This is a genomic window from Methylobacterium sp. CCH5-D2 (genome assembly GCF_001556475.1).
GTDB lineage: Bacteria > Pseudomonadota > Alphaproteobacteria > Rhizobiales > Beijerinckiaceae > Methylobacterium > Methylobacterium hispanicum.
Genome location: NZ_LSIX01000861.1, coordinates 1 through 55,965 on the forward strand (window position 1 = coordinate 1; position 55,965 = coordinate 55,965).

Below are 55,965 nucleotides of genomic sequence, written 5' to 3' on the forward strand. Positions count from 1 at the left end.
ATCCTGCTCCGATCATAGGCATTTCGGCCGCCGGGGCGAGGGCGACATCGGCCCGCGGGCCGCCGCCGATACGGCCAAGCTACGCCCGGCGCTCGCTTTTTTCAAAGCTTCATACTAAAGCACCTGACCCTTCCGCGCGAAGCGGGCCGGGGGGCTGCCGCTCCTCCCGACCGCTCTCGCGTCACCGCCTGCCCCGGACCGGGGTCGGGTTCGGGCCGCCGGCCCTGAGCCCCGCCGCCGCCGTTTCAGTCAGGGAACGCGCATGCCGACCATCGCCCTCGTCGACGACGACCGCAACATCCTCACATCCGTGTCGATCGCGCTGGAGACCGAAGGATACCGGATCCAGACCTACACGGACGGCGCCTCGGCGCTCGACGGGCTGCGGCACTCGCCGCCGGATCTCGCCATCTTCGACATCAAGATGCCCCGCATGGACGGGATGGAGCTTCTCAGGCGCCTGCGGCAGAAATCGGACCTTCCGGTGATCTTCCTAACCTCGAAGGACGAGGAGATCGACGAGCTGTTCGGCCTCAAGATGGGCGCCGACGACTTCATCCATAAGCCGTTCTCGCAGCGTCTCCTCGTCGAGCGGGTCAAGGCGGTGTTGCGCCGCTTCGCCCCGAAGGACGGCCCCGGCGCGCCGCCCCGCGAGGCGGATGCCGCCGCCCGTTCCCTGGAGCGCGGCGCCCTGATGATGGACCCGGAGCGCCACACCTGCACCTGGAAGGGCGAGCCGGTGACGCTAACCGTGACCGAGTTCCTGATCCTGCAGGCCCTGGCCCACCGCCCCGGCGTCGTGAAGAGCCGCAACGCCCTGATGGATGCGGCCTACGACGATCAGGTCTACGTGGACGACCGCACCATCGACAGCCACATCAAGCGGCTGCGCAAGAAGTTCAAGGTGACGGACACGAACTTCGACATGATCGAGACCCTGTACGGGGTCGGATACCGCTTCAAGGAAGGCTGAGAGGCGGGCTCCCGCGACGACCCATCCTCAGTCCAAGACCTTCCGAGCCGTGCCGCCCGTAACCTCAGACGATTCGCCCCCGCGCCGCACCCTGTTCGGCCGGCCGCTGCCCACGCCCTTCACCTGGCCGCGTTCCGTCTGGGACGGGGTCGGCCAGCGCGCCGCCTCCAGCCTGACGCGCCGCATCGTCGTGCTCAACCTCGTTGGGTTGATCGCGCTGCTGGTCGGATTCCTCTACCTGAACCAGTTCCGCCAGGGCCTGATCCAGGCCCGCGTCCAGAGCCTCGCGATCCAGGGCGAGATCATCGCGAGCGCCATCGCCTCCTCGGCCTCCGTCGATACGGACACGATCCGGGTCGATCCGGACAAGCTGCTGCAGGATCAGGCCGGCGAGAGCGCGGAGGAGGAATCCGCCCCGCTCGCCTTCTCGCTGAACCCCGAGCGGGTGGCGCCGCTGCTCTCGCGCCTCGTCACGCCCACCGGCAACCGGGCCCGGGTCTACGACCGCGAGGGCGGCCTGCTGTTCGATACCCGCTCGCTGTTCAACCGCGAGGGGCGGGGCGATCCGGCACCCCAGCACGCGCCGAACGCGCTGGAGCGGGCGGTGTCCTGGGTCCACGCCCACCTTGCCACCCTGTTCGGCGGGCGCTCGAAGGCCACCGAGGAGGTCGGCCCTGCCAACGGCCATTCGCTGCGCGAGGTCCAGACCGCCCTCTCCGGCGCCCGCGGCAGCCTGGTCCGCCGCAACACGGTCGGCGAGACCACGGTCTCGGTCGCGGTGCCGATCCACAAGGGGGGGCAGGTCCGCGGCGCCCTGCTGATCTCGACGCAAGGGGACGCAATCGACCGGGTCATCGCCTCCGAGCGCTTCGGCCTGTTCCAGGTCTTCATCGTCGCCGCGCTGGTGATGGTGGTGCTCTCGATCCTGCTCGCCGGGGCCATCGCCGGGCCGGTGCGGCGGCTGGCCGAGGCCGCCGAGAAGGTGCGGATGGGCATCAAGACCCGCGAGGAGATCCCCGACTTCACCGACCGCACCGACGAGATCGGCCACCTCTCGGGCGCGCTGCGCGACATGACCCAGGCGCTCTACCGGCGCATCGACGCCATCGAGAGCTTCGCGGCGGATGTCAGCCACGAGTTGAAGAACCCGCTGACTTCGCTGCGCAGCGCCGTCGAGACCCTGCCGCTCGCCAAGACCGACGATTCCCGCAGCCGCCTGATGGCGATCATCCAGCACGACGTGCGCCGCCTCGACCGGCTGATCAGCGACATCGCCGACGCCTCGCGCCTCGACGCGGAACTGGCGCGCGCCGAGGCGCGGCGCGTGGACATGCGCAAGCTCCTGACCACGGTGATCTCGGTCGCCAACGAGCGGCGGCGCCCGAAGGACTGCCTGATCCAGCTCGACATCGAGGCGCCGCCCGGCAGCGACGAGGCGCCCTTCGCCATCATCGGCCACGACAGCCGGCTGGGACAGGTGGTCAACAACCTGATCGACAACGCCCGCTCGTTCTCGCCCTCCGACGCGAAGGTGCGGGTGGCGCTCCGGCGCGTGCGCGGCGAGGTCGAGATGATCTGCGAGGACGAGGGGCCGGGCATTCCCGAGCACGCCCTGGAGCGGATCTTCGAGCGCTTCTACACCGACCGGCCGGAGCAGGGATTTGGCCAGAACTCGGGCCTCGGCCTCTCGATCTCGCGGCAGATCGTGCAGGCGCACCGAGGCTCGATCCGGGCCGAGAACAGGCCCGGCCCGGCCAACGAGGACGGCGAGCCGACGGTGCGCGGCGCTCGCTTCATCGTGCGCCTGCCGGCGGCCCCCCGCCAACTCGCCGCCTGAGCCGGTGACGCGCCTCACAGCGCACGCCACCTGCGTGGTGCTGGGGGAGGCGGGCGTGCTGATCCGGGGGGCGTCGGGCTCCGGCAAGTCGAGCCTCGCGCTGGCGCTGCTCGACCGGGCCCGGCTCGCCGGCGGCTTCGCGGCCCTCGTCGGCGACGACCGGGTGCGGCTGGCGCGGCATCACGACCGCCTCGTGGCCCGCCCGCACCCGCGTGTCGCCGGCCTGATCGAGGTGCGGGGCCTCGGCATCCGCGAAGCCGCCGGTCTCGGCCACGCCGCGTTGCCGGCCTGCGTTCTGCGCCTCGCCGTCGATCTCGTGGCCGCGGGTCCACGCCTGTCGGAGCCGGAGGCCGGCCGGACCCGGATCCTCGGCCTGGACCTGCCCTGCCTCGTCGCGGATCGGGCCCTGCGTGATTCGGGGCTCGTTCCCGGACTGGTCTCCGCGATGCTTTTCGCGTGCGCGAGGACGCCTACGGGCGTTGCTTCGCGGCCGCACAGCCCGGCTGAGAGTTCGGCCGTAGAGCAGGGGGCATAGCGCGCCCGTGACGGTCGTGGCATGATGATGACGCTGTTTTGAGCAAAACGTCGCGACTGCCTTGTGTCGGGGGTGTGCGATGCACAACATGGCGGCTCGGTTCACAGGACGTCGGAACGTGCGTCGATGATTGGCATGGTGCTCGTCACCCACGGTTTGCTCGCGACCGAGTTCAAGGCCGCGCTCGAGCACGTGGTCGGCCCGCAGGAGCAGATCGAGACCATCACGATCGGCCCGGACGACGACATGGAGATGCGCCGCCGGGACATCATGTCGGCGGTCGGGCGCGTGAACACGGGCACCGGCGTGGTGGTGCTCACCGACATGTTCGGCGGCACGCCCTCGAACCTCGCGCTCTCCTGCATGAACGGCGGTGCGGTCGAGGTGGTCGCCGGCATCAACCTGCCGATGCTCATCAAGCTTGCCAGCGTGCGCGAGGAGGAGTCCCTCGGCGACGCCGTGCTCCACGCCCAGGAGGCGGGCCGCAAGTACATCAACGTCGCCTCCCGGGTGCTCGCCGGCAAGTGACTCGGACAAGTGACCCGGACGTGACGTCCCCGTGATCCGGCGCGGCCGATCCGGACTTCCGTCCTCCCCCCGAACCAGCTAGGCACTGAGCACGACGGTCCCGAGCCGTCGCCCGCGCGGAATCGAGGGCGCACCGTGCCGATGGACGACCTCTACGAGACGGACGACGACCCGCCGGTGCCGGAGGGCGGGTTCCTGCGGACCCTGCCGATCATCAACCGGCGCGGCCTGCACGCCCGGGCCTCGGCCAAGTTCGTGCAGACGGTAGAGCGCTTCGACGCGGCCGTGACGGTGACCCGGGCCGGCGAGACGGTGGGCGGGCGCTCGATCATGGGCCTGCTGACGCTCGGCGCCGCACAGGGCACCTCGGTCGCCGTCACCGCCGTCGGCACCGATGCCCAGGCCTGCCTCGACGCGATCGAGGCGTTGCTCGCCAACCGCTTCGGCGAAGACGAGTAGGCGACCTTCGATCGTCCGGTTTCCGGACGCCGCAGCCGCGGGGTGAAGGGGATTCGCAACGGACGGTTAAGGTTACCGTCCTAGATATGCTCGCATTGTTCCGTATCCCGGCGGTTCGGCCGCCCTGAGGATCACTGCGATGCGTAACCGATCCCTGGCAATGCTGGCGCTTCTCGGCCTGACCGCCGCCGACGCACGGGCGGCTGACCTCGGATACGATTACCTGCGCGGTTCCGAATACGACGAGCCGGCCGTTGTGACGACCGCGCTGATCGATTGGAGCGGCGTCTATGCCGGCGGCCATGTCGGCTGGAGCACGACGAACTTCGGCTTCAAGAATGCTGGCCGTACGGAGATCGCCCACATTCTCCGGCAGACCCTGGTCGAGAAGGAGTTCGGGGTCTCCACTTGGAATCAGCTCACTGACAAGCGTCGCAGCGGGCTCTCCTACGGCGGGTTCGGCGGCTTCAACGTCCAGTACGGAGACGTCGTCTTCGGTGTAGAGGGCGACTATACGAGCCTCAACCAGAAGGCCTATGCCGCGGATTCGGTCTCACGCTACATGCAGGGCTCGACGGGGCTCTACTACTCGGTCACGGCAAACACCACATCGCGGGTCGCGCTGACCGATTACGGCACGCTTCGTGCCCGCATCGGGTACGCCTTCGGGCCCCTTCTGCCGTTCGTCACCGGCGGCCTGGCACTTGGTCGCGCCGTCGTCGGCAACGAGGTGAGCGTCTTCACCGGAGAGTACACCGATCTCGCCCGTCAGGCGCGGGTGGGGGGCAGCGGTTGGCAGACCACCGCCAATCACGGCGAGAAATATGCGGCCGGCGCCGCGCTGGGTGCCGGCATCGACTATGCCATCACCTCCAACGTCTTTCTGCGGGCCGAGTATCAGTACATTCTCTTCGGCAAGTTCGGCGATCACCTGATGAACGTGAACACCGTCCGCAGCGCCGTCGCGGTCAAGTTCTGAGCCCCGGACCGACGAGAAGCCTGAGCGAGCGGAGCGGTACGATGACAGGTCGATATCCAGCCTGCCTGTTGCTCGGCGCCTTCGCGGCCGCGCTGCTGGCTCCCGTCGCCCCGGCCATGGCACAGGGATATGGCCCCCCGCCGCGCCCTTGCGCGCCCGCGCCCTGCCGCCGGCCGCCACCGCCGCCCGGGTTCGGCTACGGCCCACCGGCCATCGTCAGCGGATACCTGCCGCGCAACAACAACCTGCCGATGTACAACGAGCCTCCGGCGCGCCGGCCTGCGTGGTGAGCGCGCGTCAGCTCTCCAGCTCGCTGTCCCAGTACAGGTAATCGAGCCAGGTGTGGTGGTACTGCCGGTGGTCGAACTCGGGCTGGCGGTGGTGCAGCTCGTAGCGGGTGGGGCGGCGCGGCTCGTTGAGGAGCGGCATCGCGGCCTCGTCCGGGGTGCGGTTGGCCTTGCGCAGGTTGCAGGGGCTGCAGGCCGCGACCACGTTCTCCCAGCTCGACAGGCCACCGCGGGAGCGGGGCACCACATGGTCGAAGGTCAGGCCCCCGGAGGGGAGGCGCAGGCCGCAATACTGGCAGCTGAAGCCGTCGCGCAGGTAGATGTTGTAGCGCGTGAAGGCCGGACTGCGCGCCAGCGTCACGTAGTTCTTGAGGGCGACGACGCTCGGCACCCGGAGCGAGCGGCTCGGCGAGCGCGCCTCGACGTCGTAGCTCGCCACCAGGGTCACCCGGTCGAGGAACAGGGCGGTGAAGGCGTCCTTCCAGGACCAGAGCGAGAGCGGATTGTAGGAGAGCGGCCGGTAATCCGCGTTCAGCACGAGGGTCTGCAGGTCCATCATCGGCACCACGCTTCGAACGGTGGCCCGGCGGCAGGTCGCGCAGGCCAGATGCGGCGCGCAGCCTCCGGGCGGGGAACGACGGGATCGACGGTGTCGCGGCGCTGTCTGACGGGCGCGTGACAGGCACAGGGCGCCGACGCGTGGGGCGGCCGCGGACGTTGGGGTATAGGACGGGCCGACGGGCGCCCGAGGGGACCCGAGGTGGCGGATACGACCGCCGCGTGGCGGGGCGCCGGCGGCTCGCCGCCCGGCCGCGCCCCTTCGCGTGGTAACGAAAAGGCCCTGTCCATCGGGGCTTAGTCTAATATCAGGGTGACAGCCTTGTGAAGCCGCGTTCGCATCACCCGGCGACGCACCCACAGGATGGCGCGATCACGGGCCGGGGCCGCCCCGATCGCGCTGCGCGAGGCGGCCCGCTCGTGGGCGGGCAGGATCCGCGCCGGCCCCGGGTCGCCAGCGGCGGCCTTTCGCACTATGACTGGCCCCGGCCCGCCCGCGTACCCGGCGGTCCCAAACCCTCCGGGCGCCCGCGTGCCCCGAGAGACGGCGCCGAGAGGGCGCCGCGACCCCGCATGCCACAGATCTGCGCCCGCCCGCCGCTCCCGCGCCGGCACGCGCCACAGAAGGATGCCGCAGAAGGATGCTGATGAGCCGACGTCCGAGCCGCCCAGCGAGCCGAGGCCTGCCCCCGCACGGCCTGTCCGAGACGCGCCGCGGACCGCGCCTGGCCCTTCTGGCGCTGCTGGCCGGCCTCGTCGCCGCGCCCGCGGCGCTCGCTCAGCAGCCCGCGGCCCAGCAATCTCCCGCGCTCCAGCAGGCGCCCGCGGCCCAGCAGGCGCCCGCGGCTCAGCAAGCGCCCGCGGCTCAACAAGCGCCGGCCCCGAAGCCCAAGCCGGCGCCCGAGCTGTCCGAGCAGGCCAAGCAGGTTCGGGCCAAGCTCGACGCGGCCAAGGAGGTGCTCGACCGGCAGGAGAAGGAGCTCGGCCAGACCCACGTCTCGATGGCGGACCTCGCGGCGATCCGCGACACCGTCGCACCGATCGTCGATGAGATGCGCACCCTCGTCGCCCAGATCGACGCGCCGCTCGCCTCCGCCCGGGAGCGGCTCAGCCAGCTCGGGCCCAAGCCCAAGGACGCGCCCGAGAGCGCGGACGTCGCCGAGGAGCGCGCCGAGCGCGAGGCGGCGGTGGTGCGCATCGACGATTTCCAGCGCCTCGCCCGCGCCACGCTGGTCCAGGGCGACCAGATCATCGACCGGGTCCAGAACAAGCGCCGCGCCTCCTTCACCAAAGGGCTGTTCGAGCGCTCCCTGTCCCTGGTGAGCCCGACCTTGTGGAGCCGGGTCGCGGCCGACATCCCGCGCGACACCCGCTCGCTGCAGAGCGCGCTCGCCGACATCGGCCTGCTGTTCACGCGCAACGGCACGGTCTGGAACCTGCTGCTGCTCGGGCTCGCCTTCGGCGTCTCGGCGGCGCTCTATCTCGGGCGGCGCAACATCGCGCCCAAGCTCGGGCGGCGCGATGCCGCTCGAACTGATCCGACCCGACGCGAGACCCTGCTCGGTGCCTGGCGGGTGATCCTTGTAGGCACCCTGCCGGCGGTCGCGGGCAGCTACGCGGTCTACTACGCTCTCGACGCCACCGACCTGCTGCCCTCGCGGCTCCTGCCCTTCGCGGGCGCCGTGCTCGGGGGGCTAGCCTTCATCGGCTTCGTCGAGGCGCTCTGCGACGGTCTGCTCTCGCCCGACAAGCCGGCCTGGCGGCCTGCCCCGGTGAGCGACGCCGCCGCCACACGGGTGAAGCGGCTGGCGGTCGGCATCGCCACCGTCATCACCGTGGTCAAGGCGATCGAGGCGCTCAACACCGGCATCTCGGCGGCGCTACCGATCTCGATCGCCACCCGCGGCGTCGGGGCACTCGCGATGGCCATGATGCTAGCGATCGGCCTGCACCGCTTCGCCGACCGGGAGGAGGAGGAGGAGGCCTGCTTCGGCCCCTACGTGCCGACCAAGACCACCACCGGCATCGGCGGTCCCGCGCGGCTGTTCGGCTGGGCGGCGGTGGTCGTGATCGTGGGCGCGGACCTCGGCGGCTACGTCGCCTTCGCGAGCTTCCTGATCGACCAGCTCGTCTGGACCGCGAGCCTCCTCGTCCTGCTCTACCTGCTGGCGCAGAGCGTGGATTCGTTCGTGGGCGGCACGCTCTGCGACGACACCCGCTTCGCGACCGCGCTCCAGGCCAATACGGGTCTGCGCAAGCGCTCGCTCAACCAGATCGCGGTGCTGACCACGGGCGCCTCGCGAGTGGTGCTCTACCTGCTCGTGGCGCTGCTCGCGCTCGCGCCCTGGGGGCTCGATTCCACCGACATCTTCTCCTCGGTGCGCTCGGCCTTCTTCGGCTTCAAGGTCGGCGACGTCACCATCTCGCTCTCCACTATCACCTTCGCCATCGCAATCATGGTGCTGGGTGTCGCGATCACGCGGGGCATCCAGCGCTGGCTGGAGAACACCTACCTGCCGGCGACCGATCTCGACGCGGGCCTGCGCAACTCGATCTCGACGGTCTCGGGCTATTGCGGCTTCCTGCTCGCGTTGGCCATCGCCTTCTCGTATCTGGGCCTGAGCCTCGAGAAGCTGACGATCGTGGCCGGCGCGCTCTCGGTCGGTATCGGTTTCGGCCTGCAATCGATCGTCAACAACTTCGTCTCCGGCCTGCTGCTGCTCTGGGAGCGCCCGATCCGCGTCGGCGACCAGGTGCTGATCGGCGACAGCGAGGGCATCGTGAAGCGCATCTCCGTGCGCTCCACCGAGATCCAGACCTTCGACCGCTCTGCCGTGATCGTGCCGAACTCGAACCTGATCTCCGGCATCGTGAAGAACCGGGTGCGCGGCGACCGGATCGGCCGCACCTCGATCACGGTGAGCATCCCGCGCGCCCTCGATCCGGTGCGGGCGGCCGAACTGATGATCGAGACCGCCTCCGGGCTGCCCGAGGTGCTGAAGGATCCCGCGCCCCGGGTGGTGTTCCGCAAGATCGGCGACGCCAACCTCGATTTCGAGCTGATCGTGATGATCGTCGACGTCTCGCTCTCCCTGAAGGTGACGAACGACTTGAACTTTGCGGTCTTCAGGGCCTTATCGGATGCTGGCTTCATCCCGATCGCGGGCCCGCCCTCGAGCTTCGTCACGGTGCAGGGCCTCGACGGGATGCAGACCGCGATGTCCGAGATCGCGACCCGGTTCGGGCAGGGCGGCCCGCGCCGGGACGGCACGGCCGACGCCGCCAAGCGCGAGGCGGCCGAGTAGGGGTTTGGGAGGCGGAAGGGTGCGGGGGATCGGTCTCATCGGCGGCATCTGCGCGGTGGCGCTTCTCGGCGGCTGCGCGGGCAATACCGGATCGCCCGTCGCCGCGGTCCCGACCCTCTACCTTCCGCTCGCCAGCTCCGCGGCCCAGCTCGATGCCGCGGCGGCGCGCGACATGATCTCCGCCTACCGGCGCAACCGGGGCGAGAAGCCGCTGGTGATCGACCCGGACCTGCAGCGCCTCGCCGAGGCCGAGGCCGCCGCGATGGCACTGGCCGACCGGCCGAGCAAGGCGCAGACGGTGAAGACCGCGGTCGCGCGCCTCGGCTACGACCAGGCCAACGCCAACCTCTCGGCGGGCTACCACACCTTGGCCGAGGCCTTCTCGGGCTGGCGCGACAGCCCGCCCCACAACGCCGTGATGCTCGATCCAGCCGCAACCCGCATGGGCATCGCCACGGCCTTCGCGCCGGGCTCGAAGTACAAGGTCTACTGGGCGCTGCTGACGGCCAAGTAGCCGGTGGACGCGCAAGGGGAGGGGCGGATGCGGCGCGCGGTCCGGGTTCTCGTGGCGCTGCTCGTGCTCACCGCCCCGGCGCTCGCCGAGGAGCTTCGCGTCAGCCTCGGCACCGCGACGCCCGGCGGCGGCTTCCCGGCTTACGCGGAGGCGCTGGTCGCGGCCCTGCGCGAGGCCGATCCCAGCCTCGTCGTCGAGACGCGCCCGACCGGCGGCTCGGTGGAGAATCTCGGCCTCCTGCGCCGTGGCGCCCTCGACCTCGCGCTGGTGCAGGGCGAGCACGCCTACCCGGCGCTGGCGGACGAGACCGCGCCGCGCCTCACCGTCGTCGCGCCGATCTACCCGACGCCCGGCCTCTTCGTGCTGCCGGCCGAGAGCCCCGTACGGCAGGTGGCGGATCTGCGTGGCCGCGCCGTCGCGCTGGGCACGCGGGATTCGGGGCTGACCGCGATGGGCCGGGCCGTGCTCGCCGCCTCCGGCCTCGATCCCGAGCGGGACGTCGTGCCAGTCGTCCTCGCGCGGGCGGGCGACGGGCCGGACCTCGTGCGCGCCGGCGCGGTCGCGGCCCTGTGGGGCGGGGGCCTGCGCTGGCCGGGCTTCACGGCCCTCGCGGCCGATCCAGGCGGCGCGCGCTTCCTGGCACCCGCGCCCGAGGCGGTCGCGCGCCTCCTGGCGGAGCGCCCCTCCCTGCGCCGGATGCGTGTGCCGGCCGGGACCTTCCCGGGGCAGGCGGAGCCGATCGACACGGTGGGATCGTGGAGCCTTATCCTCGCTCGACCGGATCTGCCGCCAGAGACTGCGGAGCGCCTCGTCCGGGCGATGGTGCGAGCGGGCGAGGCCCTCGGGCGCGCCACCGGCCAGGGCGGCGGCAGCGACCCGCGCAACCTCGCGGAGGCGGTGCCTCCGGCATGGCTCAATCCCGGGACAGCACGGGCACTCGCGGACCCCACGCGGGCGCCTTAGCGCGCTCTCCGGGACCCGCGTCCCTTAAGGCAGGCCCTTCGCCGGCACGGGCGGGGCCTCCTTCAGCAGCGTCACCGTCACCCGGCGGTTGGCGGCCAGATAGGGGTTGTCGGGAAACAACGGCTCGGTGTCGGCCTTGCCGGCGACCGAGGCGAAACGGTCGTCGGGCACGCCGGCGCCTGCCAGGATCTCGCGGGTGCTGATCGCGCGCGCGGCCGAGATCTCCCAGGGCGGCGCCAGCGGGCGCCGTCCCGGCCGGTCGGTCGCCGTGAAGCCCGTGACGGCGATGCGGTTGGGCATCTGCCTGAGCAGCGGCGCGAGCTTCTCCAAGAGGCGGCGTGTCTGGTCGGTCGGCCGGCTCGACCCGTCCGGGAACATCGAGCGCCCGTCCTGATCGACGATCGAGACATCGAGGCCCTGCTCGGTCCTGGCGACGACGACGTTCTTCGACACCTCGGCGATGTCGGGCAGATCCTGTAGCGCCTGCCGCAGCGATGCGGCGGCGAGGCCGAAGCTGTCAGGCTCGCTCGCGCTGTTCACGCCCAGGGCGGCGTCCGAGTCCGGCCTCGGCGGGGTGGTGCGGTCGGTCGCGCGGTCGGGCGGGATGTCGCGCAGGTAGCGGACGTGGTCGGCCGCGGGCAGGCCCTTGTGCTCGATGATGCCGGCAAAGCGCGATTCCTTGTTGATGCCGAAGGCGTCGCGCATCGAGCCCGCCACCGCCTGCATCTTCTTCTGGTCCTGCGTCGAGTACGCCGCGATCATCACGAAGAAGCTCATCAGCAGCGCCATCAGGTCGGCGAAGGTCACGAACCAGCCGTGGCCGCCATGCGCGCCGCCGCGCTTCTTCTTGGCCACCGTGCGGGCCCTCCGCTACCGATGCCCGGCCGCCGTCACGCCGCAGCCTCCTCGAGCGGCTCGCGGTGGGCGTGCGGCAGGTAGGCGACCAGCATCTCGCGCACCAGCGTCGGGCTCTTCTGGTCGCGGATCATCAGGATGCCGTCGATGATCAGCGAGCGGGAGACGTCCTCCTCCTCGACCTTCAGGTGCAGCTTGTCCGCGATCGGCAGCGCGACGAGGTTTGCGATCAGCGCCCCGTAGAGGGTGGCGAGCAGCGCAGTCGCCATCGCTGGGCCGAGCTTCGAGGGATCGGACATGTTGGCGAACATCGTCACCATGCCGAGGATCGTGCCGATCATGCCCCAGGCCGGCGCGCAGTCGCCGAAGGCGCGGTAGATCTTCGAGCCCTCCTCGAGGTGCATCAGGAAGTTGTCGCGGTCCCGCTCCATCGTGTCGCGGATGAACTCGCGCTCGTAGCCGTCGGCGACGTAGCGCGCGCCCTGGGCCAGGAAGGGATCGGAGATCTCCATGTTCTCCAGCGCCATCGGCCCGCTCTTGCGCACGGTCTCGGCGATCTTGGTGATCTCCTCGATCAGGTCGTGCGGCTTCACCGCCCGCATGGTGAAGGCGTAGCGCAGGCCCATCGGCAGGCCGTGTGCGATGGCCGAGAAGGGGAACCGGATGATCGTCGCCATCACGGAGCCGCCGAAGATGACGATGACCGCGTGCTTGTCGAAGTAGGCGGCGAAGTTGCCGCCGTCGATCATGATCAGCGTGAACACCACGCCGACGCCGCCGAGCAGCCCGATACCGGTTGCGAGATCCATGATGAGACGACCCGGCGCGGGATATCGGACAAGCGCGGCGCCGCGGCGCTTGCGGCCCGCGCCTCCCGATGGTTAGCAAATCATGCTGAACGAACCGTAAAGAGCCGGGCCCTGAACCCAGCCGTCATGCGCCGTTCAGCCGGGACGCCGCATAAGCCGTCCCGTCCCGAGGTGCCGGCCCGCCAGAGAGCGGTGCGGACCGAGGGGGCGGCGCCCCGCCCGGCGCCGTCGGGGGTAGCATCGGAGTTGGCATGTCGCTGGTTCGTCTCTACGCGCGGGTGCTGGGCCTCCTCGGCTCAGACCGCAGGCTGGCCTGGGCGCTCGCCGGCGCGAACGTGATGCTGGCGGTGGCGGCCTTCGCCGAGCCGCTGCTGATGGGCCGCATCATCGATCAGCTGACGCATCTCAAGCGCGGCGGCGACGCCATGGGCACGATGCTGCCGCTGATCCTGGCCTGGGTCGGCTTCGGCTTCTTCACCATCGCGGCGGGCGTCGCGATCGCGCTCCACGCCGACCGGCTCGCCCACCGCAACCGCCTCGGAACGATGGCGCGCTACTTCGAGCACGTGCTCGACCTGCCGCTCGCCTTCCACGCCTCGAACCATTCCGGCACCGTGCTCAAGGCCATGCTGGAGGGCACGAACGGCATGAACGGCTTCTGGCTCGGGTTCTTCCGCGACCACCTCGCGGCGCTGATCTCGCTCGGCGTGCTCCTGCCGATGACCCTCTTCGTGAACTGGAAGCTCGGCCTCATCCTCGTGGTGCTGGTGATGGTCTTCACCGCGCTCACCACCTTCGTGATGCGCCGCACCGAGACGCTGCAGGGCCGCGTCGAGGCCTATAACTCGGGCCTCGCCGCCCACGCCTCGGACGCGCTCGGCAACGTCGCGGTCATCCAGTCCTTCACCCGCGCCAAGGCGGAGAAGGATGCGATGCGCGACATCATCCAGAACCTGCTCGCCGCCCAGATCCCGGTCCTGTCCTGGTGGGCGCTGGCCAACGTCGCCACCCGCGCCTCGGCCACCATCACCATGACGGCGATCTTCGTGACCGGCATCTTCCTGTACCAGGCCGGCACCACCACGGTCGGCGAGGTCGTGGCCTTCATGGGCTTGGCGACCGCCCTCGTGGCCCGCCTCGACCACGTGGTCGGCTTCGTCAACGGCGTGTTCCAGCAGGCCCCGAAGATCGCCGAGTTCTTCGCGATCTTCGACACGGTCCCGGCCGTCCGCGACCGGCCGCACGCTCTGCAAATCGCCCGCTTCGAGGGCGACGTCAGCTTCGAGGGCGTGGAGTTCTCCTACGACGGCCGCCGCAAGGCGCTCGACGGGGTCTCGTTCGCGGCCCGGGCCGGCGAGACGGTGGCGCTTGTCGGCACCACGGGCTCGGGCAAGTCGACGACCCTCGGCCTGCTGCACCGCAGTTTCGATCCGGCCGCGGGCGCCATCCGGATCGACGGGATCGACATCCGCGACATCGGCCTCTCCAGCTTGCGCCACAACATCGGCGTGGTCTTCCAGGAGCCGATGCTGTTCGCCCGCTCGATCCGCGAGAACCTGCAGGTCGGCTGCCCCGAGGCCACCGACGCTGAGATGCTCGACGCCCTGGAGCGCGCCCAGGCCTCCGCCTTCATGGCACGCCAACCCGACGGGCTCGACACGATCATCGGCGAGCGCGGCCGCTCGCTCTCCGGCGGCGAGCGCCAGCGCCTCTCGATCGCCCGGGCTCTCCTGAAGAATCCGCCGATCCTGATCCTCGACGAGGCCACCTCGGCGCTCGACGCCGCCACCGAGCGCAAGCTCCAGGGCGCCTTGGAGACCGTGATGGAGGGCCGCACCACCTTCGTGATCGCCCACCGCCTCGCCACGATCCGCAACGCCGACCGCATCCTGGTCTTCCACGAGGGGAAGATCGTCGAGGCTGGCACCTTCGACGCGCTGGTGGCCGAGGGCGGCCGCTTCGCCGAGCTCGCCCGGGCTCAGTTCATGGCCGCCGAGGCGGCGGAGGACGGCGTCGAGATGGCGATGGCGGCGTGAGGGAGATGGGCCCGTCCCCTGGCGGGGAAGGGCTCTTGCTCACCGTTCGGCCCCCCTCTCCCCGCAAGCGGGGGAGGGGGGGCCACCCCAGCTTGACCATTGACAGCCGCGCCCCGCTCGCCCCAGGAAGCCCCATGGGACGACGCATGCAGCGGACAGGGGCATGGCGGGCCGCCATCGGCGTGCTCACTCTCTACGCGCTCGTGCTGCAGGGCCTGCTCGGCGGCGTCGCCGCCGCCCGGATGAGCTTGCAGGCCAGCGGGATCATCTGCTCAGATCACCGCGCGGACGCGGGCCAGGAGCGGGACGAACAGACCGGCCACCAATCCTGCTGCTCCACGGCCTGCCGGCTCGCCGCCTGCGCGCTGGCCGCTCCCGAGATCGAGGCGATACCCGCCGCCGTGCCGGCGCTCGCCCGCGAACGGCGCTGGCACGCCGTCCAAGCCCACGCGCCGCCCGCCCGGACCCACCGCTCAGCCGCACCCCGCGCACCGCCCGCCGCCACCTGACCCGTCGCCCGTAAGCGACCGGTCGGCCGGCGGCCGTCTTCACTCAGGACGATTCCGGCCCCTGCATCGAGCCCCGCGACGCGGCCGCGCGAGAAGCGCCCGCGCGCCTCCTCTCCTCGACAGGAGCCGCCCGCGCCGACGCCCAAGGACCGTCGCGCGACCCGGGCGCAGGAGCCGTCATGTCCCCTCGATCCATCGCCGCCTGCCTGGCGGTCGCGACCTGCCTTGCCCCGAACGCCGCCATGTCCGGCCCCGCGGCGCCCGACGCCGTCGAACTCGACATGCTGGAGGTGACCGCGACCGGTGCCCCCGCGCCCCGCGGCCTCATCCTCGCGACGCCCGCCCCCTCGGCGAGCCGGCTCGGCCTCACGCCCCTCCAGACGCCCGCCAGCGTCGACGTCATCCCGGGCGCGGTGGTGCGCGAGCGCGGGCAGATTACCGTGAATGAGGCGGTCACCCAGAACGGCGTCGGCATCGCCAGCACCGCCTCGCCGGGCACCGGCAACTCCGCCTTCTCGGCCCGCGGCTTCGTCGGCACCAACTCGGTGATGCGCCTCTACGACGGCGTGCGCCTCTACACGAGCACCCAGACCTTCCCGTTCGACACCTGGAACGTCGCGCGCATCGAGGTGCTGCGCGGCCCGGCCTCTGTGCTCTACGGCGAGGGCGCGGTCGGTGGCGTGATCGACGTCGTGCCGAAGCGCCCGACCTTCACGGACGTGAGCGAGGCCCGGGTCGGCTTCGGCTCGGACTACACCCGCCGCGTCGCGGCCGGCTCCGGCGGCCCGATCAGCGACGTGCTGGCCTACCGCCTCGACGTCAGCCGCAACGCGGGCGCGGGCTGGCTGCGCCCGAACGGCGACTTCGAGAACCTCGCGGTCTCGGGGAGCCTGCTCTACCGGCCGAGTGCCGACCTCGCGGTGACGCTCTCGAACGATTACGGGGACACCGCCCCGGAGCGCTACTGGGGCTCGCCCCTCGTCAACGGCCGCGTGCCCCGCATCCTGCGGGACACCAACTTCAACGTTGCCGACAGCGAGATCCGCTGGCGCGACAACTGGACTGTGCTCAAGGCCGAGTGGAGCCCGAGCGCCGACCTTTCCGTCCGCAACGTCGCCTATCGGATGACGAGCGACCGTTTCTACCGGAACGCCGAAGGCTCCGCCTTCCTACCGGCGACGGGGCTCGTCCAGCGCTCCCTCTTCGCCGAGATCCGCCACGATCAGGAGCAGATCGGCAACCGCCTCGACGCGACGCTGCGCGGCGACGTCTTCGGCCTACCCAGTCGGACGGTGCTGGGTGCCGAGGTCAATCGCATCCGCTACCGGCACATCAACAACCGGCCCTACGGCGGCACCGACCTCGTCGATCCCTTCGCCTTCGTGCCCGGCCGCTTCATCAACCTCGCGGGCACCGCGCCGGGCTACGAGAACGTGGTCGACCAGTACGCCCTCTTCGCCGAGAACCGCCTCGTGCTCACCAAGGAGCTCTCGCTGGTGACGGGCCTCCGCTACGACGCGCCCATCATCCGCGGGGCGGACCTGCGCGCCGGCACGCGCTTCCGCTCCGATTTCGAGGCGCTGAGCTGGCGCGCCGGCCTCGTCTACCAGCCGCGACCCGACGTCTCGCTCTACGCGCAAGTCGCCACTGCCGTGGACCCGGTCGGCAACTTCGTCTCGCTGCAGCCGGCCCAGAAGGACTTCCGCCTGTCCACCGGCCGGCAGGTCGAGATCGGGGCCAAGGGCCTGTTCTGGGCGGGCACGGCGGAATGGACGCTGGCCGGCTACCGCATCGTCAAGGACAACCTCGTCAGTGCCGTGCCGGGCCAGCCGGGCGTCGGCGTGCAGGTCGGCAGCCAATCCTCGCAAGGGTTCGAGGCGGCGCTCTCCCTCTCGCCGTGGGAGAACTGGCGCCTCGACGCCAACCTCGCGCTGCTCCACGCCCAGTACGACGATTTCAGCCAGACGGTCGCGGGCCGGGTGGTCTCCTACGCCGGCAACTTCCCGGTCGACGTGCCCGAGCGGGTCGCCAACCTCTGGCTCGCCTGGGCCTTCGCGCCGCGCTGGGAGGCGCGGCTCGGCGTGCAGCATGTCGGGCCGATGGCGAGCGACTTCGCCAACCTGCTGCTGCGGCCGGACTACACGCTCCTGAACACCGTGCTCGACTACCGTCCGGATCCCGGCTCGCGCCTGTCGCTGCGGGTCTACAACCTCACCGACGAAGTGTACGCCGCCGCCCGCGGGGGCAACGCGACCTCTCTCCTGCTCGGTCGGCCCCGCACGGTCGAGCTCATCTACGACGTGGTCTTCTGATGAGCGCCCTCGGAAAGCGCCTGCGGCGCTGGCTCTACCTCACGCACCGCTGGCTCGGCATCCTCACCGGCCTGCTCTTCGCCACGTGGTTCGTCTCCGGCGTGGTGATGATGTATGTGGGCTTCCCGCGCCTCACGGACGCCGAGCGTCGCGCCGCCCTGCCGCCGATCGCCTGGGACCGCGTGGCGGTCGAGCCGGAGGCGGCCCTGGCCCGGGCCGGCCTCCCGCGCGACGCGGTGCGCCGCCTCGACCTCGCGATGCTCGCCGACGAGCCGGTCTGGCGCCTCACGCCCTGGGACGGCCCACGCCGCACGCTCTCGGCTGTCGACGGGCGCCCGATCGACGGCATCCCGGCCGAGCGGGCGCTGGCCGTAGCGCGCCACCACCCGGCGGCCGGCGCGATCGCCGATCTCGGGCTCGTCGAGCGCGACCAGTGGAGCGTGCACCAGCGCTTCGATCCGCTGCGGCCCCTCCACCGCGTGGCGCTCGGCGACGCGGCCGGCACCCAGCTCTACGTCTCGGGCCTGACCGGCGAGATCGCGCTGGACACGACGCGTCACGAGCGCGTCTGGAACTGGTTCGGCGCGGTGCCGCACTGGATCTACTTCACGCCGCTGCGGGCGCAGCTCGATCTCTGGCGCGACACGGTGCTCTGGCTCTCCGGCATCGGGATCGTCGGGGCGGTCACCGGCCTCGTCGTCGGGGTGATGCGGGTGCGCCTGCGGCGGCGCTACGCGCGCGGCCAAATCACGCCCTACCAGGGCTGGATGGCGTGGCACCACCTCGGCGGCCTCGTCGCCGGCACGACGCTCGTCACCTTCGTCGTGAGCGGCTGGATCTCGATGAATCCCAACCGCTGGTTCTCGCCGCGAGAGCCGGACCGCGCTTCGCTCGCGCGCTACGCGGGACCGGCGGAGCCGTGGCCGGACCTCGACCGCGCCGCGCTCGCCGCCGCCTGTCCGGACGCGCGGGAGGCCCGGCTCTCGCGCCTCGACGGGCAGGCGCGGGTGATCCTCGCCTGCGCGGACGGGCGGACGCTCACCTGTTGCGGGGCAGCGCTCGACCCGGGCCGGCTCGCCGCCGCCGCCGCCCGCCTTCTGCCGGATGCGGCGCCTCCCACCATCGAGCACTTAGTGGCTGAGGATCTCTACTGGTACGGCCATCACCACGACCGTCTGCTGCCGGTGCTGCGCGTCCGCTTCGCCGACCCCTCCGCGACGTGGTTCCACATCGATCCGGCGACCGGCGAGATCCAGAATCGGACCGACCGCTCGAACCGGCTCTACCGTTGGCTGTTCAACGCGCCGCACAGCTTCGATTTCGGGCTCCTCCTCCGGCACAGGCCCGCCTGGGATCTGCTGCTGATCACCCTGTCGCTCGGTGGCCTTCTGATCTCGGCCTCCGGCGTGGTTATTGGCTGGCGCCGGCTCGGGTTGAGGATGCGCTAGGGGGGCGCTCGGAGGCCCGAAGGGACCCACCCATCCGGTGCGGCGCGTGATCAGGGTCTTCCCGAACCGTACGCCAGAGCCGACAGCGCGGCGACGAGCGGGGTCCAGAAGTGGATCAGGCCGACGCCGCTCCACACCGAGATCCCCTCCTTGCAGCCGGTCGTGTTCATCGCGCATCCCAGAGGCACGAGGTAGAAGAACCAGACGGCTGTTGCCAGGAGCAGGCCGATGCCGAAGAGCAGTGCCGCGAGCCGCATCGTCTGCCGATCCCCGCACGCACCCGCCGATCTGCACCGGTGATGCTTCGTGCGAGCGGTGTCGCGGGACGTCGATCCTGTCAATGCCGGCCGCCGACATCGTGGCGCGGGATGGGGGCGCCGTGCGACTCAGCGCGCGGTCGCGCGGATGTCGAAGGCGCCGCCGGTCTGTGCGGAGGCGCGCAGCGTCACCGGCGCCTTGCCGGCGATCAGTGGGAAGGCGAGTTCGGCGAAGCGGATCGCCTCCTCCAAGTGCGGGTAGCCGGAGAGCACGAAGGTATCGACGCCGAGCGCGGCGTAGTCCTCGAGCCGTTGCACGACCTGCTCGGGCGAGCCGACGAGCGCCGTGCCGGCGCCGCCCCGCACCAGGCCGACGCCGGCCCAGAGGTTCGGCGCCACCACGAGGCGGTCCCGGCGGCCCCCGTGGAGCGCGGCCATCCGAGCCTGCCCGACCGAGTCCATCCGGGCGTAGTTCGCCTGGGCGCGGGCGATGTCGTCGTCGGTGAGGCGGCTGATCAGGCGGTCGGCCGCCGCCCAGGCCTCGCCCTCCGTCTCGCGCACGATCACGTGGAGGCGCACGCCGAAGCGCACGCTGCGGCCCTGCCGGGCGGCGCGCGCGCGGACATCGGCGATCTTCTCCGCTACCGCCTCGGGTGGCTCCCCCCAGGTCAGGTAGGCGTCGACATGGCGGGCCGCGAGGTCGTGCGCGGCGGGCGAGGAGCCGCCGAAATAGAGCGGCGGCCAGGGCGTCTGCACTGCCGGGTGGAAGTTGCGCGCACCCGCGACGCGAACGTGGCGCCCCTCGAAATCGACCGTCTCGCCGGCCATCAGCCGCTTCCAGACGGTGAGGTACTCCTCGGCCGCGGCGTAGCGCTCGGCGTGGTCGTAGAAGGCGCCGTCGGCGGCGAGTTCGGTGGCGTCGCCACCCACCACCACGTTGAGGAGGAGCCGCCCGCCGAGCGCCTCGTCCAAAGCCGCGGCCTGCCGCGCACCGAGCGTGGGGCCGGTAATCGAGGTGCGCAGAGCCACCAGCAGCTTGATGCGCTGCGTCGCCGTGACGAGACTCGCGGCCGTGACCCAGGGGTCGGTGCAGGAGGCGCCGGTCGGGATCAGCAGGCCGTCGTAGCCGAGCCGGTCCGCCGTCTCGGCGACCTGCCGGATGTAGGCGTTCGTGGGCGCGCGGCCCGTGTCGGAGGTGCCGAGATAGCGCGTGTCGCCGGAGGTCGGCAGGAACCAGAAGACGTCGTAGGCCATGGGCTTATCCTCGCTCGGGCGCCGGAGGGCCGCGTCGGTGCCACGGCTTCCCCTCCGGAAAGTTGTGGGAGAGCGTGGTGAGCCTCCGCACGCGCCGTGTGCGATCGCCGGCCCGGCACGGGCAAAGGGTGAGCGTCAAGGGGGCGGGCGATCATCCGGATATGATGGTCGGGCGGCGGCGCCGGACTAGAAGGCCTTCGCCGCGTGGCGGGCGGTCTCCCACATCTGAGGCGGTCCGGCGCCGCGCGCGGACGCCTCCGTCGCCCGGTCCCGCCTCGAACCGATCCGCAGATCGATGGATCGACACGGGTCGTACGTTAGATCGAACGCACCCGACCCGACATTCCAAAGATCCGCACCGCGCAACGAGAACGACCTCTCGCGCGGCGCGGCGGAGGAAGGTTCCTTCCGTCCCTGGTGTGTCGCGGGCGACCGCGATCACGCTGCGTGCCGGCCGGACCGGTCGATGTGCACCCGTTCCGCATCGCGTGCCAAGCACTATGCGTGGCAGGCCACCGCGCCTATGGGGAAGCTCAGCTTGCTGCCGCGCTGAAGCAGACAGACCAGGACGTAAAACGCACGTTCCTATCGGCGTTCTGCCCAGCTCGCCGCGCGCCCGGTGAGCCATATGGGGCAGGAACGCTGCACCATGATCGTTGGCACCCGTTCCCAACCCACGATTGGGGGGCGAATGCCGGATCGGCGACTGCCGCTCACGAACTATGACGAAGTGAGGATTTTGGTGGGCGCACTAGGGTTCGAACCTAGGACCCGCTGATTAAGAGTCAGCTGCTCTACCAACTGAGCTATGCGCCCGATCGCTTTTCAGCGATGGCGAGGCGGCCACCAAGTCCGCCGTCGATGGAGGGCTGATACCAAGCGACCCGGGGGCTGTCCACCCCCGGGTCGCAGGATTTTTCGGGAAATTTGTGCGCCGCGATCGGATCGTGGCCGGGCGTCCTCAGATCGCCTGCGCGTGCAGGCGTCGGGCGGCGGCCGAGAGCTTGTTCAGCGCCGAGAGGTAGGCCTTGGCCGACGCGACCAGCGTATCCGGATCGGCGCCGCGCGCCGTCACGCTGCGCTCGCCGTCCTTGAGGCGCACCGAGACCTCGGCCTGCGCATCGGTCCCCTCGGTCACCGCGTGGACTTGGTAGAGTTCCAGGACCGCCTCGTGCGGTACAAGGGCGTGGATGGCGTTGAACACTGCGTCCACGGGCCCGTTTCCGTCGGCTTCCTCCGTCACCGTGCGTTCATCGACCATGATCTTCAGCGTCGCGCGCTGGGGCCCGTGCGTGCCCGCGATCACCGAGAGCGAGACGAGGCGGATGCGGTCGTGGGCGGTGGCGAGGTTCTCGTCCACCAGCGCCTCGATGTCCTCGTCGTAGACGTGCTTCTTGCGGTCGGCGAGCGCCTTGAAGCGCTCGAACACGTCCTGGAACTGGTTGTCGGTCAGGTGCAGGCCGAGTTCGCCGAGCTTCGAGCGGAAGGCGGCGCGGCCCGAATGCTTGCCCATCACCAGCGAGGTCTTGGCCAAGCCCACCGAGGCCGGGGTCATGATCTCGTAGGTCTCGGCGTTCTTGAGCATGCCGTCCTGGTGGATGCCGCTCTCGTGCGCGAAGGCGTTGCGGCCGACGATCGCCTTGTTGAACTGCACGGGGAAGTTGGTCGCGTGGCTCACGAGCTTCGAGGCGCGGGTGAGCAGCGTCGATTCGATGCCGGTCTCGAACGGCATCACGTCGCCACGGGTGCGGATCGCCATCACGACCTCCTCCAAAGCCGCGTTGCCGGCCCGCTCGCCGATGCCGTTGACCGTGCACTCGACCTGCCGCGCGCCGCCCTCCAGGCCCGCCAGCGTGTTGGCGACGGCGAGGCCGAGGTCGTTGTGGCAATGGACCGAGAACACCGCCTTGTCGGCGTTCGGCACGCGCTCGCGCACGGCCGCGAACATGGCGCGGTACTCGGACGGGGTGGCGTAGCCGACGGTGTCGGGCAGGTTGATGGTGGTGGCGCCGGCCCGGATCGCCGCCTCGACGCAGCGGCACAGGTAGTCGATCCCGGTGCGGGTCGCGTCCATGGCCGACCACTCGACGTCGTCCACGAGGTCGCGGGCCTGCGCCACCGTCTTCAGGATGATCTCGACGACCTCGTCCTCGCTCTTGCGCATCTGGTGGGCGAGGTGGATCGGCGAGGTCGAGACGAAGGTGTGGATGCGGCCCCTCTGGGCATGGCGCACGGCCTCGCCGGCCCGGGCGATGTCGGCGGGGATGGCGCGGGCGAGCCCCGCGATCACCGCGCGCTTGGAACGCCGGGCGATCTCGGCCACCGCCTCGAAATCGCCGTTCGAGGCGATCGGGAAGCCGGCCTCGATGATGTCCACGCCCATCGTGTCGAGGAGCTCGGCCACCGCCAGCTTCTCGTCGAGCGTCATGGTGGCGCCGGGGCACTGCTCGCCGTCGCGGAGCGTGGTGTCGAAGATGAGGACGCGGTCGCGGGCGCCTGAGGTGGTGGTCATCGAGAATCTACCCTGTCGCGGGCCGCCCGCCGCACATGCGGTCGAGAGCGGCCGAAGCCTGGAAGGAGGAGGCGTCGTGCGATCCCCTGAGAGCCCAGGCGCGCGCCCGGACGGCCCTCAGGGGCGGGTAAGGAGAAGGCTGGCGAGAAGCGCGCGCGAGCAGGCGGCCGCACCCGCGGCACGCTCGATCCCGTACGCTGCTGAGCCGGCTCCGGCCAAGGCTCGCCTCTCCACGCATCGCGGTCCGGCGGGACCGCCCACAATCAGCCGGTACAGGTATCCGCTGCGGCGCGCCAAGGCAAGGCCCGGACGAAGCCCAGGGGGCTCTCACCCGAGAGCGAGCCGAAGGCCCTCGGGCCTTCGGAACCCCGGCGGCATCAGTAGTGCGGCGGGGGCGGCTCGGGTCCGCGCGGCACGCGCTCGGCCACCGTCTCAACCTGCTCGTGCAGGGCCGCGACCTGCCGGGCGAGGCGGTCGATCAGCCGCCACTGCTCCGTCACGACGCGGTTCAGGTCCTCGATCGTGGCCTCGTGCTCGCTCAGGCGCATCTCCAGGCGGGTGAGGCGGGCCTCGTCGCTCATGTCGTCTCCGGGGTCAGAGCCCGGGATCTATCACGCCGCGCGGGGGAGGGGAGCGGCCGCCACCACCCGGTCGCGGCCCGAGCGCTTGGCGGCGTAGAGGGCTTGGTCGGCCCGGCGCATCAGCGCGTCGAAATCCCCGCCCGCCGCGCGCGCGACGCCGGCGCTGGCCGCCAGCCGCAGGCCGGGCAACTCGGGAAGCGCGAGCGTCGCGAAGGCGCGGCGCACCCGCTCGGCCCTGGCCAGCACCGCGGCGGGTCCGTCGTCCCCGATCAGGCAGGCGAACTCCTCGCCCCCGAGGCGCCCGATCGCGGCCTCGGGCAGGAGGGCGCGGGCGAGCGCGCAGAAGGCGACGAGCACCGCGTCCCCGACCGCGTGGCCGTGGGTGTCGTTGACGACCTTGAAGTGGTCGAGGTCGAACAGGAGCAGGGCCACCGGCTCGCCGCGGGCGAGCCGTTCCTCCGCCTCGGCCACGAAGGCGCGGCGGTTGGCGACCCCCGTGAGCGCGTCGGTCGAGGCGGCGATGCGCTGCCGGTGCTCGGCCCGCTCCTTCACCAGGGCGATGAAGCCGAAGGCGATCGCGAGCGTGAACAGCATCGCGGCGAAGCACAGGCCCGTGACCCATTCGGACTGGAGCGGGTTGCGCGTCTCGCGCAGGGGGACCAGCAGCGTCGCGGGGATGCGCGCCGCGTAGCAGGCCGCGTAGGCGGCGAGCACGACCGCGGTGGCCGTCCGGGACGGCAGGGGCTCCGCCCGCCCGGCCCGGATCGCGAGCGCGGCGGCGGTGCAGTAGGCGGTGGCGAGCGCGGAGGCGAAGATCACCCGCGCCTCGATCGTGGCGTAGAAGGTCGGCACGCAGCAGAGGACGAGCCAGGCGATCACGCCGCCGAAGGTGAGCAGCGGCCGGACGCGGCGGCCCTCGAAGGCCTCGACGCCGCTCCAGATCAGGCCGTAGGCGGAGAGCACCGCGGCATTGGAGACGACGATGGAGATCGCGTCCGGGATCAGGCCGCGCAGGGCGAGACCGGCCGAGCCGAGCGCGCCGAGGATGTGAGCGAGGCCCCAGATCAGCAGGGCCGGGGTCCCGCGCTGCTGGCGCCAGGCGAACAGGAACAGGCCGCCGACCATGAGCGTCAGCACGAAGGTCACGATCAGCAGGGTCGTGATGTCGAGCCGCATCGCTGTGGGTGCCTGCCCCCGGGGACCACGGACCGGAACCGGAGGATCCGGTGGGCCGGTCGAAACGCTTGACCGGGACCGGCACCACGGCGGGACCGCCGGAACCGATCCATCCCGCCGCGCGCCTTCTTCCCGCGCGATCCGGGAGCCGGGCGTGCGAACCCGCCGCACAGCGGATCCGCGTCGCGACGACGGCCGTGGCCGTCGCATCGGGACAAGACCCTGATGAGGCCGCTTATACAGCAAAGCTTAGCCGCGAGATAGGGCCGTCCCTGACTTGGCTTTGCGCGCGGGCGACCTGCTCTGACTTCGGCTCGAGGCGGCTATGCTACGGGAGCGTCACGGTCCTCGGTAGGTCGGACGATGCGACCCGCGCCCCTTCCGCCCGCTCACCGCGGACTGACCGGGCGCGCCGTCCAGGTGCCCCAGTAGACCGGGCGGCCGTAGAGGGTCGAGTCGGCGCTGCCGTCGCGGCGCGGGGCGAGCCGGTCCAGCCAGGTGAGGAAGCCGGACTTGGCCGACAGGGCGTCCGGCACGTCGAGGTTCCCGTAGCGGTCGGTCATCCAGTAATGCGCCACCCGGCTGAAGCGCCCGCTGCCGTCGCCTCCCGAGCGCAGGCCCAGATAGGCCGGCGAGCGCTGGGCCGAGACCGGCTCCGAGAACAGCTTCAGGGCGGCGAGCGCGTCGAGCGTGAGGTCGGCGCTGTACTGCACGCAGATGTCCGGCACCGGGCCGCCGGGCGCGTTGGCCGGGCGACGGCAGGAATAGGAGATCACCCAACGGTCCATGCCCCGGGCCTTGGCGGCGCGCACCATCGTGCCGGGCGGCAGCGCCGCCATCAGGGTGCGGGGCGCCGACCAGACGCGCGCGGCGCCGAGGTCGCGGCTGGTGCGCAGATAGAGGGCCGTGCGCCGCCGCGGCGCGGGCTCGCCGCAATCCTCCGGCATCACGTCGGTGTAGACGTAGTGGTAGGTCTGATCGATCACGCTGATCGAGCCGCTGAGCCCCTGCGCGTCGAGGCGCTGGGCAGCGCAGTTGCCGACGACCGGCCGGCCGCCCTCGTCGAGCACGGCGGCCGGGGGCGCGCCGGCCTCGCGACGCCGGTCCGCGCCCTTGCCGGTCCCCTTGCCGGCGCCCTCGCCGAACGGCACCCAGGCGACGCCGCCGTCCGGGCCGCGGCTGCGGATCTCGAAGCTCTCGAAGTCGTAGGTGCGGGCCTGCACCTGGACCCGACGCGCCGCGTCCCCGCCGCCCACCGTCGAGATCAGGAAGACGTGATAGTAGGCCTCGCCCGCCCAGTCGCGGCCGGCGACGACGATCGGGTTGCGGGCGGCGACGCCGTGCTCGGTCTCGGGCCCCGGTTCGGCCGGCGCGTCCCGCCCGCGCCGGGCGCGGCGGGACTGGGGCTTCTCCGGCTCGGCCTGCCGCTCCCAGAGGCGGGGCACGGCCGGCGGCATCGTGGTGGCGAGCTGCTCGAGGCCCCGGCCGGACTGCACCGCGCCGGAATCCATCGGGTCGGTGGCGCGCCGCGCCTCGCAGGCCTCCCCTCCGCGGCGCTCCTCGGCCGGCGTCTCCCCGTGGTAGATCACCTGGAGCGGACCGGCCGTGCTGCCGCTGCCGAGCCGCAGGATCTGGACGCCGCGCGCGAAGGCGCAGGGCGGCGGCGCCCAGTAGACGCCCTCCGCCTCGGATCCGTCTCGGCAGATCTCCAGCGCCCCGCCGGCCGTGCGGAAGCAGGCCGGCACCGAGCCCTCGGCCGCCTGTGCGGAGGCGGGCACCGCGCCCGCCGGGATGAGGGCGCCCGCCAGGAGCCACGTCCGGATCCGCTGGGACCCGCGTCGGCGGCCCCTCGGCGCGCCGGCTTCGGGGGGCGGGGTTCCGGTTCTCTCTGCGCTCATCCTGCTGCCGTCGTTCCGCCCCGTCGGCGACGGGCGCGGCCCTGTAACGGCCCGCGATCCCATCCCGATCCGCCCCGCTTGTGGACGGTGCGGACGGCGCCCGAAAGATCGGCAGATCACGCAGGGAGCGGGCCGGTCACGCGGGCGGCGGGCGAGAGGCCCGGGACGGGGGCGGCGAACCGGGCGGCCCCTCGCAAGTTGTCGCTGGTCAGTGGGGCCGCGCGAGCCCCCGGATCGGAGTGCTCAATGGATATCGCCGTCGACAAGGTCAGCGAGATGATCGTTCGGCTCAGGGCCGTCGAGGTGAAGGAGGGGCCGACCGACCCGGATTCGGGCTCGAACCCGATCGACGACGGCGCGACGGACGTGCTCGTCGGCGGCACCGACGACCAGACGGAGCGCGAGATCCGCGACGTGATCGCCAGCCTCAACGACGACGAGCGGGCCGACCTCCTGGCGCTGCTCTACGTCGGCCGCGGGGACATGGAGCCCGAGGAGTGGGCCGACGCGGTGCGCTTCGCCCGCGAGCGGGAGGCCGCGGGAGAGGGCGCCGCGCGCGAGCTGCTCGGCGTGCCCAACGCCAGCGACCTGCTGTCCGAGGGCCTCGACCGGCTCGGCATCACGCCGGACCTGCCGCAGGATTGAGGCCCGCATCCGGGATGGATGAACCCGGAACCGCTCCCGCTCAGCCCTCTCGCAGGAAGGCGATCAGCGCCGCGTTCACCGCCTCCGGCTCCTCGTGCTGGAGCCAGTGGGTCGCCTCCGGGAACCAGCGGATGCGGCCCTGCTCGCAAAGCGCGAGGCTCGCCTCGGCAAGGCCCGCCTGCAGGGCGTGGTCGCGCCGGCCCCACAGGATCAGGGTCGGGGCGCGCACCCGCGGGGCGGGGCGCCGGGGCAGGCGGAGCGCCCTGTACCAGTCGAGCATCGCCGTCATGGCGCCGGGCCGGGCCCAGGCCTCGGCGTAGCGGTCGAGGTCTGCCGGCGTGAAGGCGCCCGGCCGGGCGGTGTCGGCCAGCGCTCGCCGCAGCACCGCGCCGCGGTCGGCGAGGAGCCGCCGCTCGGGCAGGCGCGGGATCTGGAACAGGGCGACGTAGAGGCTGCGCAGCCACTGCCCGGGATGGCGCCGGGCATAGGACGCGACGATGCCCGGATGGGGCGCGTTGAGGATCGCCAGCCGCTCGACCCGGTCGGGATGGAGGCTCGCCACCCACCACGCGACGAGGCCGCCCCAATCGTGCCCGACGAGGCGGAAGCGGGCATGGCCCAGCGCCTGGCCGAGCGCCACGACGTCGCCGGCGAGCCGGTCGAGATGGTAGGCCGCGATGCCCCCGGGCCGGGAACTCAGGTTGTAGCCGCGCTGGTCCGGCACCGCGAGGCGGAAGCCGGCCTCCGACAGCGGTCCGATCTGGTGGCGCCAGCCGTACCAGAACTCCGGAAAGCCGTGCAGCAGGATCACCGGCGGCCCGTCCGGGGGGCCGGCCTCGGCGAGGTGGAGGCGCGCGCCGGCCACATCGACTGTCCGGAAACCGGGCTCCACCATCGCGGCCTCCTCAGCCCGGCATCGGAAGCGGCGCGATGCGGGGCGGCGTGGTCGCGCCGGCCTTGCGCTCCAGCAGGCTCGGCGGCGGCACCGGCGCCGCGATCGTGCAGACGACGCCCCCCGGCTCGTAGGCGAGCTGGACCTCGCCGGCGAGTTCGCGCGCGAGGCCCCGCTCGATCAGGCGCGAGCCGAACCCGGTGCGGGTCGGCTTGGCGACGGGCGGGCCGCCGCTCTCCGACCAGCGCAGCGTCAGGCGGGTCTCGGGCCCGCGCGCGACCGACCACGCGATGGCGACGCGGCCGCTCTCGTTCGAGAGCGCGCCGTACTTCACCGCGTTGGTGCCGAGTTCGTGCAACGCCATAGCGATCGAGAGCGCGACCCGCGGCGGCAGGCGCAAGGGGGGGCCTTCCACGTCGAAGCGCGAGCGGCCGGGCTCGCTCGCGTCGAGCGGGCGGATCGCGTCGGCCACCACGGTGCCGAGTTCCGCACCCTCCCAGCTCTCGCGGGTGAGCACGTCGTGGACGCGGGCGAGCGCCAGCAGGCGCGCCTCGAAGGCCGCGCGCGCCGCGTCCGCCGCCGGGCCGTCGAGGCCGCGCAGCGACTGGCTGGCGATCGACTGCACCGTGGCGAGCGTGTTCTTCACCCGGTGGTTCAGCTCGTGGATCAGGAGCAGCAGGTGCTCCTCGGCGAGCTTGGCGTCGGTGATGTCCACGTTGCAGCCGGTATAGCCGAGGAAGCGGCCGGCATCGTCGAGGCGCGGCACGCCCTCGCAGCGCAGCCAGCGCGTCGCCCCGTGCCGGTCGATCACCCGCATCTCGGTCCGGAAGGTCTGGCGCGCCGCGAAGGCGTCCGAGAAGGCGCCCGAGAAGGCCTCGAGGTCGTCCGGGTGGACGATGCGGTGCCAGCCCGAATTCGCGAGGTCCGCCGCCGGGATGCCGAAGAGGTGGTCGAAATGCATGTTGACGAAGCTGACCTCGGCGGTCTCGTCCGTCATCCAGATCAGGGCCGGGGCGGAATCGGCCATGTGGCGGAAGCGCGCCTCGCTCTCGCGCAGGGCCGAGAGGCCGCGCCGGGTCTCGTCGAGGGCGCGGTCGCGCTCCGCCTCGCGGGTGCGCAGGCGGAGAGAGGCGTCCGACAGCACATCGCCGAGCCGCCGGATCTCGTGCACCGGCGAGGCGATGCGGGGGATGGCCTGTCCCCGCGACAGGGCCGGGCCGGAGGCCGCGAGCTGGCGCAGCGGCCGCGAGACCCGCGACCACAGGTTCACCGCGAGCAGCGAGGAGGTGGCGAGCACGAGGAGCCCGAAGCCGCCGAAGGCCCAGGTCCAGCGGCGGGTGCGCGCATCCACCAGGGTCTTGGGGATGCTGGCCCCGACGGTCCAGCCGGTGAGCCGCGAGCGCGCCTCCACCACCATGACCGGCCGGTGCTGGCGGTCCTTGCCCTCCCAGACGCCGGGTGTCTCGCTCTGGACCTGGCGGAGCGTGGCGAGGCGCTGGCGCCCCACCACGGCGGCCGGATCGGGCAGGCGGGCGAGCACGCGCTGGTCGCGGTCGGAGATGCCGGTGGTCCAGCCCTCGACCACCTCGCGGGCGAGGATCCCCTGGAGGCGGGCGAGCGGCGCCCGGAAGCCGAGGATGTAGGCGACCTCGCCCTCGACCTGCACCGGCACCGCCACGGCGTAGCCCGCCTGGTCGGGGCTTGGCCCGGCGAGATAGCCCGAGACCATCGCGCGCTGGCTGCCGCTGGCGACCTCGGCGTCGAAGGGCATCGGGGTCACCGGCAGCGGCGCGCCGCGCTTGACCCCCGTGTTGACGAGCTGCTGCCCGTCCGGCCGGCGCAGGACGATGTCGAGCTCGATCGCGTCGCGCACGAGGCGCGCCTGCGCGTCGAAGGCCTCGAAGTCGCCGGCCTTGAGCCGCGGGGAGGTGGCGAGCGTCTGCAGAACGGAGACCAGCCCGGCGGTGTCGCGATCGACCGAGAGGGCGATGCCGCGCACGTTCTCGCGGGCGTCCTGCTCGAAGCGGGCGCGCTCGGCGGCGGCGTAGCGCATCAGCAGGATCGCGGTGAACAGGAGGCCGGGACCGATCAGCGCCACCACCAGCGCCACCAGGTAGAACTGGGTCGAGAAGCCGTTGCGGCCGAGCCGCCCGAGCCAGGCCCTGCGCGCCGGAATCGTCTGCGCGGACGGGTCCGCGGGCGTCTGCGGGTGCGGGTCGGTCTCCGGGCTCACGCACGCCCCCGCGGGTCACGCCCGCTCTCCGGCGCCGGCATCGATCGGGTTCCGCCCTTGAATCTCATTGCCGGCCCGCCGGTTGGTCAGCGGTCGATATGACCGAGATCGCGGCCCGGGTCGAGGCGGTCGCGCACGCGCTGCTTCAGCGCCTTGACGTCCGGGAAGCCCCCGTCGCGCACGCGCTCCCACACGATCTCCCCGCCGACCGCGATGCTGAAGGCGCCTCCGGTCGCCGGGACCAGCGCCACCTCGCCGAGGTCGTCCCGGAAGGTCGAGAGCAGCTCCTGCGCCATCCAGGCCGCCCGCAGCAGCCAGTTGCAGCGGGTGCAGTAGGTGATGGCGACGCGCGGTCCCGGCGGTCGGGGCTCGGGCGGGGCCGTCGTCGGATCCTGAGGCTCCATCCAGGGACTGCGCCTCGCGACGGACGGATTGTCAACCGTTCGGACATTTCGCCCGCCGCCGTCGCGCGCCCGGGAAACGCGCGGGACGCGTCCGGGAAGCGTCCGGGAAGCGCACGAGACGCCTTGACGGCACCGCCCGCCGCGCCCTAGAAGGCCGCCATCCGGGCCGCACGGCGGCCCCGGCAGGCCCCGGGCACACGCCCCGGGCCCGGTACGGACGGTTAGCACAGCGGTAGTGCGTTCCCTTCACACGGGAAAGGTCGCAGGTTCGATCCCTGCACCGTCCACCATATCCTCCCCCGACCCGATCGACACAAAGCGGAAACCGCCGTCCGCTAGAGGCCGCGCCATGAACGCGCCTCACCCCGTCGGACCCGTCCTCCCGCAGGCCTGCGGCCGCGCGGCACGCTGTTCGGCTCGGCCGTCCCGGTATACCGTGCACCCGATCGGCCGCTGAGAGCCCGAGGATCATGAAGGCTCACGGCGACGCGCGCGATATCCCACGTCCGCCCCGCAAGGGCCCGTTCCTGCTGGCGGCCGCGCTCGTCCTCGGGCTCGTCGGCTGGGGCGGCTACGGGCACTGGCGCCAGGCCGAGGCCGCGGCCGAGACCCAGCGCAAGGCGAAGAGCTTCGTGCCGCGCCTGCGCACCGCCGGCGCGCAGCGCACCGAGAAGCCGATGGACCTGACCCTGCCGGGCGAGACCCAGGCCTATGCCCGCGCGGCGATCGCGGCGCGCGCCACCGGCTACGTCGCCGAGCGGCGGGTCGATCTGGGCTCCCGGGTCAAGGCGGGCGACGTGCTCCTGCGCATCGCCGCGCCCGACCTCGACCAGCAGCTCGCGCAGGCCGAGGCGCAGGTCGGGCAGATGCGGGCGCAACTCCTCCAGGCCCGCGCGCAGGTCGATCAGGCCCGCGCCAACGTGAACCTCGCCAACGCCACCAACAGCCGCACCTCGACGCTGGCCACGCAGGGCTGGGCCTCGCGCCAGACGGCGGACAACACCCAGGCGAGCGTGCTGAGCCAGACCGCCACCCTCGCCGCCGCCGAGGCGGGCGTGAAGGTCGCGGAGGCGAACCTCAAGGCCCAGGAGGCGACCGTCGACCGCCTCAAGGCGCTCACCGGCTTCAAGGACGTGGTCGCACCCTTCGACGGGGTGGTGACCACGCGCAGCGTCGAGGTCGGCGACCTCGTGCGCGCGGACGGGGGCGGCACGCCGCTCCTCAGCATGGACCGGGACGACGTGCTGCGCATCAGCGTGAACGTGCCCCAGAACGCGGCGGTCGGGGTCAGGCCCGGCGTCGAGGCCGCGATCCGGGTGCCCCAGATCCCGGACCGCACCTTCCGGGGAGTGGTCGAGCGCTCCTCGGTGGCGCTGCTGACCGCCTCCCGGACGCTGACCACGCAGGTCGACGTACCGAACCCGGACGGGGCGCTCAGGGCCGGCCTCTACGTCTACGTCACCCTGCAGATCCCGCGGACCGAGCCCGGCGTGACGATCCCGGCCGAGGCGCTGGTGTTCAACCAGCGCGGCACGCAGGTGGCGCTCGCCGGAGAGGACGGACGGGTCGCGTGGCGCAGCGTCCGGGTCAAGCGCGATTTCGGCCAGACCATCGAGGTCGATCAGGGGCTCGAGGGCCGCGAGCGCGTGGTCCTGAGCCCGCCGGCCGACCTGCGGGACGGCCAGGCCTACGAGCGCGGCGACGAGCCGGAGCGCGACCGGCCGATGCAGGCGGCGAACGGGTAGGGGACCGGGATCCGGGGCGGGGCGCCCCCGCTGCGGTGATGCGGCGGGTCAGGCGCCGGACGACCCGGTCATCGCGCCCGCGTTCATCAGGCCCTGCGGATCGACGGCCCGCTTCACCGCCTCGATCAGGGCGAGGCGGGCCGGGTCGCCGTAGCGCGCGAGCAGGCCGCGCTTGAAGCGGCCGATGCCGTACTCCGCGCTGAAACTGCCGCCGAGGTCGATCGCCACCGCGTAGACCGCGTGGGCGATCCCCGCATCGACCGCCGCGGTGTAGGCGAGCCGGTCGCTTCCCGCCGGCACCATGAGATTGAAGTGGATGTTGCCGTCGCCGACATGGCCGTAGAACGACAGGCGCGTCCCCGGCGCCTCGGCCTCCACGAGCGCCCGTGCCCGGTCCAGGAAGCGGGATACGGCGGAGGTCGGGACCGCGATGTCGAGCTTCACCGACCCGCCCGCGTGCTTCTCCGCCTCGGGGATCGTCTCGCGGATCGTCCACATCTCGCGCCGCTGCCGCTCCGACTGGGCGAGCACCGCGTCCTCGACATGGCCGGCCTCCATCAGCGCCTCCAGGGTCCCCAGGAGGATGTCGTCGAGGGGGATGCGTTCCGAGGAGGCCGAGAGTTCGAGCAGCACCGCGCCGCCGGGACCGGCCGCGAGCCCGAGTTCGGCGCCGCGCATCTCGGCGACGAGCGCCAGCGACGAGGCTGAGATGAGCTCGAAGGTCGAGGCGAGGTCCGCGGTCTCCCGGCGCACCAGGGCCGCGATCTCGGGAATGGGCGCGTCGGCCGCGAGCTGCATCCAGGCCGTGGCGCGCCGGGTCTGGGCGGGCCAGAGCTTGAGCACCACGCCGGTGACGATGCCGAGCGTGCCCTCGGCCCCGATGAAGAGCTGCTTCAGGTCGTAGCCGATGTTGTTCTTGCGCAAGGTCCGCATGTCGGAGAGGAGCGACCCGTCCGGCAGCACGACCTCCAGGCCCAGCACGAGGTCGCGCGTCATGCCGTAGCGCAGCACCTGCAAGCCCCCGGCATTGGTGCCGACATTGCCGCCGAGGCGGCAGCTGCCCTCGGCGCCCAGGCTCAGCGGCAGCAGGCAGCCCCGGGCCTCGGCGGCGGCCTGCGCGTCGGCCAGAATGGTGCCGGCATCGCAGGCGAGGGTGAAGCCGGTGGCATCGACGTCGCGGACCCGGTTCATCCGCTCCAGGCTCACGACAAGCTGCCCGCGGCCGGGCTCCGGCGTGGCGCCGCCGACATAGCCGGTGTTGCCGCCCTGGGGCACGAGGCCGAAGCCGAGGCGGCCGGCGAGGCGGACGATCTCCTGGACCTCCCCGGTCGAGCGCGGGCGCAGGACGCCCGGGGTCTGCCCCCGCATCAGGGCGCGCTGGTCATGGGTGTAGCGGGTCAGGCTGTCGGCATCGGTGACGAGGCCGCCCTCGCCGAGCAGCGCGCGGAAGGGTTCGAGGCCGGCGGAGGACAGGTCTGGCATCCGGATGGGGTGGCTCGCGGCAGGTCACGGGCAGGGCCCGCGGGCAGGGCCGGAGGCGGACGCCCCCGCGCCGACGCCCGGCGGGCACGGCGCGTCACTGTATCGGGTCGGATCCGGGCCGCAACGGCTTCGGCGCGCTCCCGCGCGACGCCGCGCTCACGGGTGCGGCGTCGGCCCGGCGGGCTCCTCGAGCAGGAGCATCAGGGTCAGCTCCGCGGTGAGCGCGCGCGCGCCGCCCTCGGCCTCCACCGTCGCGCCGAGGCGCAGCGCCGCCTTGCCGCCCGGCAGCGCGCCGACCCCGTTGAGCGTGAAGACCGCGCGCACGCGCGTGCCCGCCCGGACGGGGCTCAGGAAGCGAACCTTGTCGGCGGCCATGTTGAGCACCGCCCGCACGCACGGGTGGGCCGGCAGGGCCTCGCCCACCGCCCCGCCGAGCATCGACAGGGTGAGGTAGCCGTGCGCCACCGTCCCGCCGAAGGGCGTCTCGGCCGCGGCCCGCGCCGGATCGACGTGCACGAACTGCCGGTCCCCCGTGGCCTCGGCGAACCGGTCGATCCGGGCCTGATCGACCAGGGTCCAGGCCGAGGCGCCGACCTCGGTGCCGACCCGGCCGCGGAGGTCGGCGAGGAAGGCCTCGGTGCCGGTCGGCGGGGCCTGCCCGGCGCTGTCCGGCTCGGGCCGGGGGAGGGTTTGCGCGCGCGTCATTCCGGATGTCCTTTGGCCGCTATGGCGACCGCCAGCGCCCCGGCAGGCCACCGTTCCGTCCGGCAGGTGCCCCATCAGATCTGACGCAGCACGAGGCTCGCGTTGAGGCCGCCGAACGCGAACGAGTTCGAGATCGCCGCCGGGATCGGCATGGGGCGCGCCTCCACCGGGATCGCGTCGATGTCGAGGTCGGGATCGGGATCGGTCAGGCCGGCGGTCGGCGGCGCCAGGGCGTGCGTCATCGCCAGCACGGTCGCGACGGCCTCCAGCCCGCCGGCCCCGCCCAGCGCGTGGCCCGTCACCGCCTTCGTCGAGGAGACCGGGGGCGGGGCGCTGCCGAAGACCGAGCGCAGGGCCTGGACCTCCGTCAGGTCGTTCGCCCGCGTCCCCGTCCCGTGCGCGTTGACGTAGGCGATGTCGGCCGGTGCGAGGTCGGCCTCGGCCAGGGCCGCGCGCATCGCGCGGGCCATGCCGTCCGCCGAGGGGGCGACGATGTCGCCCGCATCCGCGCCCGCGCCGAGGCTCGCCACCGCGACCTGCGGCCTGCACCCGCGCGCGCGGGCATGCGCCTCGCGCTCCAGGATCACGATGCCGGCGCCCTCCGCGACGACCAGTCCGTCGCGGTCGCGCGAGAACGGGCGGCAGCCCGTGCGGCTCATGATCTTCATGGCGTTCCAGGCCATCAGCGTGCCGCGGGAGAGCGGCGCCTCGGTGCCGCCCGTGATCGCCACATCGACGATTCCGGCGCGCACGAGCTGGGCCGCCACGCCGATCGCCTGCGTGCCCGAGGCGCAGGCGCTCGCCACCACGAAGCACGGCCCCTGCGCCCCGAACGCGATCGAGACCCAGCTCGCCGCGGAGCTGCCCATCGCCCGCACCACCGAGAACGGGTGCGGCCGCTTGTTCTCCACGAACAGGCGCTCGTACTGGGTGTCGAGGCTGGTGAGGCCGCCGCCGCCGTTGCCGATCACCACCGCGACGCGCTCGGGGGCCACGGAGCCCGGCGCCAGGCCGGCATCCGCCATGGCCGCGCGCGCGGCCGCGACCGCCAGGAGGGCGTTGCGGTCGCAGGCGCCGGGCATCGGGATCGGCAGGTCGGAGAAATCCGCGGCGACCGGGATCTCGGCGGCGATGACGCCCGACTCCGGCAGCGCGCGCGCCGGGGTGAAGACCGGGCGGCCCGCGACGAGGCTCGACCAGAAATCCGCGACGGTGAGACCGCAGGGGGCCGCGACGCCCAGGCCGGAGACGACGACGGCACTCACGCGGTGCGGGCCTTGCGCGCGAGGGCGCTCCGGATCAGCGCGACGACGTTGCCGAACGTCATCTCGCCGACGGGCTGCTCGTTCGCGTTGAAGTTCAGCTCGATGCCGAACTTGTCCTCGATCTCGAAGACCAGCTCGACGAAGTCGAGGGAGTCGATCTGCGCCTCCTCCAGCCGGGTCTCGGTGTTCCAGTCGGCGTCGGCCGTCTTCAGATACTTCTTGGCGATCTCGAAGACGCTGGTGACCACCTCGTCGCCGGCATCGGATCCGATCTGGGCGGCGGGTAGGATCGCGGCGGTAGCGGCCATGTGAGAACTCCTCTCGCAAGAACGAGATCAGTTTCAATATTCGGTCGTCATTCCGCAAGTCGTTTATTGGATGTCGAATGTTGAATGGTGTTCATAGTAAATCTCAATGCTCAACTAGCGGTTGTTTCGATTCGCGCTTCTCCCGCGGCGCCGGGTGGCGGCGATCCCTGCCGGGACGAATCGTGTGGGGCCAGGGCGCAGGACGGGCGGCGCTGCGGTCGCTGCGGTCGCGGATCGATCCCGCAGGCGCGGGACCGCGCGCGCCGCGCGAGCGGACGGCGCCCCGGCCCGAGGCAGCGCCGAGCCGGCCCCGGGCTACATCGCAGGGACGGGGTCGCGGAGGCGAGGTGTCGTCAGTTCACCCGGACCAGGAGCTTCATCTTCGGGTGGATGCCGCACAGCACCAGGAAGGTCCCGGATTTCCGGAACACGATCGGCGTGCGGCTGCCCGGTGCCTGATCACCGGAGTCGAAGGTGAAGGCCTCCGACTCGATGTAGACGTGGTGCAGCAGGTCGCTGTCGTCGTTGACGATGGTGACCGTGTCGCCGCGCCCGACCACGAGGCTGCCGGGCTGGAAGGCGCGCCCCTTCTGGGACACGACGTAACCCTCCGGCCCCGCGAGCGCGAGCGCGGCCGTCACCAGGGCGCCGGTCGTCATGCCCGCGGCGAGCGCCAGGGCGGGGAGGGCGAGGCGTCGCGGGAGCGGGCGCATGGGGGCGTCTGGCAAAACCTGTCGGGAGTGTCAGCATAGCGGAGGTGCGATTGATGAAATGTTGTCGTGCTGCGACGCCGTGCGGGATGAACGAGATGCCGTGCGCCTGCTCGGTTCGGCCGAGGCTAATCGCCTCTTAAGATCTTGCACGCATCCTGCGAGAACCTGCTCGGCGAGCGGGCCACAACTTGGCAGGGTTGCCTTGGAACGGAACACGGAACGGCAGGGATTGCCGCCGCATCCGCCATCCGGCGGGCGGGCATGGCGGCGGATCGGGAACGCGGCGGCGACGATCCGCGGCCGGATCCTGTTCGCGTTCCTGACCATGAGCCTCCTGACCGGAGCGCTCGGCCTCTACGCCATCGGCGGCATTCAGCGCGTCGGCGATCTCGTCTACCGGACCTACGACGAGTCGCTGATGTCCATCAACTACGCGCGGGCCACCGCGGCGGACTTCGCCAAGATGCGCGCCGCCTTCGCCCGGCGCAGCGTGGCCGCGGAGCCCGCCGTCGTCGCGAGCCTCGACGGCGAGATCACGGACCTGGCCACGGCGCTGGCGGAGGATCTCGCCATCGCGGTCGAGCGCGCGCAGTCGGAGCGGGCGGTGCGGGCCGGCGAGGGGGTGCAGACGGCGGTAGCGACCTGGGACGAGATGCGCCGCGCCGTCGCGCCCGGGCCCCGCGCGGGCCGCAGCGAGGCCTGGGCCGCCCTCGACCGGCAGGCGGCCGCCGTCGACGCGCAGATCGACCTCTTGGTGAACTACACGGCCGGCGACGGCTTCACGTTCCGGCAGGCCGCCCGGACCCTCGTCGACGAGCAGATCCGCTTCAACGCCGCCGCCACCGGCGCCGCGCTGTTGCTCGCGGGCTTCGTCGCGTGGCTGCTGCACCGGCGCATCGTCGGGCCGCTCGGCGCGGCCTCCGCCGTGGCGCAGCGCATCGCGGCGGGCCGGCTCGACGTCGCGGTTCCGGCCGGCGGCCGGGGCGAGCTCGGCCGCCTGCTCACCGCCATGGCGCAGATGCGCGACAACATCCAGGCGATGATGGAGCGCGAGGTCAGCCAGCGCCGCTCGGCCGAGACGCTGCTCGCCGACGCGCTCCAGAGCTCGCGCGAGGGCATCGTCGTCGTGGACGGGCAGGGGCGCATCGTGCTCGCCAACGCCCGGGCGCTGGAGTTCTTCGAGGGCCTCGGCGGCGCCGTGCAGGCCGGCACCGCGGCGATGCCGGGGACAGGCGCCGCCCCGACGACCGACTACGCCCGGGCGCTCGCCCGGGACGGGGAGACGCGCCTGCCCGACGGGCGCCGCCTGCGGGTCAGCCGCAGCGCCGTGCAGAACGGCGGCTTCGTGGCGGTCTGCACCGACGTGAGCCTCGTCCGCGAGCAGGAGGACCGCCTCACCGAGACCAACAACCGCCTCGATGCGGCGCTCGACAACATGTCCCAGGGCCTGTGCCTCTACGATGCCGGCCGCCGCCTGATGGTGGTGAACCGGCGCTACTGCGAGATCTACGGCCTGCCCGCCGAGGCGGTGGTCCCCGGCATGAGCGCCGAAGAGGTCGTGACCCGCAGCATCGAGGCCGGCAATCATCCGGGCCGCGGCGTCGCCGAGCTGATGCGCCAGGGCCGCAAGGCCTTCGCCAGCACCCTGTTCCAGGAACTCGGCAACGGCCGCGTCGTCGCCATCGCGGCGCGCGAGACGCGAGAGGGCGGGTTCGTCGCCACCTACGAGGACGTCACCGAGCAGCGCCGCGCCGAGGCGCGCATCGCCTTCCTCGCCCACCACGACGCGCTGACCGGCCTGCCCAACCGGGTGAAGTTCGGCGAGCAGGTCGATGCCGCGATGGCGCAGGCCGGCCGCGACGGCGGCGGCTTCGCGGTGTTCTCCCTCGACATCGACGGCTTCCGCCCGATCAACGACACGCTCGGCCGCGCGGTCGGCGACGAGGTGCTGCAGGCCGTGGCCAACCGCCTCTCGGCCTGCGTGCGCGAGATCGACGGCGTCGCCCGCGTCGGCGCCGACGAGTTCGCCATCCTGCAGCGCGGGGTCGAGGGTCCGGAGGAGGCCGCCATCCTCGCCCGCCGCATCCTCGACGTGGTGAGCGCCCCCTACCGCCTCACGAGCCACGGCGTCACGCTCGGGCTCACGCTCGGCATCGCGCTGGCGCCCGGCGACGGCTCGAGCTGCGACCGGCTCCTCAAGAGCGCCGACATGGCCCTCGACCGGGCTAAGCTCGAGGCGCGGGGCGCCTTCCGGTTCTTCGAGCCGGAGATGGACGCGCGCATCCAGGCGCGCCGCCTCGTCGAGCAGGATTTGCGCGCGGCGCTGGCCGCCGAGGCCTTCGAGCTGCACTACCAGCCGATCTACGACCTCGCCTCCGACCGGATCTGCGGCTTCGAGGCGCTCCTGCGCTGGAACCACCCGACCCGCGGCCGGGTGTCGCCGGCCGAGTTCATCCCGGTGGCGGAGGAGATCGGCCTGATCGTGCCGCTCGGCGAGTGGGTGCTGCGCCGGGCCTGCGACGAGGCGAGCCGCTGGCCGGACGGGATCAAGGTCGCGGTCAACGTCTCGGCGGTGCAGTTCACCTCGGCGAGCCTCGTGACGGCGGTCCGCGACGCGCTGCGCAATTCCGGCCTGCCGGGCCGCCGCCTGGAGCTGGAGATCACCGAATCCGTGCTGGTGGCCAATCCCGGCGCGACGACCGCGATCCTGCACAGCCTGAAGGGCTTAGGGGTACGGGTCTCGATGGACGATTTCGGCACCGGGTACTCGTCGCTGAGCTACCTGCGCTCCTTCCCCTTCGACAAGATCAAGATCGACCAGTCCTTCGTGCGCGACCTCGGCGGCCCGAACGGGACCGACTTCATCGTGCGCGCGGTGATCGGGCTCGGCGACAGCCTTGGCATGACGACCACCGCCGAGGGCGTCGAGACGGAGGCGCAGCTCGCTACGCTGCGCGCCGAGGGCTGCGACGAGGTCCAGGGCTACCTGTTCAGCCGCCCGGTGCCGGTCGAGGACGTGCCGGCCGTCATCCGGCGCTGGAACGGCGCCATCCAGCGCGCCATAGCCTGAGACTGGGAACCCTCCGCTGAGCCGCCCCGTTGAATGCAGCTTGCAGTTGTAGGAGTTCCGCGATGCTCAAAGGTGGCCTGCTCTGGCTGATCGGCATACCGCTGCCGATCATCCTCCTGATCTACTTCTTCACCGGCTGGCTGCGCTGAGCCGGGCCGGCGGCGGGCGGGACCCGCCGCCGGCCGGTCGCATCACTCGGCCGCGTCGAGGCGGGGGCGCTCGATCTCGGCGCGCTCCCGCTTGATCAGCTCGGCCGTCAGGAAGGCCACCTCCAGCGCCTGCTCCGCGTTGAGGCGCGGGTCGCAGTAGGTGTGGTAGCGGTCCTGCAGGTCGTCGGCGGTGAGCGCGCGGGCGCCGCCCGTGCACTCGGTGACGTCCTTGCCGGTCATCTCCAGGTGGATGCCGCCCGCGACCGTGCCTTCCGCGCGGTGCACGCCGAAGAAGCCCTCGATCTCCTGCATCACCCGCTCGAACGGCCGCGTCTTGTAGCGGCCGGCCGCGACCGTGTTGCCGTGCATCGGGTCGCAGACCCAGGTCACCGTGCGGCCCTCGCGCTCCACCGCCCGGACGAGCCTCGGCAGGTGCTCGCCCACCTTGTCCGCGCCGAAGCGGCAGATCAGCGAGAGGCGCCCCGCCTCGTTCTCCGGGTTAAGCTGGTCGATCAGGCCGATCAGCCCCTCGGCGGTCATGGACGGGCCGCACTTCAGGCCGATCGGGTTCCGGATGCCGCGGGCGTATTCCACGTGCGCGTGGTCGGGCTGGCGCGTGCGGTCGCCGATCCACAGCATGTGGCCCGAGGTGGCGTACCAATCGCCGGAGGTCGAATCGACGCGGGTCAGCGCCTCCTCGTAGCCGAGCAGCAGCGCCTCGTGGCTGGTGTAGAAATCGGTCGTGCGCACCTCCTGGTGGGTCTCGGGGTTGATCCCGATCGCCTGCATGAAGTGCAGCGCGTCCGACATCCGGCCGGCCACGTCCTGGTAGCGCGAGGACTGGGGCGAGTCCTTCACGAAGCCCAGCATCCAGCGGTGCGCGTTGTCGAGGTTGGCGTAGCCGCCCGTCGCGAAGGCGCGCAGCAGGTTCAGGGTCGCGGCCGACTGCCGGTAGGCCTCGATCTGGCGGCGGGGATCCGGCACGCGGGCCTCGTCCGTGAAGCCGATGCCGTTGACGATGTCGCCGCGGTAGCTCGGCAGCGAGACGCCGTCGAGCGTCTCGGTCGGCGAGGAGCGCGGCTTGGCGAACTGGCCCGCGATGCGCCCGACCTTCACCACGGGCGAGCCGCCCGCGAAGGTCAGCACCAGCGCCATCTGCAGGAAGACGCGGAAGAAGTCGCGGATGTTGTCGGCGGAGTGCTCGTCGAAGCTCTCGGCGCAGTCGCCGCCCTGGAGCAGGAAGGCCTCGCCCGCGGCGACGCGCGCGAGCGACGCCTTCAGCTTGCGGGCCTCACCGGCGAAGACCAGGGGCGGAAAGCTCGCGATCTGGTCCTCGACCGCCTTCAGCACGGCGGCATCCGGATAAGCCGGGACCTGCTGGATCGGCAGACCGCGCCAGCTCTTCGGAGACCAAGTCTTTGACGTCGAACGCTCGCCCATGATCGTAACTCCCGCCACCTCGCGGCGTCGTTTGGCGCGAATCCTCGCGCGAAGCGGCGCTTATAGGGAGGTTCCGAGGGCTTTGCGAGTGTTCGATGCGCGCCTCCGCCCGGCGTCGCGCGCGGGCGACACCGGTCGGAAGCCGCCGCTTGGATCGGCCGCCGCGATCAACCGCCGCGATCAACCGCCTCTTCGCATCGAGCCCGGCAGGTGGTCCTTCGGGTTGACGCGCCCGCCGCCCTCGTCCGGGGTCACGGCGGTCGAGGGCTTGAGGGCCCGCGGGGCCGACACGCCGTCGTTCGGCTTGTGGGGCGCCTCCGGATGCGCCTCCTTCACGGTCGTGGTGCCCGGCGGCAGGGTGCCGGCGGTGGGCTGATCGATCCGGCTCGCGGCCGACTGGGCCGAGGCCGGCGCGACGAAGCGGGCGCCCAACGGCGCGGCCGCGCAGACGCCCAGGATGGCGACGAACAGGGCGGTCGCGGGCCCGCCGGCACGTGGACGCAGCCCGCGGTGGGGTCGGTTGTCAGGATGGGGCATCGGGTTGCACCCTGTCGGTGTTCGGTGGGGGGAGCCTGAAGGCTCCTGCTCGAGGATCAGAACGCGGCGTGCGCGCGGTCCGGTTCCCGCGGTGGCCGCGTCGGCGGTCCCGCAGGCGCCGGATGGCTCTCCCGGCGTGTCCGGCGACACGTCCCGCGCGAGCAGGGCGCCCGGGGGCGGGATGAATTCAGGGATGGGATCATGTCGACGCACATCGCCGAGATCGCCTGGGCCCTTCGGCCCGGTGAGGATTTCCCGAACGGACGCTACAGCCGCGGACACAGCCTGAGCTTCGACGGCGGCGCGACGCTCGCCGGTTCCGCCTCGCCCCACGTCGTCGGCAGATGGGCCGTGCCCGCGGCGGTCGACCCGGAGGAGATGCTGGTGGCGGCCCTGTCGAGCTGCCACATGCTGACTTTCCTGCACCGCGCCCGGCTGGCGGGCTTCGTCGTCGGCGCCTACCGCGACCGCGCCGAGGGCGTGTTGGCGGAGATCGCCCCGGGCCGCCGGGCGGTGACGCGGGTGACGCTGCGCCCGGAGATCGCTTGGGCGGGCGGCGAGCCCGATGCGGAGGCGCTGGCCCGCCTCCACCACGAGGCGCACGCGGAGTGCTTCATCGCGAACTCGGTCACGACCGAGGTGGTGGTGGCCTGAGGTCGGAGCCGGTCGATCGCGTCCGCCGTCCTGGATCCTCTCTCGGATCCCCTCTCCCCGCGCGGCGAGAGGGGGCCCCGCTCAATGTGCGGGCTGGGACGGCACGCCCTCCTTGTCGTGCGTGCCGAAGCGCTCCACCAGCGTGGCGCTGGCCGCGTTCAGGCCGATCACCGTGACCTGCCGGCCCTGGCGGCGCGCCTTCGTCACCACGCGGTCGAGGGCGCCGACGGCGGAGATGTCCCAGAAATGGGCCGCGTGCACGTCGATGACGATGCCCTCGAGCGGCTCCAGCACGTCGATGGCATCGCCGAAGCCGCCGGCCGAGGCGAAGAAGATCTGGCCCGTGACGCGGTAGGTCCGCACCCGGCCGTCCGCCGACAGATCGGACGTGACGCGGCTGAGCCGCGAGACCTTGCCGGCGAAGAACACGCCCGAGAGCAGCACGCCCACGAGGACGCCGATGGCGAGGTCCTTCGTGGCGACGACGACCGCCACGGTCGCCAGCATCACGGCCGAGGAGGGCAGGGGGTTGGTGCGCAACGACAGGAGCGAGCGCCACTGGAAGGTGTTCAGCGAGACCATGATCATCACGGCGGTCAGCGCCGCCACGGGCACGATCGCCAGCAGGTCCTGCAGCGCGACCAGGAGGACGAGCAGGGCGCTGCCCGCCACGAAGGTCGAGAGCCGGCCGCGCGCCCCCGACGAGACGTTGATCACCGACTGGCCGATCATCGCGCAGCCGCCCATGCCGCCGAAGAGCGCCGAGGCCATGTTGGCCACGCCCTGGCCGGCGCATTCGCGGTTCTTGTCGCTCGGCGTGTCGGTCATGTCGTCCACGATCTGGGCCGTCAGCAGGCTCTCCAGCAGGCCGACCGCGGCCAGCGTCGCCGCGTAGGGCAGGATGATGCGCAGGGTCTCGAAGGTGAGGGGGACGTCCGGCAGCGCGAAGCTCGGCAGCGCCGAGGGCAGCGCGCCGAGATGCGCGACCGTGCGCACGTCGAGGTGGAACAGAGCGGTGATCGCGGTGAGCGCCGCGATCGCGATCAGCGGAGACGGCACCGCCCGGGTGATGCGCGGGACGCCGTAGATGATGGCGAGCCCCAGCGCGATCAGCCCGTAGGTCGCCGGGGTGACGCCGGTGAGTTCCGGCAGCTGCGCCAGGAAGATCAGGATCGCGAGCGCGTTGACGAAGCCCGTCATCACGGATTGCGAGACGAAGCGCATCAGCCGCCCGAGCCTGAGCAGGCCGGCGAGGATCTGCAGCAGACCCATCAGGATGGTGGCGGCGAACAGGTACTGCACGCCGTGGTCGCGCACGAGATCGACCATCACGACCGCCGTCGCGGCGGTCGCCGCCGAGATCATGGCGGGCCGCCCGCCCGCGACCGCGATCACGCAGGCGATGACGACGGAGGCGTAGAGGCCGACCTTCGGATCGACCCCGGCGATGACGGAGAAGCCGATCGCCTCGGGGATCAGGGCGAGGGCCACGACGATGCCGGAGAGGATGTCGGCGCGCAGGCGCGTGAGGCCGGCGCGCGGTTGGGCTGGGGAACGGGTCATGGAATGTCCGCAGGAGACGTCGGCCCGCACGCGGCGCGTGGGGGTACGGACGGTCTCGATTGCGTGGTCCGGCGGATCGGCGGCCGGAAGAGCCACCCGGGCTTTCACCGGGTCCAGGCGGATGAGGGCGGTCTAGCAGACTTGCGGTGCATCGCAACATGTTGCGGGCGCGCCGCGTCCGCTGTCGCGTCCCCCACCGCGTCCCTGCTTCGCCTCAGGCGCCGTCCGGGCCGGTGCGGTCGGGGCGCACCAGGCTGCCGAGCGCGCAGCCCGCCGCGTAGGCCGCGAGCATCAGCGCGCCGCCGTCCAGCCAGAGGCCGGCCACCCCCGTGACGAGCCCCGCGGCGGCGACGCCCCCGAGGCCGAGCACGGCGGCGGCGAGGCCGAGCGGGACCGCGCGGTCCCGCGGCCAGCCCGAGAGGGCGCCGATGCCGAGCCCGAGGAGGAGGGCCACGGCTAGTCCCGGCCAGAGGCCGGCCAACAGAACGATCACGCGGCGTCACCTCCCAGCGGCCCGCGGCTGGCATGCGGGCGCGTCCGGCGCAAGGATGGGTCAGGGGCTCGGCGCCAGGGCCACGCTGCGGCGCTCGCCCGCCGGCCCGTCGCCGAGCGCCACCTGATCGGCGCCCGCGCCCGCCTGGAGGAGATAGTCCAGAACCGCCTGGGCGCGCAGCCGGGCGAGATCCTCGCCGGAGGGCTCCGGTGCCGGCTCCGGCTTCGCGGCGGACTTCGCCGCCGGCTTGCCCTTGGCCGCCTTTCCCTTCGTGCCTTTCTCCGGAGCCTCGGCCGGCTTGGGCTCCGGTGCGGGCTCCGGCGGCTTCACGTCCTGCGGCCGCTTGGTGCCCGGCGGGTCGGCGTGGCCGGTCACTGCGAGCCGCAGGGTTGGGCAGGCCTTCGCGAGGGCGGCGGCGGCGTCGAGGATCGGGTACATCGCCGCCGTCAGGGCGGTGCTGCCGGGCTCGAAGCGGAGGCGCTCGTTCCAGGCGGCGTCGAAGCCCGCGCGGCAGGACTCGGCGTCGCGCCGCGGCGCGGCCCCGCGCGGCAGCACCGCGACCCGGCTGGTCCAGCCCGCGGGGAGCGCCCGGGGCAGACTCTCGGCCACGCGCGCGGCGCTCTCGCGATAGAGGCTCTCGCCGGTGAGCGCGAGCTGGGCGTCCGCCACCGCGATCTCGCCCTCGGCGAGGTTCGCCAGCGCCGGCACGGCCGCCTCCAGGGCGGCGGCGAGGTTCGGCGGCGCGCCGTCCGCCAAGCGGGTTCGGTCGAGGACGCGCTCGCGGAAGAAGCGCGCGCGCAGGGCCGCCAACAGCCGCTCGCGCGCCTCCGGGCTCGGCAGGTGGCCCGCGACCACGACGCTGTCGGCCTCGCGGCGCAGGCTCACCCGGTAGGGCGAGAGCGGCCGCACCGCGAGCGTCATCGTGCCGGCCGCGACTCCCTTGGGCAGGCGCGCGCGCATCAGCGCCTCGGCCTCGCCCACCGCCTGCGCGTCGAGGGCGTCGCCCGTGACGGTGACCCGGCCGTTCTCGAAGGCGACGCGCCCGCTCTGCAGGAGGTCGGCGAGCGCCAGCATCGCCCCGGCCAGCGCGCGCGGCTCGATCCCGGGGGCCAGGCCGCGCGCGGTCCGGGTGCGGTCGTCCACGAAGGCGCCGCCCGCGGCCTCGGCGGCCGCCCGCCGGATCTCGGCCCGCGCGCTCTCCGAGACCGTGTTGCCCGTGAGCACGAGACCGCCGCCGGACACGCGCTCCACCCCGAAGCGAAAATCGGCCACGCTCGGCGGCAAGATGTCGATGCGCCCGATGCTGTAGCCGCGCGGCGGCTCGCCGAGGCCGGCGCGCAGCGCGTCGTAGGCCTCCACGTCCACCGCCTCGCCGGAGGCCGAGATCACGGTGTCGGTGAGGCTGACCCGGGCGCCGGGGGCGAGGCGCGACAGTTTCGCGGCGGCGTAGGCGGCGGCCGCGGGGAAGTCCGGCGGGGCGCCGCGGGCGGCGCGGGCCTCGTCGTCGAGGGCCGCGCCGGCCGGCAGGGCGGCGACCAGCACCGCCTCGAAGGCGCGGCGGCCGATCTCGGCCGGGCGGCTTCCGGTGAGTGCGACGCCCGTCCCGGTGCGCTCCGCCGACCAGACGAAGGGCGCGGCCGTCTCGACGAGGCCGATGTCGGAGACGATCCGGCGCGGGCTCGGCAGGGCGGCGAGCCGCGTCAGGGCGGCGGCGCGCTCGGCCTCGCCCGGCGCCTCGCCCCGGGCCGCGAGATCGCGGCCCCGCGCGGCGACCCGCAACCAGGGTTCGCCCTCGCGATCCTCCGTGAGGCGCACCACCATGGGGTGACGCTCACCCCGAGAGTTCCGGGCCGCCCAGCGGCCCCGCGACGCTTCCGTCCGGTGGATCCGGGGAAGGCCCGCCGGGATCGCCTCGGGTTCCGGCGGGGTCCGCTGCCCTCGAATGGGGCGGCCAACAACGGAGGTTCGACCGATGGCAAGCGGAATGCAGTCCGCAACGCAGAGCGGAACACATCTGGAAAGACCGAGCAGCCTGTCCGGGCTGACGGAAGCGGAGGCCAAGGAGTTCCACGCGATCTTCCTGACGAGCTTCATCGTCTTCACGGCGATCGCCGTGGTGGCCCACATCCTGGTCTGGCTGTGGCGGCCCTGGCTGCCCGGCCCGCAGGGCTACGCGTCCCTTGAGGGGGCGGGCGAGACCGTCCGCGCCCTCACCACGCTCATCGGCTGAGGGAGGATCCCGTGCACAAGGTCTGGCTCCTGTTCGACCCGCGCCGCACCCTGGTGGCCCTGTTCACCTTCCTGTTCGTGCTGGCGCTGCTGATCCACTTCATCCTGCTCTCGACGGACCGGTTCAACTGGCTGGAGGGGCCCAAGCGCGCCGCCCAGGCGCAGAGCCTCGTCCTGCCGCAGATGCCGGCCTGACCGACCGGCCGCGGCGCCCCGGCGCCGCGGCCCACACGACCAACCCACGCGCACGGTCTGAAAAGCCCGTCCCGGGAGGAGACGCGCCATGGCGATGCTGAGCTTCGAGCGCAAATACAGGGTCCGGGGCGGCACGCTCCTCGGCGGCGACCTGTTCGACTTCTGGGTCGGGCCCTTCTACGTCGGCTTCTTCGGGGTCACGACGCTGTTCTTCTCGGTGCTCGGCACCGCGCTGATCCTCTACGGAGCGGCGATCGGGCCGACCTGGAACATCTGGCAGATCAACATCGCGCCGCCCGACCTCAAGTACGGGCTGGCGCTGGCGCCGCTCAAGGAGGGCGGCCTCTGGCAGATCATCACGATCTGCGCGATCGGGGCCTTCGCGTCCTGGGCCCTGCGCGAGGTCGAGATCTGCCGCAAGCTCGGCATCGGCTACCACGTGCCCTTCGCCTTCTCGGTGGCGATCTTCGCCTACGTGGTCTTGGTGGTGGTGCGCCCGCTTCTCATGGGTGCCTGGGGCTACGGCTTCCCGTACGGGATCCTGAGCCACTTGGACTGGGTCTCCAACACCGGCTACCAGTATCTCCACTTCCACTACAATCCCGCGCACATGCTCGCGGTGACGTTCTTCTTCACCACGACCTTCGCGCTGGCGCTGCACGGCTCGCTGATCCTGTCGTCCACCAATCCGCCGAAGGACGACAACGTCGTCAAGACGCCCGAGCACGAGGACACCTTCTTCCGCGACACGATCGGCTACTCGATCGGCACGCTCGGCATCCACCGGCTCGGCCTGTTCCTGGCGCTCTCGGCCGGGTTCTGGAGCGCGGTCTGCATCGTGATCAGCGGGCCGTTCTGGACCCGCGGCTGGCCCGAATGGTGGGGCTGGTGGCTGAACCTGCCGGTCTGGCGCTGAAGGGGAGGGGGCCGTGGCCTACTACCAGAACATCTTCACCCAGGTTCAGGTGCGCCCGCGCGTGCCGGAGCACGGCATCCCGGTCGCGGTCGACGCCCGCGTGGGCCGCCCCTTCAACAGCTACCTGTTCGGGCTGATCGGCAACGGCCAGGTCGGGCCGATCTACGGCGGCTATCTGGGCGCACTCTCGCTCGCCTGCGGGCTGATCGCCTTCGAGATCATCGGGCTCAACATGTGGGCGTCCGTGAACTGGGACCCGGTCCAGTTCGTGCGCCAGCTCCCCTGGCTGGCGCTGGAGCCGCCGCTCCCGAAGTACGGGCTCAAGGTGCTGCCGCCCTTGAACGAGGGCGGCTGGTGGCTGATCGCCGGCTTCTTCCTCACCGCCTCGATCCTGCTCTGGTGGCTCCGTCTCTACCGGCGGGCCCGCGCCTTGGGCCTCGGCACCCACGTACCCTGGGCCTTCGCCTCGGCGATCTGGCTCTACCTCGTGCTGGGCTTCATCCGGCCGCTGATGATGGGCTCGTGGAGCGAGGCGGTGCCCTTCGGCATCCTGCCCCACCTCGACTGGACCGCGGCCTTCTCGCTGCGTTACGGCAACCTCTTCTACAACCCCTTCCACATGCTCTCGATCGTCTTCCTGTACGGATCAACGCTGCTCTTCGCGATGCACGGGGGCACCATCCTGGCCTGCTCGCGCTACGGGGCCGAGCGCGAGATCGACCAGATCGTCGATCGCGGCACCGCCACCGAGCGCGCCGCCCTGTTCTGGCGCTGGACCATGGGCTTCAACGCCACGATGGAATCCGTCCACCGCTGGGCCTGGTGGTTCGCGGTGCTCACCACGCTCACCGGCGGCATCGGCATCCTGCTCACCGGGACCGTGGTCGACAACTGGTACCTCTGGGCGGTCAAGCACGGCGTCGCGCCGGCCTACCCGGAGGTGTTCGGGCCGATCCACGATCCTCTCAAAGCCACGGGAGCCACGCCATGAAGACGGTCGGCGCCATCGTCGCGGGCGTGGTGGCCCTGTTCCTCACGATCGCGCAGTTCGGCACGGCGGGCTGGACCAGGCCCCCGATGCTCAACCAGCAGCACGGCTTCCGCGGCACCGGCATGGACGTGATCCAGACGAAGGCCGGCGCCGCGGAGATCAAGGCCGCGAACGTCGCACCCGTGCCGGCCGACCCGGTCGAGGCCGGCACCGACAAGGCCGGCGCGGTCTACGAGAACGTGAAGGTGCTCCAGGACCTCCCGGTCGAGGAATTCAACCGCCTGATGGTCTCGATGACCGAGTGGGTCTCGCCGCAACAGGGCTGCACCTACTGCCACAACACCGAGAACATGGCGGACGACAGCCTCTACCAGAAGCGGGTCGCCCGGCGGATGCTGCAGATGACCCAGCACATCAACACGGACTGGAAGGAGAAGCACGTCGGGGAGGCCGGCGTGACCTGCTACACCTGCCACCGCGGCAACCCGGTGCCGGCCCAGATCTGGTTCGACGCGCCGAGCCCGACGCGGGGCTTCATCGCCCGCAACAACGGCCAGAACCTCGCCACGCCCTCCACGGGACTGGCCTCGCTGCCCTACACCTACCTGCAGGACTACCTCGCAAGGCCCGATCCCGACCAGGGCGCGATCCGGGTGAACGCCACGACGGCCCTGCCCGAGAGCCCCGGCAAGCCGATCCAGGCGGCCGAGCGCACCTTCGCGCTGATGATCCACATGTCGGAATCGCTCGGGGTGAACTGCACCTACTGCCACAACACCCGCGCGGTGGCGGAGTGGTCGCAGAGCGCGCCCCAGCGCACGCTCGCCTGGCACGCCATCCGGATGGTGCGCGACCTCAACGCGAACTACCTGACACCGCTGACGAGCGTGTTCCCGGCCAGCCGCCTCGGCCCCAAGGGCGACGCGCCGAAGCTCAACTGCGCCACCTGCCACAACGGCCAGAGCAAGCCGCTCGGCGGCGCCCACGTGGTCGAGGCCTACCCGGAACTCGCCGTGGCGCCCGCCACCACGAGCGGGCCGCAGGGGGTGCCGGCGCCGGCCGCGCAGTAACCGGATGGCGGGTCTCGGCTCGGCCGGGTGAGAACCGCGCCGCCCTCCCGTGCGCGAGAGGGTTGGGATGAGGGACGAGAACGTTTCGGATCAGGCGAGCCGCCGCCGCGGAACCGCGGAGCCCTGTCCCAAAGGCTCCGGGTCCCACACCCGGCTTTCTGCGAAAGCAGCCCGCTCCCGCTAGAGCGCTCTTGCGCCGAAGTGGACGCCGGTTCGGCGCAAGAGCGCGCGTTGATACAGGAGGTTGGAGCACCCGCGCCTCATTCGCGTTTCCGCGAAGTCTCGTCGAAGCAGATCTCCTCGAAGAGCGTCCGTGGCGGTGCGGAGAGCCGGGTACGTGCCCGCGCTCCGCACGCCTCCGACGATTACTCCGCCGCCATCGTCGCGGCCCGGGTCGCCCCGGTCGTGTCGGGCGCGCCCGGCATCGCCTGCGTGCTGAACTGCGGCTGCGGGCGCAGCGCCCCGTCCGCGCTCTCGCGCGCGACCGCGGCGGGCAGGAACTGGGCGAGCGCCACCGGCACCCGCTCCGGCCGCAGCCCGAGATCGCGGGCGAAGGCCTGGGCGATTGCGGGCGGGAGGAGGCGGGCGAAGGCCTCGGCCGGGACCGGCTCGTTCGCGCCCCGCCCGAGCCAGGACGACACCGCCCCACCGTGGCCGTCCGCGCGCAGCGCGTCCAGCAGGGCCGGCAGGCCGCCGGGGAAGAACTTCGCCGCGGCGAGCGCCAGGCCGTCCGCCCCCTTCGCGTCGAGGGCCTGCTCCAGCCTCGCGCCGAGCCCGCCGAGAACCGTCGTCACGCTGCCGAGCACGTCCATCCTCCGCCGTTGCGGCGCCGGACCGGCGGCGCCGTGCCGCTGCAAGCTCGGGCGCGCGGAGCGGCCGGCAAGGGCGCCGCACGTGCGCTGGCGTACAGGGCGGCGGCAATCCCGGGAAAACCGTCCCGTCGCGCGCGATCCCCCAGCGTGCGGTTGCATCGTCCAAAGCTTTCACAACCGCTGGCGCGTCCGCGAGCGGGGCGCCCGACCACCCCGGTCGTATTAATTCTGCCACACTGTTGTGGCCCCGCATCGGGGATGCCGCGCACGCGAGACAGAACTGAGGAGACGTCCCCCGCGCCCCCCGGCGAGGCCGCCGAGGCGACGCGGGCGGACCCGCGCGGGCCGGGCTGGATCGGGGCCGCCGTGGTGGTCACGGCGCTGGTCTCGGCCACGCTCACCTTCCTGATCCTGGCGGGCGTGATCCAGGTCACCCCGACGCGCACGATCGGCGTGACGCTGCTCGCCATCAACGTCGCGCTGGTGCTCGGCCTCGGGGTGATCATCGCCTGGGAGGCGCGCGTCTTCCTCAAGGCACGCCGGGCCAACGCCGCGGTGGCCCGCCTGCACACCCGCATCGTCGGGCTGTTCAGCCTGATCGCGATCCTGCCCACCATCCTGCTCGCGGTAGTGGCCTCGGTGACGATCGATCGCGGCCTCTCGCTCGGCTTCACCGACCGGGTGCGCGACGTGGTGCTGAAATCCGTGGAGGTGGCCGACGCCTACCAGGAGAACCAGTGCCAGTCGCTCGCCCGCGAGATCCGCATCCTCAACGACGACCTGACGCGCGCCCGGCCGAACTTCGACGTGAACCGCGACTGGTTCGAGAACTTCCTCACCACCCGCGCGACGAATCTCGGCCTGCCGGTCGCCCAGATCATGCGGGGGCCGACCGAGGTGGTGGCCCGCGCCAAGATCGACGTGCTGAAGGCGACGCGCCTGCCCGCGGCCGCGGCCTTCGCGGAGGCGGCCAAGTCGAACGACCCGATCTGCCTGCTGCCGACCGAGGGCCGGGTCTTCGCCGCGCTCCTGCGCATGCCCGCCTACGACGACGCGGTGCTGATGGTGCAGCGGGAGGTGAGCCAGCTCGCCATCGAGTTCCCGGGCGTCTCGCGGGCGGCGGCGGCCGAGTACCTCACCTACGATTCGCTCAGGCGCCAGATCCAGGTCACCTTCGCGTCGATCTTCGTGCTGATCGCGCTGATCGCGCTGCTCTCGGCGGTCTGGTTCGGCATGAACTTCGCCAACCGCTTCGTCGCCCCGATCCGCCGCCTCATCAACGCCGCCGACCAAGTGGCCTCGGGCAACTTCTACGCCCAGGTCCCGGCACGGAAATCCGACGGCGACCTCGCGCATCTGGGCGCCAGCTTCAACAAGATGACGCAGGAGCTGCGCCGCCAGCACGACGGGCTGACGGCGGCCAACGACCTGATCGACCGCCGCCGCCGCTTCACCGAGGCCGTGCTTTCGGGGGTCTCGCCGGGCGTCATCGGCATCGACGCGGGCGGCTACGTCACCATCGCCAACCCGGCCGCCGAGCGGATGCTGGACCTCGCGGGCGAGGCGCTGATCGGGCAGGCGCTGGGGCAGGCGGTGCCCGAACTCGCCCCGGTGCTCGCCGAGGGCGAGAGCCGCCAGCGCGCCGTGCAGCAGCAGATCCAGCTGACGCGCGCGGGCCGCGAGCGCACCGTGACGGTGCGGGTGACGAGCGAGCAGGCCCACGGCACGACCCGCGGCTACGTGGTGACCCTCGACGACATCACCGACCTCGTCTCGGCCCAGCGCACCTCCGCCTGGGCGGACGTCGCCCGGCGCATCGCCCACGAGATCAAGAACCCGTTGACGCCGATCCAGCTCTCGGCCGAGCGCATCCGGCGCAAATACGGCCGGGTCATCACCGCCGACCGCGAGGTCTTCGATCAGTGCACGGCCACGATCGTGCGCCAGGTCGACGAGATCAAGCGCATGGTCGACGAGTTCTCCGCCTTCGCCCGCATGCCCAAGCCCGCCATCGCCGAGAACGACCTCACCGAGATCGCCAAGCAGAACCTGTTCATGATGCGGGTGGCCCACCCCGAGATCGACTTCGCCTTCTCGACGAGCGGCGGGCCCGAGCGCATCACCGCGGCCTTCGACATCCGGCTCCTTTCCCAGGCCATCACCAACATCCTGAAGAACGCCGTCGAGGCGGTGATCGAGGTGCCGGAGGAGATCCTCGGCAAGGGCAAGATCGGCCTCGATCTCGCGGTGGACGAGGGCTTCGCGGTGATCAGCATCACCGACAACGGCAAGGGATTTCCCGCCGAGGGGCGCCAGCGCCTGCTCGAGCCCTACATGACGACCCGCGAAGGCGGGACGGGCCTCGGGCTCGCCATCGTCAGCAAGGTGCTGGAGGAGCACGGCGGGGGAATCGAACTCAACGACAACCCGGCCGGTCGCGGCGGGCAGGTGCGCATGCGGGTGCCGCGCGCGCAAGGACCCGACGCGTCGGCACATCCTGACACAGCGGCCACGACAGTGGAGAAGGGCGCCGCGCGGACGGCCCCCCAGATCGCGGAGATCACCAGATGAGCGCCGATATCCTGATCGTGGACGACGAGGCCGACATCCGCGACCTCGTGGCGGGCATCCTCGACGACGAGGGCCACCGCTGCCGCACGGCCGGCGGCTCCGACGAGGCGCTGGCCGCCATCGAGGCGAGGCGCCCCCACCTCGTCTTCCTCGACATCTGGCTGCAGGGCTCGCGCCTCGACGGCCTGCAAGTGCTCGACCTGATCAAGGCCGGCCACCCGGACCTGCCGGTGGTGATGATCTCGGGCCACGGCAACATCGAGACCGCGGTCTCGGCCATCAAGGCGGGCGCCTACGACTTCATCGAGAAGCCCTTCAAGGCCGACCGGCTCATCCTCGTGGCGGAACGCGCGCTGGAGGCCTCGCGCCTCAAGCGCGAGGTGCGCGACCTCAAGGCCCGCTCGGGGCACGCCAGCCGCATCGTCGGCGCCTCGGTGACGGCGAACCAGTTGCGCCAGACCATCGAGCGCGTCGCCCCCACCAACGCCCGGGTGATGATCACGGGCGCGCTGGGCTCGGGCAAGGAACTCGCCGCGCGCTCGCTGCACCGGGCCTCGGCCCGGGCCAACGGGCCCTTCGTGCTGCTCAACGCCGCCGCGATCCTGCCCGAGACGATGGAGGCCGAGCTGTTCGGCGTCGAGGGCGAGGCGGGGCGCCGGGTCGGCGCGCTGGAGGAGGCGCACGGCGGCACGCTCTACCTCGACGAGGTGGCCGACATGCCGCGCGAGACGCAGAACCGCATCCTGCGCGTCCTCGTCGACCAGAACTTCCAGCGCGTCGGCGGGACGACGCGCGTGCACGTCGATGTGCGCATCATCTCGTCCTCCTCGAAGGACCTCTCCGAGGAGATCGCGGCGGGCCGCTTCCGCGAGGACCTCTTCCACCGCCTCTCGGTGGTGCCGATCCGGGTGCCCGCGCTCTCCGAGCGGCGCGAGGACGTGCCCGAGCTGATCGGGTTCTTCATGGACAACATCTCGGCCCAGACCGGCCTGCCGAAGCGCCGCATCGCCGAGGACGCGATGGCGGTGCTGCAGTCGCACAACTGGCCCGGCAACATCCGCCAGCTCAAGAACAACGTCGAGCGGCTGATGATCCTGACCCAGGCCGACCCGGAGCAGGAGGTCACCTCCGAGATGCTGCCCTCGGAGATCGGCGCGCTCGTGCCGACCACGCCCGCGGGCTCGGGCGGCGAGAAGCTGATGAGCCTGGCGCTGCGCGAGGCCCGCGAGATCTTCGAGCGCGAGTACCTCGTGGCCCAGATCGCCCGTTTCTCCGGCAACATCTCCCGCACCGCCGAATTCATCGGCATGGAGCGCTCGGCTCTCCACCGCAAGTTGAAGTCCCTCGGCATCGGGCCCTGAGAGGTGGCGCGCGCCGTGGAAGTCCTGATGAGGGCGGCGCTTTCGTCACCCGGCAGCGCGGCCCTGCCCTTGCATCGGCCCGGGCTTTGCCGGTGTAATGTTTCCCGACATCGCGCCGGGCCTTGGGGGGCTCCTCGGTGGCCGGCCCCGGCAGGCGCCTCGAAAACCGGATCAAGAATCCAGAATAACAGCCAGGACAACAAAGGATAAAAAAATGGCGGCCGAACGCGCACAGAACCTTCAGGACACCTTCCTCAACCACGTCCGCAAGAACAAGATTCCGTTGACCATCTTCCTCGTCAACGGCGTCAAGCTGCAGGGCGTGGTGACGTGGTTCGACAACTTCTGCGTCCTGCTGCGGCGCGACGGGCACTCGCAGCTCGTCTACAAGCACGCGATCTCCACGATCATGCCGGGCCATCCCGTGCAGCTCTTCGAGCCCGACGAGACCGCGCCCGAGAAGGCGTGAGGGCGTTCAGATCAGGGGGCGGAAGCCGCCGCGTCCTCCCTCCCCCCTCTGCGGGCTATCGTGCTCGCACATCTCCTCGGCGGACCGATTTCCGATATCCACGCTGTCATTCCGGGTTCGCCTTCGGCGCCCCGGAATGACGGGGTGCGCGGCACAAGCTATTGTGTGAATGCGGTTCGCCTCAGCGGGGGAGGGAGCGTGCGGCAAGCGGTCCGGCTCCAGATGATCCGCACCGCTTCCCCGGACGCCCGGAGCGCCAGCGGAGGGTGATCCGGGACCCAGCATCAGGACATCGCGAAGCGTCCGAATCCTCCAGCGACGTATGAAGTTCGAGCCGCTTCGCGGCACTTTCCTCGCTGGATCCCGGATCACCTTCCACTCCGTTCCAGGCGTCCGGGAAAGGGCTCCGCCTCATCCGCGAGGGGCATCGCCTCTGAGCCCCTCCCCGGCGGATCCGGCCTCCGAACC

Annotated in this window: 48 protein-coding genes, 2 tRNA genes and 1 other annotated feature; of the genes, 26 read left to right on the forward strand and 24 right to left on the reverse strand. The window is 72.1% G+C overall.

Translation table 11 applies throughout. From position 1 onward, the window contains the following. Nucleotides 1-262 precede the first annotated feature (262 nt). From AX737_RS22675 to AX737_RS22700, 6 genes are all read left to right on the forward strand, one after another. Nucleotides 263-973: a response regulator transcription factor gene (locus AX737_RS22675; RefSeq protein WP_066925139.1), complete on the forward strand. Its 711-nt coding sequence runs from the start codon at nt 263-265 to the stop codon at nt 971-973. A gap of 106 nt (nt 974-1,079) precedes the next feature. Beyond that, the gene (locus tag AX737_RS22680) at nt 1,080-2,810 is read left to right on the forward strand and encodes a sensor histidine kinase (protein ID WP_238229971.1); all 1,731 of its coding nucleotides are present in this window, start codon (nt 1,080-1,082) and stop codon (nt 2,808-2,810) included. Nucleotides 2,811-2,814: 4 nt separating this feature from the next. Next, nucleotides 2,815-3,345, forward strand: a complete 531-nt coding sequence (locus AX737_RS22685) for an HPr kinase/phosphatase C-terminal domain-containing protein (protein WP_082773244.1) — start codon at nt 2,815-2,817, stop codon at nt 3,343-3,345. A gap of 126 nt (nt 3,346-3,471) precedes the next feature. Beyond that, on the forward strand, nt 3,472-3,873 hold the full coding sequence (locus tag AX737_RS22690) for a PTS sugar transporter subunit IIA (RefSeq protein ID WP_066925142.1): 402 nt from the start codon (nt 3,472-3,474) through the stop codon (nt 3,871-3,873). A gap of 141 nt (nt 3,874-4,014) precedes the next feature. Then, complete coding sequence (locus AX737_RS22695; protein ID WP_066925145.1) at nt 4,015-4,332, forward strand: HPr family phosphocarrier protein; 318 nt, start codon at nt 4,015-4,017, stop codon at nt 4,330-4,332. Between the two features lie 139 nt (nt 4,333-4,471). After that, nucleotides 4,472-5,311: an outer membrane beta-barrel protein gene (locus tag AX737_RS22700; RefSeq protein WP_082773245.1), complete on the forward strand. Its 840-nt coding sequence runs from the start codon at nt 4,472-4,474 to the stop codon at nt 5,309-5,311. Nucleotides 5,312-5,608: 297 nt separating this feature from the next. Here the strand turns inward: AX737_RS22700 and AX737_RS22705 are convergent, their stop codons facing one another. Further along, nucleotides 5,609-6,157 (reverse strand): HNH endonuclease, encoded by a 549-nt coding sequence (locus tag AX737_RS22705; RefSeq protein ID WP_066925151.1) that lies wholly within the window; start codon nt 6,155-6,157, stop codon nt 5,609-5,611. A gap of 646 nt (nt 6,158-6,803) precedes the next feature. Here AX737_RS22705 and AX737_RS22710 point away from each other — a divergent pair. The 3 genes from AX737_RS22710 to AX737_RS22720 are packed head-to-tail and all read left to right on the forward strand — an operon-like array spanning nt 6,804 to nt 10,938. Further along, the gene (locus tag AX737_RS22710) at nt 6,804-9,461 is read left to right on the forward strand and encodes a DUF3772 domain-containing protein (protein WP_156453894.1); all 2,658 of its coding nucleotides are present in this window, start codon (nt 6,804-6,806) and stop codon (nt 9,459-9,461) included. Nucleotides 9,462-9,516: 55 nt separating this feature from the next. Continuing rightward, nucleotides 9,517-9,975 carry a CAP domain-containing protein gene (locus AX737_RS22715; RefSeq protein ID WP_238229972.1) on the forward strand — a complete coding sequence of 153 codons (459 nt, stop codon included), beginning with the start codon at nt 9,517-9,519 and terminating at the stop codon, nt 9,973-9,975. A 27-nt stretch (nt 9,976-10,002) separates the two neighbouring features. Then, on the forward strand, nt 10,003-10,938 hold the full coding sequence (locus AX737_RS22720) for a TAXI family TRAP transporter solute-binding subunit (RefSeq protein WP_066925154.1): 936 nt from the start codon (nt 10,003-10,005) through the stop codon (nt 10,936-10,938). 24 nt (nt 10,939-10,962) lie between these two features. On the opposite strand, the gene AX737_RS22725 is transcribed toward AX737_RS22720, so the two are convergent. Both AX737_RS22725 and AX737_RS22730 read right to left on the reverse strand, forming a co-directional pair. Beyond that, complete coding sequence (locus AX737_RS22725) at nt 10,963-11,793, reverse strand: flagellar motor protein MotB (protein ID WP_066925158.1); 831 nt, start codon at nt 11,791-11,793, stop codon at nt 10,963-10,965. Between the two features lie 35 nt (nt 11,794-11,828). Next, complete coding sequence (locus AX737_RS22730) at nt 11,829-12,602, reverse strand: MotA/TolQ/ExbB proton channel family protein (RefSeq protein ID WP_066925161.1); 774 nt, start codon at nt 12,600-12,602, stop codon at nt 11,829-11,831. Nucleotides 12,603-12,853: 251 nt separating this feature from the next. Between AX737_RS22730 and AX737_RS22735 the strand changes: the two genes are divergently transcribed. The 4 genes from AX737_RS22735 (at nt 12,854) to AX737_RS22750 (ending at nt 18,907) form a co-directional block, all read left to right on the forward strand. After that, nucleotides 12,854-14,638, forward strand: coding sequence for a glucan ABC transporter ATP-binding protein/ permease (locus AX737_RS22735; RefSeq protein WP_066925164.1), 1,785 nt, complete (start codon nt 12,854-12,856; stop codon nt 14,636-14,638). Between the two features lie 134 nt (nt 14,639-14,772). Beyond that, nucleotides 14,773-15,147, forward strand: a complete 375-nt coding sequence (locus tag AX737_RS22740; RefSeq protein ID WP_156453895.1) for a hypothetical protein — start codon at nt 14,773-14,775, stop codon at nt 15,145-15,147. Nucleotides 15,148-15,326: 179 nt separating this feature from the next. Then, nucleotides 15,327-17,459, forward strand: a complete 2,133-nt coding sequence (locus tag AX737_RS22745) for a TonB-dependent siderophore receptor (protein ID WP_066925173.1) — start codon at nt 15,327-15,329, stop codon at nt 17,457-17,459. After that, nucleotides 17,459-18,907, forward strand: coding sequence for a PepSY domain-containing protein (locus AX737_RS22750; RefSeq protein WP_066925176.1), 1,449 nt, complete (start codon nt 17,459-17,461; stop codon nt 18,905-18,907). The genes AX737_RS22745 and AX737_RS22750 overlap by 1 nt, the downstream gene beginning before the upstream one ends. 50 nt (nt 18,908-18,957) lie before the next feature. On the opposite strand, the gene AX737_RS22755 is transcribed toward AX737_RS22750, so the two are convergent. From AX737_RS22755 to AX737_RS22785, 7 genes are all read right to left on the reverse strand, one after another. Further along, nucleotides 18,958-19,164, reverse strand: coding sequence for a hypothetical protein (locus AX737_RS22755; RefSeq protein ID WP_066925179.1), 207 nt, complete (start codon nt 19,162-19,164; stop codon nt 18,958-18,960). 129 nt (nt 19,165-19,293) lie between these two features. Beyond that, on the reverse strand, nt 19,294-20,418 hold the full coding sequence (gene ssuD, locus AX737_RS22760) for an FMNH2-dependent alkanesulfonate monooxygenase (RefSeq protein WP_066925181.1): 1,125 nt from the start codon (nt 20,416-20,418) through the stop codon (nt 19,294-19,296). A gap of 740 nt (nt 20,419-21,158) precedes the next feature. Beyond that, nucleotides 21,159-21,234, reverse strand: a tRNA-Lys gene (locus AX737_RS22765). Nucleotides 21,235-21,379: 145 nt separating this feature from the next. Beyond that, the gene (locus AX737_RS22770) at nt 21,380-22,930 is read right to left on the reverse strand and encodes a 2-isopropylmalate synthase (RefSeq protein ID WP_066925184.1); all 1,551 of its coding nucleotides are present in this window, start codon (nt 22,928-22,930) and stop codon (nt 21,380-21,382) included. Nucleotides 22,931-23,307: 377 nt separating this feature from the next. Further along, nucleotides 23,308-23,511, reverse strand: a complete 204-nt coding sequence (locus tag AX737_RS22775) for a SlyX family protein (RefSeq protein ID WP_066925187.1) — start codon at nt 23,509-23,511, stop codon at nt 23,308-23,310. A gap of 30 nt (nt 23,512-23,541) precedes the next feature. Then, complete coding sequence (locus AX737_RS22780; RefSeq protein WP_066925190.1) at nt 23,542-24,687, reverse strand: GGDEF domain-containing protein; 1,146 nt, start codon at nt 24,685-24,687, stop codon at nt 23,542-23,544. Between the two features lie 389 nt (nt 24,688-25,076). Continuing rightward, nucleotides 25,077-26,465, reverse strand: a complete 1,389-nt coding sequence (locus AX737_RS22785) for a hypothetical protein (protein WP_245293491.1) — start codon at nt 26,463-26,465, stop codon at nt 25,077-25,079. 366 nt (nt 26,466-26,831) lie between these two features. Between AX737_RS22785 and AX737_RS22790 the strand changes: the two genes are divergently transcribed. Beyond that, a complete protein-coding gene (locus AX737_RS22790; protein ID WP_066925193.1) occupies nt 26,832-27,230 on the forward strand; it encodes a DUF3775 domain-containing protein in 399 nt (132 codons plus the stop codon). 40 nt (nt 27,231-27,270) lie between these two features. Here AX737_RS22790 and AX737_RS22795 read toward each other — a convergent pair whose 3' ends face one another. The 3 genes from AX737_RS22795 to AX737_RS22805 all read right to left on the reverse strand — a co-directional run bounded on the left by AX737_RS22795 (nt 27,271) and on the right by AX737_RS22805 (nt 30,759). After that, nucleotides 27,271-28,125, reverse strand: coding sequence for an alpha/beta hydrolase (locus AX737_RS22795; RefSeq protein ID WP_066925197.1), 855 nt, complete (start codon nt 28,123-28,125; stop codon nt 27,271-27,273). A 10-nt stretch (nt 28,126-28,135) separates the two neighbouring features. Further along, nucleotides 28,136-30,298 carry an HWE histidine kinase domain-containing protein gene (locus AX737_RS22800; RefSeq protein WP_066925267.1) on the reverse strand — a complete coding sequence of 721 codons (2,163 nt, stop codon included), beginning with the start codon at nt 30,296-30,298 and terminating at the stop codon, nt 28,136-28,138. A gap of 143 nt (nt 30,299-30,441) precedes the next feature. Next, the gene (locus AX737_RS22805; RefSeq protein WP_066925200.1) at nt 30,442-30,759 is read right to left on the reverse strand and encodes a SelT/SelW/SelH family protein; all 318 of its coding nucleotides are present in this window, start codon (nt 30,757-30,759) and stop codon (nt 30,442-30,444) included. Between the two features lie 215 nt (nt 30,760-30,974). Here AX737_RS22805 and AX737_RS22810 point away from each other — a divergent pair. After that, nucleotides 30,975-31,049 (forward strand) — tRNA-Val (locus AX737_RS22810). Nucleotides 31,050-31,229: 180 nt separating this feature from the next. Next, a complete protein-coding gene (locus tag AX737_RS22815) occupies nt 31,230-32,504 on the forward strand; it encodes an efflux RND transporter periplasmic adaptor subunit (protein WP_066925203.1) in 1,275 nt (424 codons plus the stop codon). 48 nt (nt 32,505-32,552) lie between these two features. On the opposite strand, the gene AX737_RS22820 is transcribed toward AX737_RS22815, so the two are convergent. The 5 genes from AX737_RS22820 to AX737_RS22840 all read right to left on the reverse strand — a co-directional run bounded on the left by AX737_RS22820 (nt 32,553) and on the right by AX737_RS22840 (nt 36,977). Next, entirely contained in the window at nt 32,553-33,986 is a 1,434-nt protein-coding gene (locus AX737_RS22820; RefSeq protein ID WP_066925206.1) for an FAD-binding oxidoreductase, read from the reverse strand. A 156-nt stretch (nt 33,987-34,142) separates the two neighbouring features. Further along, the gene (locus AX737_RS22825) at nt 34,143-34,691 is read right to left on the reverse strand and encodes a MaoC family dehydratase (RefSeq protein WP_066925209.1); all 549 of its coding nucleotides are present in this window, start codon (nt 34,689-34,691) and stop codon (nt 34,143-34,145) included. A 74-nt stretch (nt 34,692-34,765) separates the two neighbouring features. Continuing rightward, nucleotides 34,766-35,956 (reverse strand): beta-ketoacyl-[acyl-carrier-protein] synthase family protein, encoded by a 1,191-nt coding sequence (locus AX737_RS22830; protein ID WP_066925212.1) that lies wholly within the window; start codon nt 35,954-35,956, stop codon nt 34,766-34,768. Beyond that, nucleotides 35,953-36,264 carry an acyl carrier protein gene (locus AX737_RS22835; protein WP_066925215.1) on the reverse strand — a complete coding sequence of 104 codons (312 nt, stop codon included), beginning with the start codon at nt 36,262-36,264 and terminating at the stop codon, nt 35,953-35,955. Before AX737_RS22835 ends, AX737_RS22830 begins: the two co-directional genes overlap by 4 nt. Before the next feature lie 353 nt (nt 36,265-36,617). Further along, nucleotides 36,618-36,977 (reverse strand): plastocyanin, encoded by a 360-nt coding sequence (locus tag AX737_RS22840; protein ID WP_066925218.1) that lies wholly within the window; start codon nt 36,975-36,977, stop codon nt 36,618-36,620. Between the two features lie 325 nt (nt 36,978-37,302). Between AX737_RS22840 and AX737_RS22845 the strand changes: the two genes are divergently transcribed. Then, complete coding sequence (locus tag AX737_RS22845) at nt 37,303-40,047, forward strand: EAL domain-containing protein (protein WP_156453896.1); 2,745 nt, start codon at nt 37,303-37,305, stop codon at nt 40,045-40,047. 191 nt (nt 40,048-40,238) lie between these two features. Here the strand turns inward: AX737_RS22845 and AX737_RS22850 are convergent, their stop codons facing one another. Together AX737_RS22850 and AX737_RS22855 are read right to left on the reverse strand one after the other, a co-directional pair. Beyond that, the gene (locus AX737_RS22850) at nt 40,239-41,636 is read right to left on the reverse strand and encodes a 3-deoxy-7-phosphoheptulonate synthase class II (protein ID WP_066925224.1); all 1,398 of its coding nucleotides are present in this window, start codon (nt 41,634-41,636) and stop codon (nt 40,239-40,241) included. Between the two features lie 180 nt (nt 41,637-41,816). Continuing rightward, nucleotides 41,817-42,173: a hypothetical protein gene (locus tag AX737_RS22855; RefSeq protein ID WP_245293492.1), complete on the reverse strand. Its 357-nt coding sequence runs from the start codon at nt 42,171-42,173 to the stop codon at nt 41,817-41,819. A gap of 201 nt (nt 42,174-42,374) precedes the next feature. Here AX737_RS22855 and AX737_RS22860 point away from each other — a divergent pair, with 201 nt between their 5' ends. Further along, a complete protein-coding gene (locus tag AX737_RS22860) occupies nt 42,375-42,827 on the forward strand; it encodes an OsmC family protein (RefSeq protein ID WP_066925226.1) in 453 nt (150 codons plus the stop codon). Nucleotides 42,828-42,908: 81 nt separating this feature from the next. On the opposite strand, the gene AX737_RS22865 is transcribed toward AX737_RS22860, so the two are convergent. The 3 genes from AX737_RS22865 to AX737_RS22875 all read right to left on the reverse strand — a co-directional run bounded on the left by AX737_RS22865 (nt 42,909) and on the right by AX737_RS22875 (nt 46,704). After that, nucleotides 42,909-44,390 (reverse strand): SulP family inorganic anion transporter, encoded by a 1,482-nt coding sequence (locus AX737_RS22865; RefSeq protein WP_066925229.1) that lies wholly within the window; start codon nt 44,388-44,390, stop codon nt 42,909-42,911. Between the two features lie 62 nt (nt 44,391-44,452). Further along, nucleotides 44,453-44,508 (reverse strand) — a sequence feature (sul1 is cis-regulatory element that is thought to sense ions involved in sulfur or methionine metabolism; They are found in Alphaproteobacteria). 96 nt (nt 44,509-44,604) lie between these two features. Further along, the gene (locus tag AX737_RS22870) at nt 44,605-44,883 is read right to left on the reverse strand and encodes a hypothetical protein (RefSeq protein WP_066925232.1); all 279 of its coding nucleotides are present in this window, start codon (nt 44,881-44,883) and stop codon (nt 44,605-44,607) included. Nucleotides 44,884-44,943: 60 nt separating this feature from the next. Then, a complete protein-coding gene (locus tag AX737_RS22875) occupies nt 44,944-46,704 on the reverse strand; it encodes a hypothetical protein (RefSeq protein ID WP_156453897.1) in 1,761 nt (586 codons plus the stop codon). A gap of 151 nt (nt 46,705-46,855) precedes the next feature. On the opposite strand from AX737_RS22875, the gene pufB reads away from it, so the two are divergent. The 5 genes from pufB to pufC all read left to right on the forward strand — a co-directional run bounded on the left by pufB (nt 46,856) and on the right by pufC (nt 50,284). Further along, on the forward strand, nt 46,856-47,113 hold the full coding sequence (gene pufB, locus AX737_RS22880; protein ID WP_066925275.1) for a light-harvesting antenna LH1, beta subunit: 258 nt from the start codon (nt 46,856-46,858) through the stop codon (nt 47,111-47,113). An 11-nt stretch (nt 47,114-47,124) separates the two neighbouring features. Continuing rightward, nucleotides 47,125-47,307 (forward strand): light-harvesting antenna LH1, alpha subunit, encoded by a 183-nt coding sequence (gene pufA, locus AX737_RS22885; RefSeq protein WP_066925235.1) that lies wholly within the window; start codon nt 47,125-47,127, stop codon nt 47,305-47,307. Nucleotides 47,308-47,395: 88 nt separating this feature from the next. Further along, on the forward strand, nt 47,396-48,223 hold the full coding sequence (pufL, locus tag AX737_RS22890; RefSeq protein ID WP_066925238.1) for a photosynthetic reaction center subunit L: 828 nt from the start codon (nt 47,396-47,398) through the stop codon (nt 48,221-48,223). A 13-nt stretch (nt 48,224-48,236) separates the two neighbouring features. Further along, a complete protein-coding gene (gene pufM, locus AX737_RS22895; RefSeq protein WP_066925241.1) occupies nt 48,237-49,214 on the forward strand; it encodes a photosynthetic reaction center subunit M in 978 nt (325 codons plus the stop codon). After that, complete coding sequence (gene pufC, locus AX737_RS22900; RefSeq protein ID WP_066925244.1) at nt 49,211-50,284, forward strand: photosynthetic reaction center cytochrome PufC; 1,074 nt, start codon at nt 49,211-49,213, stop codon at nt 50,282-50,284. The genes pufM and pufC overlap by 4 nt, the downstream gene beginning before the upstream one ends. Nucleotides 50,285-50,649: 365 nt before the next feature. Here the strand turns inward: pufC and AX737_RS22905 are convergent, their stop codons facing one another. Then, the gene (locus tag AX737_RS22905) at nt 50,650-51,096 is read right to left on the reverse strand and encodes a YidB family protein (RefSeq protein ID WP_238230121.1); all 447 of its coding nucleotides are present in this window, start codon (nt 51,094-51,096) and stop codon (nt 50,650-50,652) included. A gap of 258 nt (nt 51,097-51,354) precedes the next feature. On the opposite strand from AX737_RS22905, the gene AX737_RS22910 reads away from it, so the two are divergent. From AX737_RS22910 to hfq, 3 genes are all read left to right on the forward strand, one after another. Then, the gene (locus tag AX737_RS22910) at nt 51,355-53,667 is read left to right on the forward strand and encodes a PAS domain-containing sensor histidine kinase (RefSeq protein ID WP_066925247.1); all 2,313 of its coding nucleotides are present in this window, start codon (nt 51,355-51,357) and stop codon (nt 53,665-53,667) included. Further along, nucleotides 53,664-55,028, forward strand: a complete 1,365-nt coding sequence (locus AX737_RS22915; protein WP_066925250.1) for a sigma-54 dependent transcriptional regulator — start codon at nt 53,664-53,666, stop codon at nt 55,026-55,028. Before AX737_RS22910 ends, AX737_RS22915 begins: the two co-directional genes overlap by 4 nt. A 214-nt stretch (nt 55,029-55,242) precedes the next feature. After that, nucleotides 55,243-55,497: an RNA chaperone Hfq gene (hfq, locus tag AX737_RS22920; RefSeq protein ID WP_066925253.1), complete on the forward strand. Its 255-nt coding sequence runs from the start codon at nt 55,243-55,245 to the stop codon at nt 55,495-55,497. Nucleotides 55,498-55,965 lie beyond the last annotated feature (468 nt).

Bases quoted from the DNA above. Each gene is read 5' to 3' on its own strand.
- AX737_RS22775 (WP_066925187.1), bottom strand. From the start codon at position 23,511: ATGAGCGACGAGGCCCGCCTCACCCGCCTGGAGATGCGCCTGAGCGAG.
- AX737_RS22690 (WP_066925142.1), top strand. From the start codon at position 3,472: ATGATTGGCATGGTGCTCGTCACCCACGGTTTGCTCGCGACCGAGTTC.
- AX737_RS22835 (WP_066925215.1), bottom strand. From the start codon at position 36,264: ATGGCCGCTACCGCCGCGATCCTACCCGCCGCCCAGATCGGATCCGAT.
- AX737_RS22720 (WP_066925154.1), top strand. From the start codon at position 10,003: ATGCGGCGCGCGGTCCGGGTTCTCGTGGCGCTGCTCGTGCTCACCGCC.
- AX737_RS22675 (WP_066925139.1), top strand. From the start codon at position 263: ATGCCGACCATCGCCCTCGTCGACGACGACCGCAACATCCTCACATCC.
- AX737_RS22770 (WP_066925184.1), bottom strand. From the start codon at position 22,930: ATGACCACCACCTCAGGCGCCCGCGACCGCGTCCTCATCTTCGACACC.
- AX737_RS22820 (WP_066925206.1), bottom strand. From the start codon at position 33,986: ATGCCAGACCTGTCCTCCGCCGGCCTCGAACCCTTCCGCGCGCTGCTC.
- AX737_RS22700 (WP_082773245.1), top strand. From the start codon at position 4,472: ATGCGTAACCGATCCCTGGCAATGCTGGCGCTTCTCGGCCTGACCGCC.
- AX737_RS22805 (WP_066925200.1), bottom strand. From the start codon at position 30,759: ATGGAGCCTCAGGATCCGACGACGGCCCCGCCCGAGCCCCGACCGCCG.
- AX737_RS22850 (WP_066925224.1), bottom strand. From the start codon at position 41,636: ATGGGCGAGCGTTCGACGTCAAAGACTTGGTCTCCGAAGAGCTGGCGC.
- AX737_RS22750 (WP_066925176.1), top strand. From the start codon at position 17,459: ATGAGCGCCCTCGGAAAGCGCCTGCGGCGCTGGCTCTACCTCACGCAC.
- AX737_RS22790 (WP_066925193.1), top strand. From the start codon at position 26,832: ATGGATATCGCCGTCGACAAGGTCAGCGAGATGATCGTTCGGCTCAGG.
- AX737_RS22825 (WP_066925209.1), bottom strand. From the start codon at position 34,691: ATGACGCGCGCGCAAACCCTCCCCCGGCCCGAGCCGGACAGCGCCGGG.
- AX737_RS22745 (WP_066925173.1), top strand. From the start codon at position 15,327: ATGTCCCCTCGATCCATCGCCGCCTGCCTGGCGGTCGCGACCTGCCTT.
- AX737_RS22855 (WP_245293492.1), bottom strand. From the start codon at position 42,173: ATGCCCCATCCTGACAACCGACCCCACCGCGGGCTGCGTCCACGTGCC.
- AX737_RS22915 (WP_066925250.1), top strand. From the start codon at position 53,664: ATGAGCGCCGATATCCTGATCGTGGACGACGAGGCCGACATCCGCGAC.
- AX737_RS22845 (WP_156453896.1), top strand. From the start codon at position 37,303: ATGAGCCTCCTGACCGGAGCGCTCGGCCTCTACGCCATCGGCGGCATT.
- AX737_RS22795 (WP_066925197.1), bottom strand. From the start codon at position 28,125: ATGGTGGAGCCCGGTTTCCGGACAGTCGATGTGGCCGGCGCGCGCCTC.
- AX737_RS22875 (WP_156453897.1), bottom strand. From the start codon at position 46,704: ATGGTGGTGCGCCTCACGGAGGATCGCGAGGGCGAACCCTGGTTGCGG.
- hfq (WP_066925253.1), top strand. From the start codon at position 55,243: ATGGCGGCCGAACGCGCACAGAACCTTCAGGACACCTTCCTCAACCAC.
- AX737_RS22730 (WP_066925161.1), bottom strand. From the start codon at position 12,602: ATGGATCTCGCAACCGGTATCGGGCTGCTCGGCGGCGTCGGCGTGGTG.
- pufB (WP_066925275.1), top strand. From the start codon at position 46,856: ATGGCAAGCGGAATGCAGTCCGCAACGCAGAGCGGAACACATCTGGAA.
- AX737_RS22740 (WP_156453895.1), top strand. From the start codon at position 14,773: ATGGGACGACGCATGCAGCGGACAGGGGCATGGCGGGCCGCCATCGGC.
- pufC (WP_066925244.1), top strand. From the start codon at position 49,211: ATGAAGACGGTCGGCGCCATCGTCGCGGGCGTGGTGGCCCTGTTCCTC.
- AX737_RS22815 (WP_066925203.1), top strand. From the start codon at position 31,230: ATGAAGGCTCACGGCGACGCGCGCGATATCCCACGTCCGCCCCGCAAG.
- AX737_RS22755 (WP_066925179.1), bottom strand. From the start codon at position 19,164: ATGCGGCTCGCGGCACTGCTCTTCGGCATCGGCCTGCTCCTGGCAACA.
- AX737_RS22840 (WP_066925218.1), bottom strand. From the start codon at position 36,977: ATGCGCCCGCTCCCGCGACGCCTCGCCCTCCCCGCCCTGGCGCTCGCC.
- AX737_RS22735 (WP_066925164.1), top strand. From the start codon at position 12,854: ATGTCGCTGGTTCGTCTCTACGCGCGGGTGCTGGGCCTCCTCGGCTCA.
- pufL (WP_066925238.1), top strand. From the start codon at position 47,396: ATGGCGATGCTGAGCTTCGAGCGCAAATACAGGGTCCGGGGCGGCACG.
- AX737_RS22905 (WP_238230121.1), bottom strand. From the start codon at position 51,096: ATGGACGTGCTCGGCAGCGTGACGACGGTTCTCGGCGGGCTCGGCGCG.
- ssuD (WP_066925181.1), bottom strand. From the start codon at position 20,418: ATGGCCTACGACGTCTTCTGGTTCCTGCCGACCTCCGGCGACACGCGC.
- AX737_RS22710 (WP_156453894.1), top strand. From the start codon at position 6,804: ATGAGCCGACGTCCGAGCCGCCCAGCGAGCCGAGGCCTGCCCCCGCAC.
- AX737_RS22910 (WP_066925247.1), top strand. From the start codon at position 51,355: ATGCCGCGCACGCGAGACAGAACTGAGGAGACGTCCCCCGCGCCCCCC.
- AX737_RS22780 (WP_066925190.1), bottom strand. From the start codon at position 24,687: ATGCGGCTCGACATCACGACCCTGCTGATCGTGACCTTCGTGCTGACG.
- AX737_RS22705 (WP_066925151.1), bottom strand. From the start codon at position 6,157: ATGATGGACCTGCAGACCCTCGTGCTGAACGCGGATTACCGGCCGCTC.
- AX737_RS22695 (WP_066925145.1), top strand. From the start codon at position 4,015: ATGGACGACCTCTACGAGACGGACGACGACCCGCCGGTGCCGGAGGGC.
- AX737_RS22865 (WP_066925229.1), bottom strand. From the start codon at position 44,390: ATGACCCGTTCCCCAGCCCAACCGCGCGCCGGCCTCACGCGCCTGCGC.
- AX737_RS22860 (WP_066925226.1), top strand. From the start codon at position 42,375: ATGTCGACGCACATCGCCGAGATCGCCTGGGCCCTTCGGCCCGGTGAG.